This is a genomic window from uncultured Halomonas sp. (assembly GCF_947501415.1).
GTDB lineage: Bacteria > Pseudomonadota > Gammaproteobacteria > Pseudomonadales > Halomonadaceae > Halomonas.
Window position 1 is genome coordinate 1 of the sequence record NZ_CANMVL010000021.1, and the last position, 56526, is coordinate 56526.

A 56526-nucleotide genomic window follows, 5' to 3' on the forward strand; every position below is an offset into this window, starting at 1 on the left:
TGGGCTGAACCCCAGCCATACGCCTTACGCTGTAAGCCGTAGGAGCGCGACTTATCGCGCGAGAAGCCCCGCCAGGCTATTAGCCTGGCGGGGCTTTGTCGTTTTCTGACGCTTCGCGTAGAGGCGATTTCTCGCGTGATGGTTTCAATCGCCGGATAAATCCGGCTCCTACCATATCGGTGCCGCCTCTACCCATGTAGGAGCGCGATTTATCGCGCGATTGCAGCAGCTATATTGATCGCCCGATAAATCGGGCTCCTACGTCTGCTCCCGGCGCAGCCGGATCAGCGCAGGCTGATGATCCGCCAGCCACGGGCCTCGGCGGCTTCACGCAGGGTGTCGTCGGGGTCGACGGCCACCGGGTACTCGACGATCTCCAGCAGCGGCAGGTCATTGTGAGAGTCGCTGTAGAACCAGGCCTCGTCGAGGGTCAGGTCCTTGTCGCTCAGCCACTCATCCAGACGCTTTACTTTGCCCTCGCGATAGCTGGGCGTGCCCCTCACCTTGCCGGTGTAGTGCCCGTCGAGGATCTCGGGGTCCACCGCGATCAGGTCATCGACCCCCAGGCGCTCGGCGATGGGGCCGGTGATAAAGCGGTTGGTGGCGGTGATGATTAGCAGGGTGTCGCCCTTGGAGCGGTGGCGGGCCAGCAGCTCCTCCCCCTTGGGCAGGATGTTTGGCTCGATCTTGCTGGCCATGAACTGCTGATGCCAGGCGGCGAGCTGCTCCGGGCTGTTCTCGGCCAGGGGCCTGAGCGCCACCTCGAGAAATGCCTGGATATCCAGGGTGCCGGCCTCGTAATCGGCCATGAAGCGGTCGTTGGCCTCGCGGTAGGCCACTGGGTCGACGGCGCCCTGCTCGAGCAGGAACTCGCCCCAGGCATGATCGCTGTCGATCGACAGCAGAGTGTTGTCCAGGTCGAAGATGGCCAGACTCACAGAGACTCTCCAGGGTTGCTGACGGGATGGGTGGAAAGCCGGCGATTATGGCAGATGCCGTGTTTCGCTGCATCTTGCGGCGGAAGGCGTATTGATGCGCTTCACGGCCTTGTGGAAGAATGGCTGCAATACTGGTTTCAACAAGGTGAAGTCCGTGATCGACGCTGACGGCTTTCGCCCCAACGTTGGCATCATCATAGCCAACGACCAGGGGCAGCTGCTTTGGGCGCGTCGTGTAGGGCAGAATGCGTGGCAGTTCCCCCAGGGAGGCATCAAGTCTGACGAGACACCCAAACAGGCGCTATTTCGAGAGCTCCATGAGGAGATCGGCCTGACGGCTGAAGACGTCGAGATTCTTGCCTGCACCCGGGGTTGGCTACGTTATCGCCTGCCGCGACGCATGATTCGCACGCATTCCAGGCCGGTGTGTATCGGCCAGAAACAGAAGTGGTTCCTGCTCCGGATCCGCTGTCAGGAGAGCCAGATCTGCATGGATCTCTCCGAGAAGCCGGAGTTCGACGGCTGGCGCTGGGTCAGCTACTGGCACCCGCTGGCCCAGGTGGTGCCCTTCAAGCGAGAGGTATACCGCCGTGCCCTGAAGGAGCTTTCGCCGCGGGCCCAGCGCCTGGCGCTGGGCCATGGTTAGACCATCTGGAGGGCTGAGCCCCGATCGCAACACACGATAACAGCGCCATACGACAGCGCTAACCAACAACAGGGGTACCCACTCGACATGCTCGAGGTCTTGCGCCGCATCATCCAGGAAGTCAACGGGGCCCGCAGCCTGGAGGCGGCGCTCTCTACCATGGTGCGGCGCATACGCAAGGCGATGAAGACCGATGTCTGTTCCTTCTATCTCTTCGATGAAGAGATAGATCGCCTGGTGCTGATGGAGACCATCGGGCTGCGCAGCCAGGCGGTGGGGCAGGTGAGCCTGCCCGTCGGCGAGGGCCTGGTGGGGCTGGTGGCCATGCGGGAGGAGCCCCTCAACCTCGAGGATGCCCAGGCGCATCCGCAATTTCGCTACTTCGAATCTACCGGCGAGGAACGCTATTCCAGTTTCCTCGGCGTGCCCATCATCCACCAGCGCCGCATGCTAGGCGTGCTGGTGGTGCAGCAGGCCGAGAAACGTCGTTACGGCGAGGAGGATGAGGCGTTTCTGGTGACCATGGCCGCCCAGCTGGGCGGCGTGCTGGCCCATGCCCTGGTCACTGGCAACCTGACCCGGCCTGGCCTGCAGGGGCAGGTGCAGTTCAAGGGCGTGGCCGCCTCGCCGGGCATGGCGATCGGCGAGGCGGTGGTGATCGCGGCGCCCGCCGACCTCGACAGCGTACCCGACCTGATCCCGACCGACGTCGAGTACGAGATCAACCGCCTCAAGGAGGCGATCGGTGGCGTGCGCGAGGAGATTCGCTCCGCCGGGGCTCGCCTGGCCAGTCGCATCTCGGCCCAGGAACTGGCGCTGTTCGAGGTCTACCAGCAGATGCTCAGCGAGGCCGCGCTCTCCCAGGAGGTGGAGAAGCGCATTCGCGAGGGCCAGTGGGCCCCGGGTGCCCTGGCCGATGTGGTCAAGCGGCACGTGCAGTACCTGGAGCGGGTCGATGACGACTACCTGCGCGAGCGTGCGGCGGATGTGCGCGATCTGGGGCGGCGGGTGCTGGCCCACCTGCAGGAGGAGAGCCCCCAGACCCCCAATGTCTATCCCGAGCGCACCATCCTGGTGGGGGATGAGTTGAGCGTGGCGCTGCTCGGCGAGGTGCCGCGCGACAAGCTGGCCGGCCTGGTCTCGGTGCGTGGTTCAAGCACCTCGCATGTAGCGATCCTGGCGCGTGCCATGGGCATTCCCACCGTGCTGGGCATGGTCGATCTGCCGCTGCCGCGACTCTCCGGTGAGCAGCTGATCCTCGATGGTCACCGTGGGCGGCTCTACATGCGCCCCGGTGCCGACCTGCTGACCCACTACGAGGGCATGATTAGCGAAGAGGCGGCGCTGGCCGAGGTGCTCGAGCACGAGCAGCACCTGCCCAGCTGTACCCCGGATGGCCACACCATGCCGTTGATGGTCAACACCGGCCTGGCGGTGGACGCGGTGGCCTCGCTCAAACCGCGTATCAGCGGGGTGGGGCTTTATCGCACCGAGGTGCCCTTCATGGTCACCGAGCGCTTCCCTGGCGAGCTGGAGCAGACACGCCTCTATCGCGACCAGCTCGAGAGCTTTGCCCCCCTGCCGGTGGTCATGCGCACCTTGGATATCGGTGGCGACAAGGACCTGCCCTACTTTCCCATCGAGGAGGCCAACCCCTTCCTCGGCTGGCGGGGAATCCGCGTCACGCTCGATCACCCCGAGGTGCTGATGGTCCAGCTGCGCGCCATGTTGCGCGCCTCCCAGGGGCTCGACAACCTGCAGATACTGCTGCCCATGATCACCAATGTCGACGAGGTCGACACCGCCCAGCGTCTGATCAAACGCGCCATCGTCGAATTGAGCGAGGAGGGCGTGGTGGTGCCACAGCCCAGGGTGGGGGTGATGATCGAGGTGCCGGCTACGCTCTACCAGCTCGATGCCCTGGCCGCGCGGGCCGATTTCTTCTCGGTCGGCAGCAACGACCTGACCCAGTACCTGCTGGCGGTGGATCGCAACAACCCACGGGTCGCCGACCTCTATGACGCCTGCCATCCCGCGGTGCTCTCCGCCATGTCTCTGCTGGCCAGCGAGTCTCGTCGGCTCGAGATGCCGGTCTCGGTGTGCGGTGAACTGGCTGGTGATCCTGCCGGCGCGATCCTGCTGATGGGCATGGGCTTCGGCGCACTCTCCATGAACGCCCCCAGCCTGCCGAGGGTACGCGCCGCCATCCGTCGGGTACCGCTGAAGGATGCCCAGGAGCTTGTCGACCAGACCCTGCGCCTCGATAGCCCCGACGAGGTGCGCCGTCATCTCAATCAACGCATTGGCGAATGGGAGCTCTCCCACCTGATGCCGCCCCGGGACTAACCGCGGAGCCGTGGGTCGTAGGCGCGCGATTTATCGCGGATTAGCCACCCTTGTAGGAGCGCGATTTATCGCGCGATAGCCGTGGCTGAAGTTCTCGCCGGATAAACCCGGCTCCTACGACGGGATATGGCACCATTCTCGTAGGCGCGCGATTTATCGGTGGTCCGACATTTCGGCGATCAAAAAGGTTTCCCCATCCGCCACGCCCCCTGGCCCGAAGCGCCTCTCCCCGATCTCCATGCGCCCGCTGGTGTGCCAGTTGAGCCAGGTCATGGCTCGGGTGCCGTACTCCTCGCCGATGATAAAGGGGGAAGAGAGGGTGCGTTCCAGTTCGAGCCCCACACCGGTATCCGGCAGGGCGTGGTCATCGGCGGGGCGCGAGTCGGCCATTGCCACCAGAGCATCATCGGGCCAACGTCCATGCCGAAGGGCGTGGCCGAGCCCCCGGCGGGCCTCGATCAGCTTCGGCCAGGGGGTGTTAAGGGCGGCATTGGAGAGGCCGTGAAGGCCGGGCGGGACCTCGCGCAGCCAGGCCCTTTCGAGGCCGCGGTGCAGGTGCCACAGCCGTTCGCCATCGCCGGCCAGCAGATTGAAGCCGGCATAGCGCAGCGCCTCGCCATGCTCCAGGTGTGCCAGCCAGTCGCCGAGCTCGGGCTGGGTCAAGGCGTCATGGACCAGGCCGCCGCGACTCGGCGCTCCGTCGGGCACTCTCAGGCGAGGGTCGCGCACATTGGTGACCGCGGCGAAGCGCCCTCGGCGGTTAACCGCCAGCCAGGTGCCGCCGGCTTCCAGGTCGCGTCCGCCGACAATATCGGGGGCGTCGTCCCAGGCTGCCAGTGGGGCGGCGGGGCGGGCGTGGAACTCATCGCGGTTGGCGACCAGGCGTAGTGGCCAGGCGTCGCCCGGGCGATGGTCGAAGGCAATCAGGCACATGCGGCCAGCTTAGCGGCTCGGCACCGGGCGGGGAACCCCGCGATGACAGCGGCAACTGGCCGGCGTACACTCAGCCCCCACCCCGATAACGGCAAACAGGACGCATGCGAGACGAGCCACGCGGCGCTTGGCGCCCTTCACCCCTTATCATGGCGGCACTACTGCTCCAGCTGGCCCTGCTGGTCGTCGGTATCGTCCTGCTGCTGTATGCCGGTGGTGGGGCCTCGGCCTGGCTGATGGCCCTGCTACTGGGGTCGAGCCTCAATCTGCTACTGGTGGTGCTGCAGCCGTGTCGTTGGGCTCGGGATCAGCTGAAAACCCCAGACGAACTGTTAGCCAAGCGGCCAGATGCACACGCCGTAAAGCCGGAGACCGTTGCCGAGCCCACGGCGACGGAGGCTCGGCTTCGCCGCCAGGTGCGTGATCTCCAGGATGATCTCGCCCACCGCAAGCAGAGGCTTTCCCGGCTGATGGCGTGGCGCGAGCGGACTCGCGAGTCATCGCGGCTGAAATCCGACTATCTGAGCCTGATGGGGCGCGAGCTGCGGCGTCTGCGCCTGCGGCTCGACGAACTCGCCAGCGAGCACTCATCAAACCCTGATGCCGAGGCCTCCATGGTCGATGAGTTGCGCGAGCGTCTTGCCGGAATGAATGAGTTGCTCGAAGGGGTGGCCGGGGAGGAGGGCGGTTCGTCCTCGACGCGGCCGACCGCTCGCCAGGGGCGGGTATTGATCGTCGATGATGGCCCGGTCAACCTGATGCTGGCTCAGCAGGTACTGGAGCGAGAGGGGCTCAGGGTCACCGCGGTCACCTCGGGGAGCGAGGCCCTCGCGCTTCAGGCGCAGGAACACTTCGACCTGGTGCTGATGGATATTTTTATGGAGGACATGGACGGCATGGAGACGAGCCGCCGCTGGCGCGAGCAGGAGCGAGCCGGACACGTGGCAAATGGCAGTGTGCTGGTCGCGTTGACCGCCAACGTTCGCGACGATGATCGCCGGCGCTTCATCGAGGCGGGACTGGATGACGTTCTGGCCAAGCCCTATCGCCCCCAGGAACTGGTCGAGCGGGTCACTCGCTGGCTGCCGGAGCACCTCGCGGAGCCAGAGGCATGAGCACATTATTGCTGGTCTTCGTCGGCTATCTGGCGCTGGGCGCCGTCGCCGGGACTCTGGCCGGGCTGTTCGGGGTCGGGGGAGGGCTGATCATCGTGCCGGCCCTGGTCGTGGCGTTTGGCGTTCAAGGAGTGTCACCTGAGGTCACCATGCACCTGGCGGTGGGCACATCGCTTGCTACCATCGTGGTGACCGGCGCCTCCTCGGCCTGGGGACACTACCATCGCGGCAGCATCCACCAGCAGTGGTTTCTGGCCCTGCTGCCCGGGCTGCTGCTGGGAGCCATTGCCGGCGTATTCGTCGCCGACGGCCTCTCCGCGGGCAGCCTGGGCACCCTGTTCGGGGTGTTCGTGCTGGTGATGGCGGCGCGCATGGCGCTCTCGCGCGGCCCCCGCCCCGGCAGTGTGGCACCGGGTCGGGCGACCATGGCCGCCGCCGGTGGGGTGATCGGTGGTATCTCCGCGCTGTTCGGCATCGGCGGTGGCACCCTCTGCGTGCCCTGGCTGACGCGCTGTGGTGCACCGTTGACCCAGGCAGTGGGCACTTCGGCCGCCTGTGGCATCCCGATTGCCCTGTTTGGCGCGGCTACCTTTTCGGTGCTCGGCTGGGGCAATGCCCTGCTTCCCGCGGGTGCCACCGGCTTCGTGATGTGGCCGGCCCTGCTGGGCATCGCGCTCGCCAGCGTACCCTGCGCACGCCTCGGTGTGCGGCTGGCCCACCGTCTGCCTGCCCGAGTACTGCGCCTGGCCTTCGCCGCCCTGCTGGCCTCGGTCGGCCTGACCTTCGTTTTATAGCGATTCGGCTTCGCCGAAAGCGGTAAGCCATACGCTTTACGCTATACGAAAAAACCTTGCCGAGAGTTTAGGTGGCAGTAATCTTGGCTTACGGCTTACGTCTCCCAGTGTTTAAGGATTTCCATGCTTTCCTACCCTGATATCAATCCCGTGGCGATCTCCCTTGGCCCCTTCCAGGTGCACTGGTATGGCCTGATGTATGTGGTCGGCTTCGTCGCCGCCTGGTTCCTTGGACGCCGCCGCGCCGCGCGAATCGGCCTGAGCCCGGACGATATCGGTGACCTGATCTTCTACGCTGCCCTGGGCGTGGTGCTGGGTGGCCGACTGGGCTATGCACTCTTCTACGGCCTCGGCCAGTGGCTCGCCGACCCCTTGTGGATCGTGCGAGTGTGGGATGGCGGCATGAGCTTCCATGGCGGCCTGCTCGGTGTATTGGTGGCCATGTGGTGGTTTGCCAGGAAGAAGCGCCTGGCTTTCTTCACCCTGACCGACTTCGTGGCACCGCTGGTGCCCATCGGCCTGGGGGCAGGGCGCATCGGCAACTTCATCAACCGCGAACTGCCCGGCCGGGTGACCGAGATGCCCTGGGGCATGCCATTCCCCGGGCTGGGTGCCGAGCCGCGCCACCCCTCGTCGCTCTATGAGGCGGCCCTCGAGGGCGCGGTACTGTTTATCGTGCTGTGGTTTGTTACCGCCACGCCGCGCCGCCGTGGCCTGGCCTCGGGGCTGTTCCTCACGCTCTACGGCGCCTTCCGCTTCCTGGTGGAGTTCTACCGCCTGCCGGACGCCCATATCGGCTACCTGGCCTTCGGCTGGTTCACCATGGGCATGCTGCTGACGCTGCCGATGATCGCCGGTGGGTTGGCACTGATCGCCTGGTCGCGCCGCCAGCCGGTGGATGCCAAGGTAGCGTAGGAGCGCGATTTATCGCCCGGTGAGTCGGGCTCCTACAGAATGGTTGCAAGCCACCGATCTCGTAGGAGCGCGATTTATCGCGCGATACCTGGCCTCCCATCGCCACCGTTGGACGTGTAGAATCCGCCTTCCAGCCACCCGCCCCGACGATACCGTGACCGACGATACTCAGCCCGCTCTCGAACAGCCCTATCTCGACCTGATGCGCCAGGTGCTCGACCATGGTGTGGAGCGCGACGATCGCACCGGGGTAGGGACCCGTTCGATCTTCGGCCACCAGATGCGCTTCGACCTGGCCCGAGGCTTTCCGCTGCTGACCACCAAGAAGCTTCACACTCGCTCGATCTTCCACGAGCTGCTCTGGTTTCTGGCCGGCGATACCAATATCGGCTACCTCAAGGAGCATGGTGTTCGTATCTGGGACGAGTGGGCCGACGACAACGGCGACCTGGGGCCGATCTATGGCTACCAGTGGCGCAGCTGGCCGGACCCCCGCGGTGGCCACGTCGACCAGATCGCGGGCCTGCTGGAGCAGTTGCGGGTCAATCCCCGCTCGCGGCGCCTGATCGTCTCCGCCTGGAACCCCGCCCAGGTCGAGGAGATGCAGCTGCCCCCCTGCCACTGCCTGTTCCAGTTCTACGTGGCCGAGGGGCGGCTCTCCTGCCAGCTCTACCAGCGCAGCGCCGATATCTTCCTGGGCGTGCCCTTCAATATCGCCAGCTACGCGCTGCTGACCCAGATGATCGCCCAGGTGGCGGGGCTGGCGCCCGGCGAGTTTATCCACACCCTGGGCGACGCTCACCTCTACCTGAATCATCTGGAGCAGGCCGAGGAGCAGCTGTCGCGCACGCCGCGCCCGGCGCCCCGGCTGGTGCTCGACCCAGGCGTCAATGATCTCTTCGATTTTGGCATCGAGCATATCGCCATCGAGGGCTACGACCCCCACCCGCATATCAAGGCGGAGGTTGCCGTATGAGCCAGGACGAGCAAATGAGCAACGAGGTGTTTATGGATGACACCCTGGTGCCCATCGCCATGATCTCCGCCATGGATCGCAACCGGGTGATCGGGGTCGACAACGCGCTACCCTGGTACCTGCCCGAGGACCTCAAGTTTTTCAAGCGCATGACCCAGGCCAAGCCGCTGGTGATGGGTCGCAAGACCTTCCAGTCCATCGGCCGGCCGCTGCCCGGGCGGCTGAATATCGTGGTGACTCGTGACGAGAGCTTTCAGCATGACGGCATCCGCGTCTGCCACGATATCGCCTCGGCGCTGACTCTGGCTGACCAGCAGGCGACCATCGATGGGGTGGAGGAGATCATGGTGATGGGGGGCGCCGAGATCTATGCCCAGGCGTTGCACCACGCCAGCCGCCTCTACCTGACCGAAGTGGATATCGAGGTGGAGGGCGATGCCCGCTTCCCCGAGATCGATTCTGACGAATGGGTGGAGGTCCAGCGGGTGGCCGGTAGCCCCGCCGAAGGGCAGCCCGCCTACGACTTCGTCGAGTACCGTCGTCGCGAAGATCAGCACCGGGAGAGCGTCGGCGCCTGACGACATTTGTCATGGGCGCGCATCTGGCACAGACTTGATGACACCGCCTGTATCTCAGAGTCTGTGGAAGGAGAACGGTTTGGCCGAGCAACGCGTACACTCGCTGCTGGATGCCCTGGAGGGGCGCACCCGATTGCTGCTGGAGCGCCTGGCCCATGAGCGCGGGGCACGCCGCCACGCCGAGAGCGTACAGGGTGAGCTGAGCCAGCGGCTCGGCGAGCTGGAGCACCGCCTGGCCGAGACTCAAGCCGCCCACCGGGAACTCGCCGAAGTGCATCGTGAACTGGAAGAGGCGCACCGCACGCTGGAGGAGGGCCGTCGCAAGCTTGAGGAGCAGTGCCGTGAGCTGGAGGAGGAGTGCCGTGAGCTCGACGAGCAGAACAGCGAGCTGGAGGCCCATAACCGCCATCTTCATGAGCGCCTGACCAGCGGCCAGCCCACCGAGGGCGGCTTTCGCCCCGGGCGCCGCTCCCAGGGCCTCTCCGCGCTGATCGGCCACCGCCCGGCGCCTGCCACCGAGCCATCCCCTACGGCGCCTTCCGCAGCTGAAGAAGTTGCAGACCTCTCATCGGCTGCCGCGAAACCAGCCACCCCCGCCGAGGAATCCCGGCCTGTTGGCGATCAGGTCCCTGCCATCGATTCCGTTGCCGCAATCGACTCTGCCGCAGGGGAAAACGCCGAAGCCCCCCAGGCCGATAACGACCCAGAGGGTGGGCGCAAGGCGAGTGCTGATATCACCGAGGCGTCATCCGGCCACCCCTCGCCTGTCAACCCTGAGCCCGCCCATGAGCCACAGGGCAAGCGTCAGGACGCCTTGCCCATTGATGAGCCGCCATCTCCCCAGGCCCTGCTCGGCGAGTGGTACGCGCGCTATCCCAACGCCTTCTTCAAGGGGCATACCCGCCCCTTGATGGTCGGTATCCACGAGGTGCTGGCCAGTCGTGAGCCCTGGCCCGAGAAGCTGGTGCGGCGCGCCCTGGCCTGCTACGTCAATCTGCCGCGTTATCTCAAGGCGATGCGTATGGGCGCCGAGCGCATCGATCTCGACGGCCGCCCCGCCGGCAAGGTGGATGCCCAGGCCGCCGATTACGCTCATCGCAAGCTCGACCACCTGCAGGGCGATAAGCGGAGCGGGAAAGGGCGCAACCACCAGGATCGGCAGCACCAGGGCCGTGGCAAGACAGCCAAGGGGGCCATTCAGACGAAGGGCAAGCCAAAGGCTGAGAGCAGGGGCGGCGTAAAGGGCGGCGCAGCAAAAGGGCGTGTCGATGCTCCCGATTCGGCGTCTCACCAGCCCGATGCCGCGGCCGCGCCGGCTACCATGGAGGAGAAGCTCTCGGCCCTCTTGGCCAAGCACAATGGCCGCTGAAGCCTTCTTAAGTCTATGATTTTGTTGTCCTTGTATCTTTAGGTGCCAACGGTATGTCGCGTTGGTAGCCGTTGACTTGTGTTCGTCATATCGGCAAGGCATTATGCAGCAACCGCCGTGAGGCGCGTGTTTGCGTAGTTGCAGTAAAGTTCCGTGTTGTGAGGGCAGAAAATAGGAAAACAGTGTTTTTTTCTTCTTGCGTTCCCTCATGACCCGGTATAAGGTTGCTCCTGCGAGCATTGGAATATAACTAAGGCTTTGCCGAAGTGAGGCTCGCACCGGCACCCTTCGCGAAGAAGGTTAGCCGAGACGAGCCGGCGCAGACCGGCCAGGCCTGCCGAATCGCCCGAGAGCGGTCGGCAACAAACGATCGAAACAGACTGCTAGTCAAAGGAACATCATCATGATGAAGAAGACACTGTTAGCGACTGCTATTGCCGGCGCCATGGTTGCCACCGGCGCCCAGGCCGCCACCGTTTACAACCAGGACGGCACCAAGCTGGACCTGTACGGCAACCTGCAAATTGCTTATGCGTCCGTTGAGAAAGCTCAGCGTAACGACAATGGCGAGATTGTGGGTGCGGATAGCGCCGATGAGATCCTCGATAATGGCTCTACCCTTGGCTTCTCCGGTGAGCATATGATCAGCCGTGGCCTGTCCGGCTACTTCAAGTATGAGTTTGAAGGTGAAGCAGACGAAGCCAAGACCGCTGGCGGTCTAAATAAAGGTGACCAGGCCTATATGGGTCTGAAGGGTAACTTTGGTGATGTTCGCCTGGGTTCCTGGGATCCGCTGATCGACGACTGGATCCAGGATCCGATCACCAATAACGAGTTCTTCGACGTCTCTGACTCCAGCTACACTCGTGACCTGGATGCGGTCAGCATCGTTGGTATTGAGAACCGTGAAGGCAACAAGCTGCAGTACCTGTCACCTTCTCTCAGTGGTTTCCAGTTTGCCATCGGCACCCAGTACGAGGGTGATGCTGAGGACGAGAACTTCTCCGGTTCTAGCAACGCCTCGGCTTTCGGTGGTGTGAAGTACACCGCCGGCGACTTCTCCATCGCGGCTGCCTACGACAACCTCGATAACAACGATGGCACTTATTCTGGCGTCGACGTCGATGCTGGCGATCAGTACGGTATTACTGCCCAGTACACTATCGACACCCTGCGTGTTGCTGCCAAGGTAGAGCGTTTCGAGTCGGACAACGAGTTCAGCGAAGACGCTAACTTCTATGCTCTGGGTGCCCGTTACGGCTACGGCATGGGCGACATCTACGGCGCCTATCAGTACATCGATGTGGGTGGTGACACCTTCCGTAATGTCGTCGGCGATGTCATCAAAGGTGATGCTGAAACCAGCGAGACCTTTAACGAAGTCGTAATTGGTGCCACCTATAACGTCTCCGATGCCATGTATACCTTTATCGAAGGTGCCTGGTACGATCGTGAGAAAGATGCAAGCGACGGCGTTGCCGTTGGTGCCGTCTACCTGTTCTAATCCATTCGGTCGCAGGGCCTGACCCTGCCCCGATGGGTTTCGACATCGAAAGCCGATCCTCCGGGGTCGGCTTTTTTTATTACCGGCATGACCAAGCGAGGTTCCATGAACAAGCCTATCGTGACCGCCGGCCTGCTAAGCCTGGGGCTCGCCCTGGCCGGCTCCCAGGCACTGGCCAGCGAAATGCAGGATCGTTTCCGCGAGTCGGGCAAGCAGCTCGACCTGACCGGCTTCCTGCAGGCCGATAATGATGCCCGTAGCCGCAGCTTCCTCTACGGAGGCGTGCAGGAGCACGACTTCACCGTCAAGGAGGCCGGCACCTACCGCTTCGATAGCCAGGTGCCGGCTGGGGAGTCCGAGGAGTATCGCATCGAGGCGCGGTTGCTGGACAGGCAGGGGAATGTCCTGGCCCGCAGTGAGGCGCTTGGGCAGAATGGCGGCCTGAGCTTCGAGCAGCGCCTGGCGCCCGGCGACTATGTGCTGCAGGTGCAGGGCAACAAGTTCGGCACGGTGCGCCGCGGCGGCAACAGCTTCTCGGTGAGTGTCTCGGGCGTGGACGTCGAGGAGGGAATCTCCGCCGGCGAGGGGATCGCCTTTACCGGCACCAGCCGTGAGGGCGGTCGTAACGCCTTCGTGCGCCGTTCGGATGTGGTGGCCGCCATTGCCGCGCCCGCGGCCAGCGATTCTGTCCAGGCGTCTCAGTCCGCCCGGGCTGGGGCTCAATCATCGAGTGTAGAGCCGAGGGCAGAAGCAGCGGGTCGTCAGGCAGCCACCGTTGAGAGCGGCGCTTCCGTTGCCTCAGAGTCGAAGCCTGACAAGGGCTTCGAGCGGATCGTCACCGACGTCAAGATCCGCGCCCGTGGTGAGGTGCTGAGCTTCGAGGTGCTGGAAGCGGGCACCGTGGCCATCGCCACCTCCACCTTCCCCGGTAACGAAGGCACCTACCGCATCGAGGCCGAGGTGGTGGACGAGCAAGGGCGCGTGGTGGCAAGCGACGCCGGAGAGGGCTTCGATGGTGACATCGATCTGCGCACCGAGCTGCAGCCAGGCCGCTACACCATTCGCGTAAGAGGGCAGAAGTTCGGCTCGGCGATGAGCGGCGTCAATAACTACGAGCTCGAGGTGCGACAGCTGGATCGTCGCTGACAGCGCTATCTGTGTGGCTAACGAAAAAAGCCCCGACCAAGGTCGGGGCTGAAGGATCGATTAGTGCTGCTTGTACTATCAGTTGTTTCTGCATGACGGGGCGCTACCCGTCATTGGTCGGCTTGTTAGAAGCTGTACATCACCATGCCCTGGATACGAGTGGCGTCACCGTCGTCGCCACCCTTGGTCTCACGGCTGGCCCAGGCGGCCTCGATGCCATATTTGATACGCTCGGCCGGCGACCAGATATAGTTCAGATAAGCGGTCTCGAAGGTGTCATCCCCGTCCACTTCCTCATCGTCGAGATCGACGGTGGAGACGTTATAGGAGGCGTTGATGGCACCCGGGCCGGCCTTGATGCTGGCGCCAATGGTGCCGCCGGTGCTCTCCAGTGTTTCAAGATCACCGTTGTCAGCCAGGTAGGCCGGAGACGTCTGCGGGCTGACGTTCATATAGCCGCCGATGCCATCACCATGGGTCACGCCGGCGCGCAGGGTAACGGCCTCGGAGACATCCATGGCCGCCTCCAAGGCGACACCCCAGCCAAAGGCGGAGTCATCGCTTACAGTGGCACCAGCATCTTCTTCCGCATCATACTCGAGCTGACGCAGTACGGCGGAGGCCGAGTACTTTAAGGGGCCGGAGGCATCGGTATAGCGGGCGATCACATCGGGCAGCTCGCTCTTGGCGGCATCCTCTGAGGTCTGGACAACATTGTTTTCGGTCTTTTCTGACCCGCCCAGGGTATCCGGGTCCTCGATGGACGCAGAGAAGTTGCCGGCGGTATAGCGCAGCTGCGGCTGACGCGCCTGGTTGCCAACCCCGGGGGGGCCGCGGAAGTCGATGGTCGGAGTGCCTGCCACGAAGCCGTAGAAGTTGGTCCAGGTCTGGCCGGCCAGGATGCCGTCCCAGGAGCCGTAGGCATGACGCAGACGGAAGTTGTTGTTTTTGCCGTAGAAATCACCCTCGATACGGGTGACCAGGTCGCTGCCGGAGATCGGGGTCGTGGTCTGGAAGCCGATACGGCTCTGGTAGGCATGCATATTGAAGTGGCCATCCTGGCTCTCTTCGCCATCCAGCTTGATCTTGCTATGAGTGATGAGGTTGCCCATATCGGCATCCACATCATAGATGATATCCAGCTTGGCATAGCCGTAGACGCTGGCCTTGGTATCACCGATCTCGAAATCCACGGCGTGGGAGGCGCTCGCCACGGCCAGTGCCAGGGCGGAGGCGGTAAAGATCGAGGCCTGCTTCAGTTTATTGTGTTGGGTCACGTGCGTTGTTCCTTGAATCATTTGGCCGTGAGGGCCGGCTTTATAATGTTGTTCCTGCGGTGCAGCCAATAGTGCGAATTGGCGTTGCAGCTGACGTAAACGTCAGGACGAAATTAGCGAGACGCAGCGTTGATAACAACGCCATGGGAGTTTAAAGCGACTAAAGTCGTAGGAACTTTGCCGGCGGCTATCTCGACATCGATCACAGCGGCCCGACGGGCCTCTTGATCGGGAGGAGCAGTTCGAGGAGGTCAGCCGTGCCCTATGGGCCGAGACGCTGGGTAGCCAATGAATAAACGAGGAACGACCAGAACCGTCAGGAGCTACCGGTAGCAGGCAGGAAGTGGCGCCCCCATCAGGATTCGAACCTGAGACCTTCCCCTTAGGAGGGGGACGCTCTATCCAGCTGAGCTATGGGGGCAACACGCGGCGCATTATAGAGAAATGTGCCGCCGAGGGGAACCGGCAGCAAGGTGCCATCGTCGATAGGTGCCGTCCCGGATGGCAGCGATTCGGGGCGTTATGGAGATGAGCCGGAGGCGGCTTGCGGGTAGAATGCCGGCATCTTCGTACAAGGTCGCCCCATGACTGTCCCTTCGTCTCCGCCGCCATCGTCTCCGCTCTCCATCCATGGTGATCGCCATTTCGACGGCCTGGCCGACAAGTTTGCCGCGAGCCTCTATGGCGGCGTGCGGGGAGAGCTGCGCCTGGCGCTGCTCGACCGCCTGCTGCCGGAGATGCTCGATCTGCGCGGCCAGCCGCTGCTCGACGTGGGCGGTGGCCTGGGGCAGCTGGCCGGCTGGTTTGCCGAGCGGGGGCATCCGGTCACCCTGGCCGAGCCCTCCGCCGAGATGCTCGAACGGGCCCGCGAGGCGCTGCTGAAAACATCGGCCGAGCGCGAGATCACCTTTCTTCCGGCGCCGCTGCAGGCGCTTCCCGAGCAGGCCCCCGGCCCCTGGTCGTTGATCGCCTGCCATGCGGTGCTCGAGTGGCTGGGGGATCCGCGTGCGGCCCTGGCGACCCTGGCCGGCCTGCTGGTCCCGGGCGGGCAGCTCTCGTTGATGGTCTTCAATCGCGATGCCCTGCGCTTCTCCAATGTGGTCAAGGGTAACCTGCAGAAGGCCCTGGATGACCGCCTGGAGGGCAAGGGACTGCGTCGTCGACTGACACCGATCTCGCCGCTGACACACGCCCAGATCATGGCCTGGAGTGCCGAGCTGGGCCTTGAGGTGCGCGAGGTCGCGGGCATTCGGGTCTTCCATGACTATTTGCGCAGCCCCCCGCAGACCGATGACGACCGCGAGCGGCTGCTCGAGCTCGAGTGGCGCTACTGCCGGGTCGACCCCCACTGGCGGCTGGGCCGCTATCTGCTCTATACCCTGGTGCGCCGTGATACCCCGGTTTCACCCGCCTCTTCATCAGTCTCTTCACCAACCTCTTCATCAACCTCTTTACAAGACCAGGAGCCCCTGTGATGCATGCCGAGACACCCCGCGCCGAGAATCCGGTCTGCCAGCTGCTGGAGCGCCAGGCCGCCGACTATCGCGGTTGGTGGTGGGTGGCGCCGCCACGGGACACCTGGCTGGAGGCGGCGGGGCAGGGGATGGCGATCAGTGCCGACCTGAGCCTGCGTGAGGCGTGGCAGGCCGCCGGCGGCAGGGCACATTCCCCCTTTGCGCCCGAGCTTGCCGGTGACGAGCCCGGCCCGGCCGGGGTGGTGCTGTTCTGGCCCAAGAGTCATGCCCTGGGTGAGTGGTGGCTGCTGTGGTTGTGCGCCACGCTGCCCGAGGGCACGCCATTGCAGCTGGTGGGTGAGAACCAGGGCGGCATCAAGCGGGTGCTCAAGGTGCTGGCCGCCCTGGGGCTGGGGTGTCGCAAGCTCGACAGCGCGCGGCGCTGCTCGCTGTTCGAGAGCCGTCTCGGCCGGGTGGAGATCGACCCGGCGGCGGCCTGGACCACCTTCGATGCCGGCCTGGATGACGAGCCGTTGACCCTGGCCAGCCATCCGGGTGTATTCGGCCACGGCAAGCTCGACGATGGCACTCGGCTGCTGCTGGAGAGTTTGCCTGGAGCGCTGAGGTTCGAGGGTCGCGAGCTTCTGGATATGGGCTGTGGTGACGGCATCCTCGCCGCCTGGCTGGCACGCCAGGGAGCGCGGGTCAGTGCCGTGGATGTCAACGCCTTCTCGGTGGAGGCGACCCGGCGCAGCCTGGCAGCCAACGAGCTGGCCGGCGAGGTGCTGGAGAGCGATGTCTACTCGGCGCTGGCGGAGCGTCAGTTCGATGCCATCATCAGCAACCCGCCGTTTCATCAGGAGCGCGCCATCGATTACGGCCCCGCGGCGCGGCTGATCGGCGAGGCGCGGGCGCACCTGCGCCCCGGTGGTGCCTTGATCATCGTGGCCAACGCCTTCCTGCCCTATCCGGACCGGCTCGAGCGCGCCTTTGGCAGCTTCGAGATCCTCGCCGACGATCGTCGCTACCGGGTCTATCGCGCCATCAAGCGCTGATCAGGCGACGTGGTCGTGGTGCTGTGTGATGTCGCCTCGGCCGGCGAGCAGCCCGGCGACGGAGATGTCCTCATCGAGGGCATCCCAGTGAAGCCCCTTGCCTGAGTAGCTGATTCGAAACGCGTCGCGTTCGTCGGGAGTGGCGTGCAGCAGGCGTGGAAACCAGGCTAATGGGATACCCAGCGTTCTGCCATCGTTGAGCTCGACCCACATGGTGTAGTCATCAAAGCTGACGGTCTTGGCGGAAATGCTCATTCCAGGCCCTCTCGATATCATGACGATGCTCTTCGACCAACTGCATAAGCTGTGAGAGCTGTTTCCGATTGTAGCCAGCGCTGTTGGCGATAGCGACCTGTGGCTCCAGCCAGATCTTGGCCTCCCCATCTCCGCTTTCTGCATGAACATGGATAGGCTCGAGTGGGTTGCCTTCGTTGGAGTAGAAGAAGAACCTTATACCCTTGTAGCGGAAGATGACCGGCATGGTGGTACTCCTATGCCTGCGGGTCGCGGTAGTCGATCTCGGTGATGATGTAGGTGGTCTCGCCGCCGGGGGCGGCCACCGTGACCTCCTCGTCCAGGGGCTTGCCGAGCAGCGCCCTGGCCAGCGGCGAGTCGACGCTGATCCAGTGCTTGTCGGGGGCGATCTCGTCGTGGCCGACGATGCGGATACGCATCTCCTCGCCTTCCTCATCCTCCAGGGTGACGAAGGCGCCGAAGTAGACCTTGCCGGTATCCGCCGGCAGCCGGTCCACCACCGTCAGCTCGTCGAGCCGCTTGGTCAGGTAGCGGATGCGCGCGATGACCCGGTTCAGTTCCTTCTTGTTGTACGTATAGTCGGCGTTCTCCGAGCGGTCGCCCAGGGCCGCCGCCTCGCCCACCTTGGCGGAGAGGGCGGGGCGCTTGACCCGCGAGAGATGGTCGAGGATGCCGCGCAGCCGCTCGGCGCCCTCGGCGGTGATCAGGTGGCTCTTGGGTTCCTGGCGCGGATCCTTGGCCGGGTCGCGCCAACGGGTCATGTTGCGGCCTTTCATGGTGTACCTCGTGATTCATAGCCTGTCGATATCTGGCGGGAACATACGCCAAGCGAGTGGCGAAGGCCAAGATGGGAGCGACTGGCGAATAATTCAAACGTTCGTTACATTCGGGAGTGGGATCACAATACCAACACCCGAAGGAGAGCCGAGATGATACGACGTCGACTGCTGACAAGCGCCATGGGGCTGGGCGTTAGCCTGAGCCTGGCGGTGCTTCCTGTGGCAGCCGCCCACGCCTGGGAGGCGCGGGTGGAGGGCATCAAGAACCACTGGGAGCGCGTGGTGACCGAGCAGCCCGAGGGGGAGCGTGCCGATGGCCTCAAGGCCCTGGCCGGCCAGGTCGAGCGGCTGGTGGAGGAACACCCGAATGCGGCGGTACCGCTGGTGTGGCGGGGCATCATCGAGGCCTCCTGGGCGCGGGAGCGCAGCGGACTTGGGGCGCTCTCCAGTGCCAAGAGCGCCCGCGCTGCCCTGGAGCGGGCGGTAGAGCTCGACCCCCGGGGGCATAATGGCTCCGCCTACGTCACCCTGGGCGCGCTCTACGATCGCGTGCCGGGTGGCCTGCTGGGCTTCGGTGACAGCGAGACCGCCGAGCGCATGTTCCAGCAGGCCCTGGCCATTCGCCCCGACGGTATCGACGTCAACTTCTACTATGCCGCCTTCCTCAAGGAGGAGGGGCGCCTGGGCGAGGCCCGCGAGCATGCCCGGCGCGCCGTGGAAGGGCAGGCGCGGCCGTCTCGAACGGCCTCCGACGAGGCGCTGCGCGACGAGGCCCGCGAGCTGCTGTCCAGTCTCTGAGGGCTCAGGGCTATCGCGATCGGCTGTGGCAGTCGTTGGCCAGGTATCGCGTTCAAGGTTGGCATCCCCGGTGTCGATCACGATAATGGGGCCTTTCCTGTGACCGGAGAGCGCCATGCGTGACCCTCGCGAGATCCCGGATCTGGCTGCCGCACCCTTCACCCGTGCCGATGTGGAGCTTGCCGAGCGCCGTTGCCTCCATCAGGGCTTCTTCCGCCTCGAGTCGCTGCATCTGCGCCATCGCCTGTTCCAGGGTGGCTGGAGCGAGCCCATGGTGCGCGAGGTGCACCAGCGCCACGACGCCGTGGGAGTGCTGCTCTACGACCCCGAGCGCGATGCGGTGGTGCTGGTGGAGCAGTTTCGTGCCGGTGCCATCGATGATCCCGAGTCTCCCTGGAAGCTCGAGGTCGTCGCGGGCCTGGTGGAGCGGGGCGAGAGCGTTGCCGATGTCGCGCGCCGTGAATGCCAGGAGGAGGCGGGGTGCGAGGTGGGTGAGCTGATCGAGCTGCACACCTACTATCCCAGCCCCGGCGCCTGCAACGAGCGGGTCACCCTGCTCTGTGGCCTGGTCGACAGCCGCGGCCTCGGCGGGGTGCACGGCCTGGACGAGGAGCACGAGGACATTCGCGTGCATGTGCTGTCGTTTGCGCGGGCCTGGGAACTCCTGCAGTCTGGACGACTCGACAATGCCATGTGCCTGATCGCCTTCCACTGGCTGTCCGGTGAACGGGCCTCATTGCGAGCGAGGAGGTAGCGTGCCGACGAGAAGCGCCTATGTGACCGATCTGAAGAGCCTGCAGGGCGAGTGCAGCGCCAACTATCTGCGGCTGCTGCGCCTGATGGGTGAGCTTGCACCCGGTGAGAGCCGTGAGGTGGAGCTGGTGAGCCACGGCCACCGCGTCGGCCAGCTGTGTCTCAAGCTGCAGGAGCGCGCGCCTTATACCAGCATCGTGCGGGTCACCCAGCGCGGCATCCTCGACGACTACCTCGAGACGCCTCGCATGCGTGTGCATCTCTATCATGATGCGCGCATGGCCGAGGTCACCGACTTCCAGCGCCAGCGCCACTTCCACGGCCGCTATCGCTACCCCAATGCCCAGATGCACCAGCCGGACGAGAAGCTGCAGCTCAACCGCTTCCTCGGCGAGTGGCTCGAGCACGGCCTGGCCCACGGCCACTCCCTCGACGTTCCAGCGCTGCGCTAAGCGGCTGATACCCCCCGGAGCCTGCCATGCCCCGCCTGATTCAGATCAGCGACTGCCATCTATGCGCCGACCCAAAGGCCCGCGGCCGGCGCGGGGTGCCACTGCGCCAGCTGGAGGCGGTGGTCGCGGCCGTCAACCAGGAACGCCCGGACCTGGTGCTGGTCACCGGTGACATCAGCAACGATGACAGCGCGGCCTCCTATGCGCTGGCACGGCGCACGCTGGACGCTCTCGATGCGCCCTGGGAGTGGCTGCCCGGCAATCACGATGTGCTCGCCCCCATGGCCGAGACTCGGCCACTGAACGACGAGCTGACCCTCGGCCACTGGCGACTCCTGCTGCTCGATACCCATCTGCCCGGCCAGCCCCACGGCGAGCTCGACGCGGCGGCCCTGCAGGCGCTGGAGCGTCGCCTCGTCGCCGACAGGTCGCGGCCGGTGCTGATCGCCATGCATCACCCGCCCCTGTTGGTAGGGTCCGCCTGGCTGGATGCCATCGGCCTGCGGCACAGGGAGACGTTCTGGCAGACCCTGGCTCCCCATTCACATGTCCAGGCGATTCTCTGTGGCCATATCCACCAGGCCTTCGTCGGGCGCCATGCGCTGGAGGAGGGCGAGGTCACGGTCTACGGCTGCCCCTCCACCATCGACCCCTTTCTACCGGGCAGCGATCACTTTGCCGTCGACCCGGTCGCGCGCCCCGGGTATCGCGTCATCGATCTGGAGGAGGCGTTGACCACGCGGGTCGAACGGGTCGATATCTCGATATAAGTTATAAAAAGATAGTTATTGATTCTTTTGGGTTATTATTGGCCCGGCGTTACCCTGCCAGACATCGACAATCGACAGCGTCCCTGTCTTCTTTGCCATGTCATGCGAGGTAACCGGCCATGACCCTGCTTCATGCCCCCAAGCGCACGGAGGCGCCCGCGGCGACTGCCGCGCCCGATCCACGGCGGCTTACCCACCTCAAGCAGCTCGAGGCGGAGTCGATCCATATCATCCGCGAGGTGGTGGCCGAGTTCGCCAACCCGGTGATGCTCTACTCCATCGGCAAGGATTCGGCGGTGATGCTGCACCTGGCCCGCAAGGCCTTCTACCCCGGGCCGCCGCCCTTTCCGCTGCTGCATGTCGACACCACCTGGAAGTTCCGCGAAATGATCGCCTTTCGCGATCGAATGGCCGAGCAGGCGGGCATGGAGCTGCTGGTGCACACCAATGAGGAGGGGCGTGCCGCCGGCATCAACCCCTTCGATCACGGCTCCAGCGGCTATACCGATGTGATGAAGACCCAGGCCCTCAAGCAGGCCCTGGACCACTACGGCTTCGATGCCGCCTTCGGTGGTGCACGCCGGGACGAGGAGGCGAGCCGCGCCAAGGAGCGGGTGTTCTCCTTCCGCGACCGCTTCCACCGCTGGGACCCCAAGAATCAGCGCCCCGAGCTGTGGAACCTCTACAACGCCCGGGTCAACAAGGGCGAGTCGATCCGCGCCTTCCCGCTCTCGAACTGGACCGAGCTGGATATCTGGCAATACATCTACCTGGAGAGCATCCCCATCGTGCCGCTCTACTTCGCCGCACCACGCCCGGTCGTGGAGCGTGACGGCATGCAGATCATGGTCGATGACGAGCGCCTGCCGCTGGCGGATGGCGAGGTCCCCGAGGAGAAGTGGGTGCGCTTTCGCACCCTGGGCTGCTATCCGCTCACCGGGGCGGTGGAGTCGAAGGCGGCGACACTGCCCGAGATCATCCAGGAGATGCTGCTGACTCGCACCAGCGAACGCAGCGGCCGCGCCATCGACCACGACCAGGCGGGCTCAATGGAGAGGAAGAAGCGCGAGGGCTATTTCTGATGTCACACCAATCGACCCTGATCGCCGACAATATCGAGCAGTATCTGAGCGAGCATGAGAACAAGGACCTGCTGCGCTTCATCACCTGCGGCAGCGTCGACGACGGCAAGTCGACCCTGATCGGTCGCCTGCTGCACGACTCCAAGATGATCTTCGACGACCAGCTGGCGGCGATCACCCAGGCCTCCAAGAAGAGCGGTACCACCGGCGAGGAGGTGGATCTGGCGCTGCTGGTCGATGGCCTGCAGTCGGAGCGCGAGCAGGGCATCACCATCGATGTGGCCTACCGCTTCTTCTCCACCGATCGTCGCAAGTTCATCATCGCCGACACCCCGGGGCACGAGCAGTACACGCGCAACATGGCCACCGGGGCCTCCAATGCGAGCCTGGCGATCATCCTGGTCGATGCGCGTCACGGGGTGCAGACCCAGACCCGGCGGCACAGCTTCATCGCCGACCTGCTGGGCATCCAGCACCTGGTGGTGGCGGTCAACAAGCTCGACCTGGTGGACTACTCCCGTGAGCGCTTCGAGGAGATCGTCGCCGAGTATCAGACGATCGCCGAGAAGCTCAATGCCCCGGATATCCGCTTCGTGCCGATTTCGGCGCTCAAGGGCGATAACGTGGTCAATCCCAGCGCCGCCATGCCCTGGTACAGGGTGGAGGGAGAGCCGGGGCCGACGCTGCTGGAGCTGCTCGAGACGGTAGAGGTCAGCCGCGATCGCAATCTCTCCGACCTGCGCCTGCCGGTGCAGATCGTCAACCGCCCCAATCTCGACTTTCGCGGCTATGCCGGCACCCTGGAGGCCGGTCTGCTGCGCCCCGGCCAGGCGATCAAGGTGCTGCCCTCGGGGGTGAGCTCTACGGTCGAGCGCATCGTGACCTGGGACGGCGATCTCGAGGAGGCCTTCCCCGGCCAGGCGATCACCGTGACCCTTGCCGATGAGCTGGATATCTCCCGGGGTGACTGGATCGTCGCCGAGGATGCCGAGGTGGCGCTCACGAATGTCTTCGAGGCGGATATCGTATGGATGCATGAGCAGCCCCTCGAGCCTGGCCGCCAGGTCGATATTCGTCTGGCCGGCCGTTCGGTGGCGGGGCAGGTGAGTGCCATCGATCATCAGGTGGACGTCAATACCCTGGAGCGTCACCCCGCCGAGCGCCTCGAGCTCAACGCCATCGCCCGCTGCCGGGTGACATTGACGGGAGAGGTGCCGGTGGATGACTATGCGTTTAGCCCCGGTACCGGCAGCTTTATCGTCATCGACCGGCTAACCAATGTCACCGTGGGGGCCGGGATGGTACGCCGCATCCACGCAAGCGAGGGTGCCGCTCCCGGTGATATCGACTGGGCCGGTTTCGAGCTCGAACTCAACGCCCTGGTGCGCCGCTACTTCCCCCACTGGGAGGCCAGGGACCTGCGCGAGCTGCTCCGCCGAGAGCCATAAGCCGAGGGACCAGAGGAGAGTAGGCGGCGCGGCCGGTCGGGATGGCACAAGGAGAGGCTGCGCAGCATGAAATCCCCTATCGCGACCGTTCGCCACGTTCTGGACTTCATCAAGCGGCTGGTGCGTACCGTCGCCAGCCCCATGAAGCACGATCATGGTCGTGGCGGCATGATGGTCCAGCCATATCGAGGATACGGCTCCCGCACGCAGGTCTTTGTGATGGGCCGGGTGTTCCGCCAGGCGCGCCTCGGGCGGATGATCCCGCGCCGCAGCATGCTGCGTGACACCGCCGATGTCGTGCGGCGGGTCGCTCGTCGCGGGTACGCCGACGCCCGCGTGGAGATACGTCTCGGCGACAATGGCGTCGCCGTGACCACGGACAGGGATGGCTACTTCGATGCCCAGCTGCCTATCACTCATCCGTTGCCCGAGGAGGTCGCCTGGCACCGGGCGGATCTCGTGGTCACGGCAAACAGCCAGCCTCCCGTTCAGGCGAGCGTCGATGTCTTCGTGGCGCTGCCCGAAACGGATCTGATGGTGATCAGCGATATCGATGACACGGTCATGTACACGGGCGTCGCCGACAAGCTGCGCATGCTGTATCGGCTGTTCGTCGAAAAGCCCCATCGCCGCACCGCCTTTTCCGGTGCCGCCTCGCTCTACCAGGCACTGCATCGTGGCGCAGAGGGGCATGCCCAGCGCCCGATCATCTATGTATCCCGCGGCCCCTGGGCGATCTACGAGGTCCTGGAGACCTTCTTTCAGCTCAACCATATTCCCGTGGGACCCATCCTGTTCATGCGCGAGTGGGGCATCTCCCTTCGCCACCCCTGGCCACGGCGTGCCGAGGATCACAAGCGCGACCTGATCGCGCGCATGCTGGCCCTGTTCGACGAGATGCCCTGCATCCTGATCGGTGACAGTGGCCAGCATGACCCCGAGATCTATACCCAGATCGTCGAGGCGAACCCCGATCGCATCAAGGCGATCTATATTCGGCGGGTGGACGACAAACCGGATCGTGAACGCGCCATTCAGCGGCTTCGCGACCAGATTCGCCATACATCATGTGAGTTGGTGCTGGCCCCCGACAGCAACCTGATGGCGGAGCATGCGTATGCCAATGGCTATATCTCCTCCCATGGCGTGGAGGCCGTGCGTCGGGATATCGCCGATTGTAAAGACGACCCGGCGTGATCAGCCTCCTGGCGAGTCGCGTCTCCTGATACCCTCAAGGTCCCTATCGCCAGTTTGCTCGGGTGCCCGTGATGATCGTCTTGGTGATCGTTCTGCTGTTGGCTATCTTCCTGCTGCCCAATGCCTGGGCCCAGTGGGTGCTCAAGCGACATGCACGGGGGCGTGATGACTACCCCGGCAGCGGGGCGGAGCTGGCCGAGCATCTGCTGCGCCGCCTCGGCATCGAGGACGTTCGGGTAGAGGCGACCGAGCGGGGCGATCACTACGATCCCGAGGCGCGCTGCGTGCGGCTCTCCCCCGCGGTGTACCGGGGGCGCTCCCTCACCGCCGTCACGGTGGCGGCCCACGAGGTGGGACATGCCATCCAGCATCACCAGGGCTATGCCCCGCTGCTGGCGCGCTCGCGGCTGGTGACGGTGGCCCAGAAGGCCGAGAAGCTCGGCGCCCTGTTGATGATGGCCGCCCCCTTCCTGTTCGTGCTGACCCGTCTCCCCGGTGGGCTTGCCATCGTGGTGGTGGCGGCGGTGATCAGCTTCGGCACCGCCGCGCTGGTACATCTGGTGACCCTGCCGGTGGAGTTCGATGCCAGCTTCCAGCGTGCCCTGCCGCTGCTCAAGGAGTACATCCCGCCCGGCGACATGGCCGGTGCCCGCCATGTGCTGACCGCCTGCGCCTTCACCTATGTGGCGGCGTCGCTGTCGAGCATTCTCAATCTGGGGCGCTGGCTGGTGATCCTCAGACGCTGAAGGCCTGGACGCCTGCGAAACGCATGTCGTGCGAAGGCGGGAACCCAGCGTGTGGCTGCTGCAACCAACGGGTAGATGCGCCGCTGGCGCGCATCATCAACCCGCTGGAGGGGAGTCACCATGAATAGCATCAAGACGCTGACAATCGGACTGGGAGTGGCCGGGCTGCTGGGCGGTATCTCGTCACAGGCCATGGCCCATGACGAGGAAGCGCTGCGGCAGGCGCCGCCTGAAGCGCCCTTTATCAAGGTGAGTGATGCGCTGCCGCTGCCGGAGTTTATCCCCGGGCTCGGTACGCTCTTCGTCGACCCCGACACCCTGCCGGCCGGCCCGTTCCTGGCCTATGATCGCGAGGGGCAGCTGTCGGCCACCGTCTACATGACGCCGCTGGCGGCACTGGAGGAGGGAGCGGCCTTCAATGATATGGCGGTGGGCCTGCACCCTGTCGAGTCGGTGGATATCTACTATAACGCCGGCCATCCCGGCGTGGATGAACCCCATGCCCATGTCGTGCTGTTCCACGACAGCGAGGCGAAGGCGAGGCTGACCCCATGAGCCTGACTCGACGCCGGTTCCTGGTCATGAGCGGCGGCATCGCCGCTCTGGCCGCGCTGCCCCTGGCCATCGCCGAGCCGGAGCATGAGGTCGAGATCGCCATGCTCGGCACGGCGCGCGGCGAGCGGGTATGGTTCATGCCACTGGGGATCGCGGTGGCGCCATCGACGCGCGTGCGCTTCGTCAATCGAGACCCCGGCAACAGCCATACGGCCACGGCCTATCACCCGGCGAACTTCGAGCGGTCGCAGCGCATTCCCGATGCGGCCGTCCCGTTTCACAGCGGGTTTCTGCTGCCGGGTGACGCCTTCGAGGTGGTGCTGGATGCCCCGGGGGTCTATGACTACTACTGCCTGCCCCATGAGCGGGCGGGCATGGTGGGTCGCATCGTGGTGGGCACCCCGGAGACGCCGGGGTGGCAGGGGGCGGTCGTCGCGACGGATCACGCCGCCGCCACCGCACTGGCGGCGCTGCCGTCGGTGGAGCGGATTCTTGCCCACGGCCAGGTGATGCCGGAGGAGGCTGCATGACACATCGTCTGCGCGGTCTTGAGTCGCCCGAGGGGTTGGTGCCGGCGCTAGCCGGTGAGGCAGAGAGCGAACTGGTTGCCCGGGCACGGCATGGCGACGAGGCGGCGGTGCGCGAGCTGGTGCGACGCTTCAATCCGCGGCTGTTTCGTGTCGCGCGTGGCCTGCTGGACAGCGATGCCGCCGCGGAGGAGGCAGTGCAGGAGGCCTATGTGGCGGCCTTCACGCGGCTCGATACCTTCCGTGGCACGGCGCGCTTCTCCACCTGGCTGACCCGCATCGTGATCAACCAGGCCAGGATGCAGTGGCGTCGCCGGCGTCCGCTGGAGGAGTACGACACCGTGGATGAAGGCGATACCGATGACACCGTGGTGGTCTTTCCCGGTATCGGCCCCGAGGCCCTCGAGGCGGGGCTCGGTCGCCGGGAGTTTCGAGCCCTGCTGGAGGAAGCCCTCGACGAGCTGGCGCCGGAGTTCCGGCTGCCTTTCTTGATGCACGAGGTCGAGGGCATGGGGGTCTTCGCCATCGCCCGGGACCTGGGCATCAATCCCGCGACCATCAAGACGCGGCTGTTTCGGGCGCGTCGCAAGCTGCGTGCCCGCCTGGAGGCGAAGATGAAGGGAGGCTTCGGCGAGGTCTTTCCCTTCGATGGCGCGCGCTGTGCCGGCATGGCGGGGCGTGTCGTCGAGCGGCTTGTAGCGGCGGGGCAGATCACCCCGCCCGATCGGCGATGACCACCGCCCGGCGCGGTGCCGGGTAGCCCTCTCGGGTGCGGCTCGGATCGTCGGGATGGAGCGAGAAGCGTCAGCGCGCTCGGTTGGCGATGATTACCGCACGGCGCGGTGCCGGATAGCCCTCTCGGGTCCGGGTGGGGTCTTCGGGATCAAGAAAGTCCGCCAGCGACTGGAAGGTCATCCAGTCGGTGGCGCGCTGCTCGTCGGTGGTGGTCACCGCCTCGTCCACCACGCGCACGTTCTCGAAGCCGCAGCGCTCGAGCCAGTGGCAGAGGGCCGCGGAAGAGGGCAGGAAGTAGACATTGGGCATGGCGGCGTAGCGCTCGCCGGGGAGCAGCACCGTGGTGGCATCCCCCTCCACGACCAGCGTCTCCAGCACCAGCTCGCCACCGGGCCGGAGCGCCTCCTTGAGCTGCTGCAGATGCTCCAGCGGGGAGGGGCGGTGATAGAGCACGCCCATGGAGAACACCGTATCGAAGAAGCCGAGATTCTCGGGTACCTCCTCGATGCCCACCGGCAGGAAGTGGGTGCGCAGGCCATCGGCATCGCCGACGAAGTGGCGTACCGCCCGGAACTGCCAGAAGAAACGCGGCGAGGGGTCGATCACCAGCACGAAGCCGGCCCCGGCGCCGGCCATTCGCCAGCCGTGGTAGCCGCTGCCGCCGCCCACATCGAGGATGCGCCGGCCGGCGAGCGGCGCCAGGTGTGGAGCGACGCGCTGCCACTTCCAGTCGGAGCGCCACTCGGTATCGATATGAATCCCGCCCAGTGAGAAGGGCCCCTTGCGCCAGGGGGCGAGCTTTCTGAGCAGGTTCTCGCACTGGCGCCGGCGACTCTCGTCGAGCGCGAGCTCGACGCTGACCGTATCGGCATTCAGCTGTACATGCCGCTCGTCGGGCAGCGCCGGCAGCTTGGCCACCGCCTTCTCCCAGGCGGGCAGGTCACCGAAGCGCCTGCGGTCGAGGCCGCGGGCGAGCTGGTCGGGCAGGCGGGCCAGCCAGGTGTCGAGCCCCTGGTCGATAAAGGCCCGATAGAGCTCGCGGTGCTCGGCGGCAATCGGCATGGTTCAGGCCTCGTGTGGCGTCGGGGTGGCAGCCCCCCTGGAAGCCTCATGCTTGAAGGCGATCAGGGAGGCAAAGTTGAGCAGCTGGAACCAGGTGTGGGTACGCGAGAAGCCGGCCTGGTCGAGACGCGCATGGTGCTCGGCCAGGGTGTCGGGCACCAGCACGTTCTCCAGCGCCGTGCGCTTCTGGCTGATCTCCAGATCGCTGTAGCCGTTGGCGCGCTTGAAATCGTGGTAACGCTCTACCAGCCAGGCATTCTCCTGCTCGTCCTCGGCGCGGATCTTCTCCGAAAGCACCAGCACACCGCCGGGCTCCAGGGCGGCAAACAGTCGTGCCACCACGGCCTCGCGGTCCTGCGGAGGCAGGAACTGCAGCGTGAAGTTGAGCACGATCATGCCCGCCGGCTGATACTCCAGCTGACGGATATCGCCCTCGAGCACCTCCATGGCGTGGTCGGGGCACTCGGCGGCCAGCGTCTCCCGGGCGCGGGAGACCATGGCCGGGGAGAGGTCGACCCCGGTGTAGCGGAAGGCGTCCGGGGCGAGCTGGCCGGCCAGGGCCAGGCCCCCGGCACCCAGCGAGCAGCCCAGGTCATAGACCCGGGCGCCGTGGCGCAGGTGACGCTGGGCGATCAGCCCCAGCATGCCGAGTATCTGTCCGTAGCCCGGCACCGAGCGACGAATCATGTCGGGAAAGCAGGCGACGACTCGCTCGTCGAAGGAGAAGCGGGCCACCCGGTCGAGGGGTGTCGAAAAGATCGCGTCACGGTAAGATGCGTCACTCATGATCGGGCCAGATAGACGGAAACGGGCGCCATTCTACGCGTGCCGCCTCGCCCTCGCACCCGTCGCTTTCAAGGAGGAGAAGGATGATCAACGAGAGCGCCGCCTGGCGTGAGCTCGAGGCGCATGCCGCTGAAGTGAGCCAACGCCACCTGCGTGAGCTGTTTGCCGCGGAGCCGGATCGTCAGGCCAGCTTTACCCGCCATGCCGCGGGCCTCACCCTGGACCTCTCCAAGCAGCGCTGGTCCAGGGAGACCCTGACGCGCCTGCTGGCCCTGTCCGAGGAGGCCGGGGTACCCGGCGCGATCGAGCGCCTGCTCGCCGGCGAGCGAGTCAACGTCAGCGAGGATCGCCCGGCCCTGCATACGGCGCTGCGGCTGCCCGCCGAGGCTTCGCTGGTGGTGGAGGGGGAGGACCTGGTACCCGGGGTCCACCGTACCCTGGAGCGCATGACGGAGATGGTGGCGCTGTTTCATGCCGGTCAGTGGCGAGGGGCCACCGGCAAGCCGATCCGGGATGTGGTCAACCTGGGGGTCGGTGGTTCGGACCTCGGCCCGCTGATGGTGACCCATGCCCTGACCGACTATCGCCCCGATGACGTGCACACCATCGAGGTGCACTTTGCCTCGACCATGGATGGCTCCCAGCTGGCCGACTACCTGCTGCGCCTGAATCCCGAGACCACCCTGTTCGTGCTGTCATCGAAGTCCTTCACCACCATCGACACCCTCTCCAATGCCAATACCGCGCGTGACTGGCTGATGGCCCGCCTGATGGAGAGCGATGGCGTGGATGCCGCGCTGATCATGCGTCAGCACTTTATCGGCGTGTCGGCCAGCACCGAGAAGATGAGCGAGTGGGGCATCGCCCCGGCGCATCAGCTGGAGTTCTGGGAGTGGGTAGGGGGGCGCTATTCGCTCTGGGGCGCCATCGGCCTGCCCATCGCCCTGGTGACCGGCATGCCGAACTTCCGGGCGCTGCTGGCCGGCGCCCACGCCATGGACCGCCACTTCCGCGAGACCCCGATGGCGGACAACCTGCCGGTGCTGCTGGCCCTGGCGGGGATCTGGAACGTCAACTTCCTGGATATTCGCGCCCACTCCATCCTGCCCTACGATGGACGCCTGGAGTACTTCGCCGCCTATCTCGAGCAGCTGGAGATGGAGTCCAACGGCAAGTCGGTGACCCATGAAGGGCGCGAGGTCGGCTATGCCACCTGCCCGGTGCTGTGGGGCCAGCTCGGCCCCAATGCCCAGCACGCCTTCTATCAGCTGCTCCACCAGGGCACCCAGGCGGTGGAGTGCGACTTCATCGCGCCGCTGCGGCGCTACGACGGGGTCGAGGATGCCGCGACCCGCGCCCACCTCAAGGGGCAGCACCGCCTGACCCTGGCCAACTGCTTCGCCCAGTCCCGGGTGCTGATGCTGGGGGATGACGCCATCGATGATGACGGCCCGCGCCCCGGCCACAAGCGCTACCGCGGCAACCAGCCCTCAAGCACCCTGCTGCTCGACGAGCTGACGCCATCCACCCTGGGGGCACTGATCGCCCTGTATGAGCACAAGGTGTTCGTTCAGGCCACGATCTGGGGGATCAACCCCTTCGACCAGTGGGGGGTCGAGCTGGGCAAGAAGATCGCCGGCGAGACCCAGCGCATCCTCGAGAGCCATGAGGGGCTGGCGACCATGGATGCCTCCACGCGAGCCCTGATCGAGGCGGCCTGGGCGGCAGAGGAGTCCCCATGAGGCTGGCTACCTATACAGGTGTTGCGGTATGCTGAGCGGCTCGAGGCAGTCAGCGCCTGCGACCGGGGTGCTCTATCTTCACGGCTTCAACAGCGGGGCCGCCTCGCCCAAGGGCGTGTTGATGCGGCGCGCCTGCGTGGCCGTGGGAGTGCCCTGCATCACGCCCCAGCTGCCACACCAGCCGAGTGAGGCCCTGGCACTGGCGGAGTCGCACCTGTCCGAACTGGGCGAGCGCCCGCTGGTGGCGGGAAGCTCCATGGGGGGCTTTCTGGCGACCTGCCTGGCCGAGCGTTTCGCGCTTGCCGGTGTGCTGATCAACCCGGCGGTGCGTCCGGCGGATCTGGTGGCTGAGTGGGTGGGCGAGCAGTTCGTCAACGACCATACCGGCGAGCGGTTCACGATCGGCGAGCGGCACCTGGCCGAGCTGGCGGCACTGACGCCCGAGGCGGTGAGTCCCGAACGCTATCTGCTGCTGCTGGGAACCGCCGATGAGGTGCTCGACCCCGCCCATGCCTGCGCGCTCTATCGTGGCGCAACAATGCTGCTGCACCCCGGGGCCGACCACGCCTTCACGGTACTCGCTCGACACCTGCCGGCGGTGCTGGCGCATGGCGGTCACGCCCTGCCGCGGGAGTGGCAGGCCAGCTAACACTAAGGAACCGGACGACTCATGACGCAATACAGTGCCAGCTCGATCGAGGTGCTTTCCGGCCTGGAGCCGGTGCGCAAGCGCCCGGGCATGTACACCGATACCAGCCGCCCCAACCACCTGATCCAGGAGGTGGTCGACAACAGCGTCGATGAGGCGCTGGCCGGCCACGCCAGTCGCGTCGCCGTGCGCCTGTTCGAGGATGGTGGCATCGAGGTCTCCGACGACGGCCGCGGCATGCCCATCGATATTCACCCCGAGCACGGCGTCTCCGGGGTGGAGTTGATCCTGACCCGGCTGCATGCCGGGGGCAAGTTCTCCAACGCCAGCTACCAGTTCTCCGGCGGTCTGCATGGGGTCGGGGTATCTGTGGTCAACGCCCTCTCCCGGCGCCTGGAGGTGGAGGTATTGCGCGATGGCAGCCGTCACGCCATCGCCTTCGAACACGGCGAGCCGGTCTCTGGCCTTGCGGTGATCGGCAGCGTGGGCAAGCGCAATACCGGCACGGTGCTGCGTTTCTGGCCCGAGACCAGCTACTTCGATAGCCCACGCCTGGCCATCGGGCGGCTCAAGCACCTGCTGCGTGCCAAGGCGGTGCTCTGCCCGGGGCTCAAGGTGACCCTGGTGGAGCCCGATGGCACCGAGAGCGAGTGGCAGTACGCGGATGGCCTGCGTGACTACCTGGCCCAGGCGACCGATGGCTTCGAGGTACTGCCCGATTCGCCCTTTATCGGCCACTTTGCCGATGACGAGCAGGGCGTGGACTGGGCGATCCAGTGGCTTCCCGAAGGGGGCGAGCCGTTGCTGGAGAGCTACGTCAACCTGATCCCCACGCCCCAGGGCGGCACCCACGTCAACGGCCTTCGCGCCGGCCTGCTCGAGGCGCTGCGCGAGTTCTGCGAGTACCGAAGCCTGCTGCCGCGGGGGGTGAAGCTCAGCGCCGAGGACCTCTGGGAGCGGGTCAGCTATGTGCTCTCGGTGAAGATGCTCGACCCGCAGTTCGCCGGTCAGACCAAGGAGAGGCTCTCCTCGCGCACCGTGGCGGGCTTCGTTTCCGGCGTGGTCAAGGACGCCTTCTCGCTGTGGCTCAACCAGCATGTCGACCAGGCCGAGGCCCTGGCGGAGCTGGTGATCAGCGCCGCCCAGCGCCGCCAGAAGAGCTCGAAGAAGGTGGCGCGCAAGAAGGTCACCTCGGGGCCGGCGCTGCCCGGCAAGCTGGCCGACTGCTCCGGTCAGGACCCGGCCGCCAGCGAGCTGTTTCTGGTGGAGGGGGACTCCGCCGGCGGCAGCGCCAAGCAGGCGCGCGATCGCGAGACCCAGGCGATCCTACCGCTGCGCGGCAAGATACTGAACACCTGGGAGGTGGAGTCCCACGAGATCTACGGCTCCCAGGAGGTCCACGATATCGCCGTGGCCGTGGGCATGGATCCCGGCAGCGACAACCTCTCCAAGCTGCGCTACAACAAGATCTGCATTCTTGCCGACGCCGACTCCGATGGCCTGCATATCGCCACCCTGCTGTGCGCGCTGTTCGTGCGTCACTTCCCGGCACTGGTCGACGCCGGCCACGTGTTTGTGGCCATGCCGCCGCTCTACCGTATCGACCTGGGCAAGGAGGTCTTCTACGCCCTGGACGAGAGCGAGAAGGCGGCGATCCTGCGCAAGCTGGAGGGCAAGCGCGGCACCGTGAACGTCCAGCGCTTCAAGGGCCTGGGCGAGATGAGCCCGCTGCAGCTGCGCGAGACCACCATGGCCACGGAGACACGCCGCCTGGTCCAGCTCACCCGCGAGGCCGACGACGGCACCATGGAGATGATGGACATGCTGCTGGCCAAGAAGCGGGCCGCCGACCGCAAGAGCTGGCTCGAGGACTACGGCAACCTCGCTGACATAGAGGTGTAGCCACGAGCACTATGAATGTCGCCAATCGCGCGATAAATCGCTCTCCTACGACGATTATGGCAGCTGTCTACGCCTTGTAGGAGCCCGATTTATCCGGCGATGGGAGCGGGTAAGTCGCGCGATGAATCGCGCTCCTACGATGATTATGGCAACCGCCTACGCCTTGTAGGAGCCGGATTTATCCGGCGATGGGAGCAGGTAAATTGCGCGATAAATCGCGCTCCTACGAGATAGATAGCATGACTGCATGAGGTACTACTCAGACAGTCTCTGGACACCCTGACCAAGGGCATACCGTATGACCATGGATATCCAGGTGGCGGAGGGCGACGTCGAGCGCCTTTCGCTGCGCGAATATACCGAGAAGGCGTACCTCGACTACTCGATGTACGTCATTCTCGACCGGGCGCTGCCGCATATCGGCGACGGCATGAAGCCGGTGCAGCGCCGCATCATCTACGCCATGCGCGAGCTGGCCCTCAACGCCAGCGCCAAGTACAAGAAGTCGGCGCGTACCGTCGGCGATGTGCTAGGCAAGTTCCACCCTCACGGCGATAGCGCCTGCTACGAGGCCATGGTGCTGATGGCCCAGCCGTTCAGCTATCGCTACCCGCTGGTGGATGGTCAGGGCAACTGGGGCAGCCCCGATGACCCCAAGTCGTTCGCGGCCATGCGCTATACCGAGGCGCGGCTGTCGAAGTTCGCCGAGGTGCTGCTCGCCGAGCTGGGCCAGGGCACCGTGGATTGGACCCCCAACTTCGACGGCACCATGAACGAACCCGTGGTGCTGCCGGCGCGGCTGCCTCATGTGCTGCTCAATGGCGGCACCGGCATCGCCGTCGGCATGGCGACGGATATTCCCCCGCACAATGTGAACGAGGTGGTCGAGGCCACCTGTCACCTGCTGCGTCATCCCGAGGCGACCACCACGGATCTGGTCCAGCACCTGCCGGCGCCGGACTTCCCCACCGCGGCGGAGATCATCACCTCGCGTGCCGACCTGCGCAAGGTCTACGAGAACGGTCGCGGCTCGGTGAAATTGCGCGCTCGCTATGTGCGGGAGGAGGGGAGCGTGGTGATCACCGCGCTGCCCTATCAGGTCAGTGGCGCCAAGGTACTCGAGCAGATCGCCGCCCAGATGCAGGCCAAGAAGCTGCCCATGGTGGCCGACCTGCGTGATGAGTCGACCCACGAGGAGCCGACCCGGCTGGTGATCGAGCCGCGCTCCAATCGCGTCGATATCGAGTCGCTGATGGCGCACCTGTTCGCCACCACCGACCTCGAGAAGAACATCCGCATCAATATGAACGTGATCGGCCTGGACGGCCGGCCACGGGTGATGCCGCTACCCGACATGCTCGGCGAATGGCTGCGCTTCCGGCGCTCCACGGTGCGCCGGCGCCTGGAGCACCGCCTGGGCAAGGTCGAGGACCGCCTGCACCTGCTCGAAGGTCTGCTGATCGCCTACCTCAATATCGACGAGGTGATTCGCATCATCCGCGAGGAGGATGAGCCAAAACCCGCCCTGATGGAGGCCTTCGGTCTCAGCGATCGTCAGGCCGAGGCGATCCTGGAGCTGCGCCTGCGCCACCTGGCCAAGCTCGAGGAGATGAAGATCCGTGGCGAGCAGTCGGAGCTTGAGGCCGAGCGTGCCCATCTGCAGGAGCTGCTGGGCAACGAGGCCAAGCTGACCGACCTGATCGAAGAGGAGCTGCGTGCCGCCGCCGAGGCCCACGGTGACGAGCGCCGCTCGCCCATCGTCGAGCGCGAAGAGGCCCGGGCGCTCTCCGAGGTCGAGCTGGTGGGGGCCGACCCGGTGACCGTGGTGCTCTCCGAGAAGGGCTGGATTCGCAGCGCCAAGGGCCACGAGATCGACCCCGCGGGGCTCTCCTTCAAGGCTGGCGACCGCTTCCATCTCGCCGCCCGTGGCAAGACCAACCAGCCGCTGGTGCTGCTCGACGATACCGGCCGCGCCTACACCCTTCAGGCACACAACCTGCCCAGCGCAAGGGGCCAGGGCGAGCCGGTGACCAGTAGGGTCAATGTGGTGGCCGGTGCCCATATCGCCGGAGTGATGCTGGCGCCACCGGCGACCCGCTATCTGCTCGCCTCCGACGGCGGCTACGGCTTCGTCGCCCGTCTTGAGGAGCTGGTGGGCAAGAACAAGTCGGGCAAGTCGGTGCTCGCGGTACCCAAGGGCTGCAACGTGCTGCCCCCGGTGGCGGTGCCCGAGGGAGAGGGGGCGCTGGTCGCGGCGGTCTCCAACGAGGGGCGACTGCTGCTCTTCCCCCTGAGCGAGCTTCCCGACATGGCCAAGGGCAAGGGTAACAAGATGATCGATATCCCCGGACCGCGTGCCGCGCGGCGCGAGGAGTTCGTCCGCGACCTGGTGGTATTGCCGGCCGATGCCAGCCTGGTGGTGCATGCCGGCAAGCGCCATCTGACGCTCAAGGCCAACGATCTGGCCTATTATCTTGGCGAGCGCGGCCGGCGCGGCAGCAAGCTGCCTCGTGGGTTGCAGAAGGTCGACAGACTTGAGGTTTCCGAATGACAAGACGAATCTTGATTCGCGCCACCGGCGTGGCACGGCCGGGCCAGCTGGCCGGACTGGGCAAGGCGCTGGCGGCAAGTGGCGCGCGGCTGCTGGATATCAACCAGAGCGTGACCTTCGGCATGCTGTCGCTGGAGGCCCTGGTGGGTCTGGACCGCGATAGCGACCTCGAGGCCGCGCTGTCGGCGGCGGGTGATGAGCTGGGCCTCGACGTTCAGGCGATTCAGGTCAGCGCCGAGGATTACCAGCGCTGGAGCAGTCAGGCCAGTCGGCCACGGCTGATCCTTACCCTGCTGGCGCCGCACCTGCCCGCGGGCATCCTGGCCGAGGTCGGTTCGCTGACCGCCGAGCATGGCCTGACGGTGGAGCTGATCCATCGCCTCTCCGGCCGCGAGCCGCTGGATGGCGGCGTGCCTCAGGAACACGACAGCATCCAGGGCGCCAGCGTGGAGTGCTGGCTGCGTGGCGATGAGGTCGACCTCGATGCGCTGCGTGAGAAGGCACTGGCGCTGGGCGCCATGCATGGGGTCGATATCGCCATTCAGGAGGACTCCATCTGGCGTCGCCATCGCCGGCTGGTGTGCTTCGACATGGACTCCACCCTGATCCAGGCCGAGGTAATCGACGAGCTGGCCCGCCGTCATGGGGTCTACGACGAGGTCGCCGAGGTCACCGAGCGTGCCATGCGCGGCGAGCTCGACTTCCAGCAGAGTTTTCGCGAGCGCATGGCCAAGCTCAAGGGGCTCGACGAGGCGGTGCTGGCTGAGATTGCCGAGGAGCTGCCACTGATGGATGGCGTCGAGCGTCTGATGACCCAGCTCAAGCGCCTGGGCTATCGCACGGCCATTCTCTCTGGCGGTTTCACCTACTTTGCCCGTCATCTGCAGCAGCGGCTCGGCTTCGATGAGGTCCATGCCAACGAGCTGGTGATCGAGAATGGCAAGGTGACCGGTGAGGTGCGTGAGCCGATCCTCGACGCCGATCGCAAGGCGGAGCTGCTGCGCGATATCGCCACCCGTGAGGGGCTGGCCATGGAGCAGACCATCGCCGTGGGCGATGGCGCCAACGATCTCAAGATGCTGGCCGCCGCGGGGCTCGGCATCGCCTTTCGCGCCAAGCCGCTGGTGCGTGCCCAGGCACGGCACTCGCTCTCGACCCTGGGCCTCGATGCCGTGCTCTATCTGATCGGCTACCGCCAGGGCGATCTGGAGGAGGCGGACGCGTGAGTGCGAGTTTCGACACCTGGCGCGACCGCTTCGAACGACTGCGCGCCAACAAGCTGTTCGAGACCGCGGTCATCGCCATCATCATCCTCTCGGCGCTGCTGATCGGCGCCAAGACCTACGAGGAGACCAGCCGCTTCGAACAGTGGTTGTTAGTGCTGGATGTGGCGGTCACCGTGTTCTTCCTGGTGGAGATCCTGATTCGCATGGCGGCGGAGAAGCGCCTGCGGGACTTCTTCCGCCAGGGGTGGAATGTCTTCGACTTCTTGATCGTCACCGCCAGCCTGATCCCGCTGGATGACTCGGAGATGGTGCTGCTGGCTCGCTTGCTGCGCATCTTCCGGGTGCTCCGCCTGGTGTCGATGATCCCCGAGCTGCGCATGCTGATGGCGGCGCTGGTCAAGTCGATTCCGCGTATGGGTTATGTGGCGCTGCTGATGTTCATCATCTTCTACATCTATGCGGCCATCGGCAGCTTCCTGTTCGCCGATGTGGACGACTTCCTGTGGCGCAATATCGCCACCGCCATGCTCACGCTCTTCCGTATCGCCACCTTCGAGGACTGGACCGACGTGATGTATGCCACCCAGGAGGTGTATGCCTGGAGCTGGCTCTACTACCTGACGTTTATCTTCCTGACCGCCTTCATCTTTCTCAATATGATGATAGGCATCGTGCTCGACGTGATGCAGAAGGAAAGCGTGCAGATGGAGATCGAGAGCGGGGAGGGGGAGGCCGCCGAGCTCCATGGCCTGCGGGACGATGTGCGCGAATTGCGCGAGCAGCTCTCGCGCATGGAGGGACTGCTTGAGCGGCGGAGTTGACAACGCGCCTCAGGCCTGATTCTCTAGGGGCATGAACCAGACCACGTACGACCTCGACCTACGACTACTAGCGCTAGCCTGAGCGCTGGCGATGCCGCCTGCATCGCCGAGTCACTGCTCCCCCGCTGGAGCCCCGGTCGTCAAGAGGTCGTACCATGTCAATCACCCCCGTCACCACATGCTGTTATACCCCCTGTTTCCCGGTCGTCCCGGTATCTCCCCACTGGGTTGATGCCCGTCGTCCCGTGATCCTTCATGCAGCGCCCCGATCGCCTTCTGGCCATCGGGGCGCTGTCGTTTCCGAACGCCAGCACGCCTGACGCCCCCATATCCAGAGGAGAACGCCGCCATGATGCTCGATAACCCTGCCGCCAAGTACCGCCCCTTCGTCGCCGTGGATCTGCCTGATCGCCAGTGGCCCAACCGCCGCATCGAGCAGCCGCCGATCTGGACCAGCGTCGATCTGCGTGATGGCAACCAGTCGCTGATCGATCCCATGGACCAGGAGCGCAAGCAGCGCCTCTTCGACCTGCTGGTGAAGATCGGCTTCAAGGAGATCGAGGTGGGCTTCCCCTCGGCCTCCCAGACCGACTACGACTTCGTGCGTTCGCTGATCGAGGAGAATCGCATCCCCGATGATGTCACCATCCAGGTGCTCACCCAGGCCCGCGACCATCTGATCGATCGCACCTTCGAGGCGCTCAAGGGGGTAAAGAGCGCCATCGTTCACGTCTACAACGCCACCGACCCGATGTTCCGGCGCGTGGTGTTCGGGGTCGACAAGCCCCAGTGCATCCAGATCGCCGTGGACGCCACCACGCGCATCAAGCAGCGCATGGAGGAGGCGACCGAGACCAACTGGACCTTCCAGTACTCCCCGGAGCTGTTCACCACCACCGAGATGGACTTCGCCAAGGAGATCGTCGAGACGGTGATGGAGACCTACGGTGCCTCTGCCGAGAAGCCGATGATCGTCAACCTGCCGGCCACGGTAGAGGTGGGCACCCCCAACAACTACGCCGACCAGATCGAGTGGTTCTGCCGCAACATCAGGAACCGTGAGGCGCTGATCGTCAGTGTGCACCCGCATAATGACCGTGGCACCGGGGTGGCCGCCGCCGAGATGACCCTGATGGCCGGCGCCGACCGCGTGGAGGGCACCCTGTTCGGCAATGGCGAGCGTACCGGCAATGTCGATCTCGTGACCCTGGCGATGAACATGTACACCCAGGGGGTGCATCCGGGCCTCGATTTCTCCAATATCACCCCGATCATGCGAGAGGTGGAGTACTGCAACCAGCTGCCGGTCCATCCGCGTCACCCCTATGTGGGCGACCTGGTGTTCACCGCCTTCTCCGGCTCTCACCAGGATGCCATCAAGAAGGGCATGGCCGAGCGTCGCGCCAATCCGGATGCCACCTGGGACGTTCCCTACCTGCCCATCGACCCGCTGGATGTGGGCCGCAGCTACGAGGCGGTGATCCGCGTCAACAGCCAGTCCGGCAAGGGCGGGGTCTCCTACCTGCTGGAGCAGGAGCACGGCATCGAGCTGCCGCGTCGCCTCTCCATCGAGTTCAGCCAGGTGGTGCAGGAGGTGGCCGATCGCACCGGCAAGGAGATCACCGCTCAGATGATCTATCAGGCCTTCTGCGACGAGTACCTCGAGCAGACCTCACCCTTCGGCCTGGTCAGCCACCGTCTCTCCTCGGAGCCCGATAGCCCGACGGTCACCCTGGAGGCGACCATCGAGGAGCACGGCGAGCGCCGCACCATCCAGGGGCAGGGCAACGGGCCGTTGGCCGCCTTTATCCGGGCCATGGCGGCCGCCGGTCACGATGTGGAGATCATCGACTATCACGAACACTCCCGCGGCCAGGGCTCCGATGCCGAGGCGATCGCGTACGTGGAGGTGCGCATCGACGGTGAATCGGTCTTCGGCGTGGGCACTGACGAGAGCATTACCAGTGCCTCGATCAAGGGGGTGATGAGCGCCATCAACCGCAAGCTCTCCACCCAGGCCCCCGCGGCGAACGTTACCGCGGCCACCCTTGCCTGACGGGCTTGCCTTGCTGTAGGAGCCCGATTTATCGGGCGATTGGCGCCGCAGGCGCCCGGCGGTGTCATCCAGGGATGATGGCTGCCTCCATCGCCCAATGAATTGGGCTCCTACAAGGGTGTCTTGCTGCCTTCGCTAGGGATTTCCCTGACCAGCCGCGGCATCAGAAAGCCCGGCAGCACGTCCCTGAGGCCCGCGACCAGTTCGCGGGCCTCGTCGTCTGGCACGTCGAAGTGCGCGGCGCCGGCCACCGGGTCGAGCACATGCAGGTAGTAGGGCAGCACGCCGGCCTCGAAGAGCCGTTCGGAAAGAGCGGCCAGTGTCTCGACCTGGTCATTCACCCCACGCAGCAGCACGCTCTGGTTGAGCAGGGTCACGCCGGCATCGCTCAGGCGGCGGCAGGCGGCGATCACGGCCTCGTCGATCTCGTTGGCATGGTTGATATGCAGCACCATCACCCTCTGCAGGCGTGTGGCGCCGAGCCAGCCGAGCAGCTCGGTGTCGATGCGCTCGGGAATGACCACCGGCAGGCGGGTATGGATGCGCAGGCGCTTGAGGTGGGGAATGGCCTCCAGGCGCTCGCTCAACCAGGCGAGGCGACGGTCGCTGGTCGCCAGGGGGTCACCGCCGGAGAGGATCGCCTCGGTGATCGAGGGATCATTACGCAGGGTATCGAGGCTGGCCTCCCACTGTGCCATGGAGGGGGAGTTCTCGGCATAGGGGAAGTGGCGCCTGAAGCAGTAGCGGCAGTTGACCGCGCAGGCGGGGCTGGTGATCAGCAGCACGCGGCCGTGATACTTGTGAATCAGCCCCTTGGCCGGGGTGTGGGCGGCCTCTTCCAGCGGGTCGGCGACATAGCCGGGGGTGGGGTGCGCCTCTTCGCCCAGCGGCAACACCTGGCGCAGCAGGGGATCGTCGGGGTCACCGGGGCGCATGCGTGCAAGGAAGGCCTCGGGCACGCGCACCTCGAAGAGCGCATGACCCTCCTCGGCACCGGGTAGCCAGCGTTCATCCAGCCCCAGGCGCCGGCACAGCTCGCGCGGGTCACGGATGGCGCCAGACAGTTGCGCCTGCCAGGCGGGTGGCAGCGAAAGTGGTGCGGTGTGTTCGCTGTCGGTGGGGACGTCTACGTGGGTAGTTGCGGTGGTGTTGGCAGTAGTGGTGATGGCGGCGGTGCCGGTAGTAGCGATAGCGGGCTCCTCAGCCTCGTCGTGGCGCTGCAAAGGAGCGGGGCTTCGGGTTATCATGCGTTACACCAGTCAATGCGAACGAGGCGCTGACCGTTCTGGCCTGCCTCGTCGAAAATCGTTTCCCAGCGCGCCGCGGGGTCTCCGTGGGCGCGCTCGACCATGAGTGAGTGAAGATGGCTAACTATTCTACCAACGAATTCAAGGGCGGTCTGAAGGTGATGCTGGACGGCGATCCCTGCTCGATCGTCGAGAACGAGTTCGTCAAGCCCGGCAAGGGTCAGGCATTCAACCGCGTCAAGCTGCGCAACCTGATGACCGGCCGCGTCTGGGAGCGTACCTTCAAGTCCGGCGAGAGCCTGGAAGGCGCCGATGTCCTGGATCTGGACATGGAGTACCTCTATAACGATGGCGAGATGTGGTACTTCATGAAGACCGACGGCTCCTTCGAGCAGTACCCGGTCGAGAAGAAGGCCCTGGGCGACACCGAGAAGTGGCTCAAGGAGCAGGTGGTCTACACCATCACGCTGTGGAACGACAACGCGATCAGCGTGACCCCGCCCAACTTCATCGAGCTCGAGGTTACCGAGACCGACCCCGGCCTCAAGGGCGACACCGCCCAGGGCGGTTCCAAGCCGGCCACGCTCTCCTCCGGCGCCGTGGTGCGTGTGCCGCTGTTTATCAACGAGGGCGAGGTGCTGAAGGTGGATACGCGTAGCGGTGAGTACGTCAGCCGGGCTTGATCCCTCGACGACACGTCTGTTGACGACCTCCTGTAGGAGCGCGATTCATCGCGCGATTGGCGCCGAAGGCGACCAGCTGCGGCCTCCGTCAATCGCCCGACAAGTCGGGCTCCTGCAACGGATGAGGTAACGCCTTACCCGCAGGAGCCCGCTGTATCAGGCGAATCTCCCCCTCCCTGGGTGTACTCACCATGTCAGTTATCGATTGGCAGCCTACTGCCACTATGGCGACCCTGCGCGAGCGGGCTCGTCTGCTGGCCGAGGTGCGCGGCTTCTTCGCCGCTCGCGGTGTGCTCGAGGTGGAGACGCCGGTCCTGGGCCACGGCGGCAGCACCGACCTGCATCTGGCCTCGCTCTCGGCCGCGGCCACCACGCCCGCCGGCCGCGAGCGCCTGTGGTTGCAGACCTCGCCGGAGTTTCCCATGAAGCGGCTGCTGGCGGCGGGGTCGGGGCCGATCTTCCAGCTGGCCCGCTGTTTCCGTGATGGCGAGGTCGGGCGGCGCCATAACCTCGAGTTCACCATGCTGGAGTGGTATCGCCCCGGCATGTCCCTCGAAGGGTTGATCGAGGAGACCGCGGAGCTGGTGAGGTGCGTGCTGGGGCGAGAATCTGGGGATAACCCGGGCCCGCTGCGTCATCGCCGCTACCGCGAGCTGTTTCGTGAGTACCTCGCCATCGACCCCTTTCGTGTGGCGCTGCCCGAGCTGCGCTGCCTGGCCGAGGAGAGGGGGGGACTCGCGATGGCCGATGCCAGCCGCGACGACTGCCTGGATCTGTTGATCAGCCTCGAGATCGAGCCACACCTGGGGCGGGACGCCATCGATGTGGTGGTGGACTATCCGGCCAGCCAGGCGGCTCTGGCGCGGCGCCATCGCGACCCGGAGGATGGTGAGTGGGTGGCCTCGCGCTTCGAGCTCTATCTCGAGGGACTGGAGCTGGCCAACGGCTACGATGAGCTGACCGATGGTCAGGAGCAGGCGGCGCGCTTTGCCGAGGACAACGCTGCCCGGCGGGCGGCCGGGTTGCCCGAGGTCACGGTCGATCGGCGGCTATTGGCGGCGCTGGAGTACGGCATGCCCGAGGGGAGCGGGGTTGCGCTCGGCATCGACCGACTGATTCAGCTCGCGCTGGGCAAAGAGAGCGTGGCGGAGGTCATGGCCTTCGCCACGCCGCGCTGTTAGCAAGTTTCCCGGACACTGTGCGGACTATGTGCCGCTCGTGGCTGATCCGTCGACAGGCCCCGGAGCGCCGGACCGACGAGGGGGCGCTGTGAATACTTCCCTGTACGCTACCGACGCCATCCATGGCGTAGGCCCCCCCTCTTCGACCTGTCCCCGGCGCCCCTCGCTAAGAAGGGCGAGCCGGCCCTAGTGACTCTCCCATCTGCACCTTGACGCCAGGATCGAGCCTGTCGGCGAAGGTTACCGGTTCGGCGAAGGCCATCACCACCGTGGAGCCAAGCTTGAAGCGGCCCATCTCCTGGCCCTTCTCCAGGCGTACCGGGGTATCGAAGCGGATGCGCTGCACCTCGCCATGGGGCAGGGGCGTGATCTGGCCGGCCCATACAGTTTCGATGGCGGCGACGATCATCGCGCCCACCAGCACCATGGCCATGGGGCCGTGCTCGGTATCGAAGTGGCACACCAGGCGTTCGTTGCGAGCGAAAAGGCCCGGCACATGTTCGGTGGTGGCGGCGTTGACCGAGAATAGCCGGCCCGGCACGTAGACCATCTCGGTCAGGGTGCCGGAAAGTGGCATATGCACTCGGTGATAGTCGCTGGGTGACAGGTAAATGGTGGCGAAGCTGCCGCCGAGATAGCGGGTCGCGGCCTCGGTGTCGCCGCCCAGCAGCGCCTCGGCCGAGAAGCGATGTCCCTTGGCCTGCAGCAGCTGGCCCGCCTCGATGGCCCCGAACTGCGAAAGACGGCCGTCGGCTGGGCTGGCCACGCCCTCGCCGATGGGCCGTGCGTCGTCCTTGAGCGCCCGGGTGAAGAAGTCGTTGAAGGTGGCATAGGCGGTCGGGTCGGGCTCGGTGGCCTCTGCCATGTCCACCCCGAAGCGGCGGATAAAGGCACGCACCAGGGTGTTCTTGAGCGCGGGTTGGCGACATTCGGCCAGCCGGCCCACCAGCCGCGAGAGCAGATGGTGGGGCACGGGGTACTGGATCAGGGCAAATAGCTTGGCTAGGGACACTATGCGGGAGCTCTCAAAAGGCTTCAGAATGTAGATTGGTAGGTTGGGATCAGCAAGGCTTAGCTAAAAGCTGGAAGAGCGTCGCTTCGCTCCTGGAAGCTTGAAGAGCGGGCTTGGCGCCTTTGGCAGAGAATTCATGCTGCTTTCCAGCTTCCAGCTTCCAGCTTCCAGCTTCCAGCTTCCAGCTTACGGCTTCCAGCTTACGGCTTCTCGATGGGGCTATCATCGCGGTTGCCCCACTCCTTCCAGGAGCCGGCATAGGCGCGAATTCGCTCGAAGCCCAGTGCCCTGCCCACCAGCCAGGTGAAGCCGCTGCGGTGGTGGCTCTGGCAGTGGGTGGCCACCTCCATGTCAGGGGTCAGACCCAGGGCCTCGAGCTCGGTGATCAGCTCGGCATAGTCGCGCAGGCGTAGGCCGCGCTCGGGATCCATGGCCTGGGTCCACTCCAGATTGACCGCTCCGGGGATATGGCCGAGATGCTTGTTCTCGCCCTTCTCGCCGCGGTACTCCGCGGGTGAGCGGGCATCCCATACCGCGAACCCCTTCTCGCCGAGGCGCTCGGCGATCTCGTCACGTTCGATCAGCACCTCGGGCGCGAGAAGCTCCGCTTCATAGTCGCTGGGCGTGGGGGCGCTGGCCTCGGTGGCGAGCGGTTGGCCCGCGGCACGCCAGGCATGAATGCCGCCGTTGAGGTAGGAGTAGCGAGTATGGCCGATCAGCTCCAGGGTCCACAGCAGCCGGCCTGCCCAGCCGCCACCCTCGTCGTCATAGGCCACCACATGGGTGTCACGCGTCAGGCCGAGGTCGCTGAACAGGGCCGAGAGCTGCTCGATACTGGGCTCGCGGTTCGGGACCTCGCCCTCGCCACGCATCAGCCGAGCCTTGTCGAGGAACACGGCACCGGGGACATGACCCTCGGTATAGCTGTCGCCGCGCATGGGCACGTCGATGATCAGCAGCGACGGGGCATCCAGGTGCTCGGCGAGCTGCTCCGGTTCGACGATCAGCGGTAGCAGGTTGGCTTCTGAACTCATGGGACTCTCCTTGTATGACAGCCTTGTATGACAGGTCCGCTCAGCTCACTTCCAGGGAGTCGAGGATGCGCCGGTAGCTGGCGAATCGCTCGGGATGAATCTCTTCACGCTCCACCGCGGCAAGCAGGGCACAGCCCGGTTCCTGGCGGTGGCGGCAGTCGCGAAAGCGACACTGGCCGAGATAGGGGCGAAACTCGACAAAGCCCTCGGTGACCTGCTGTTCGGTCAGGTGGCCGAGGCCGAACTCGCGAATGCCCGGGGAGTCGATCAGCTCGGCCCCCTCGGCGCGGGGCAGCCGGTAGAGCCGCGCGGTGGTGGTGGTATGGGTGCCCTTGCGAGAATCCTTCGACAGGTCACCGATACGCAGCCCCTCGTCGGGGAGCAGGCGGTCGATCAGTGACGACTTGCCCACACCACTCTGCCCCACGAACACCGAGGTGCGGCCGGCCAGCCGCGACAGCAGGCTCGCCAGGCCATCCTCGCTGGCGGTGGTGGTGGCCACCACCGGATAGCCGAGTGCCGCGTAGCGCTGCAGCAGTGCCATCAGCTCACCGCCGCCGTCGGGCAGCAGGTCGACCTTGTTGAGCACCAGCACGGGGGTGATGCCGGTGGCCTCGGCGGCCACCAGGTAGCGGTCGATCAGATTGGGGTGGGGCTCGGGCTCCACCGCGAAGACGATCAGGATCTGGTCGATATTGGCCGCCACCGGCTTGAGCTGGCCCCGGGCGTCGGGGCGCTCCAGCACGTTGTCGCGCTCGCCGCGGGCGACCACCACGCCCTCGACGATGCGCCCCTCGGTGTCCGTTCTGCCGCGCCAGATCACTCGGTCGCCGGTGACCAGGCCATCGAGGTTGGCGCGTAGATGGCAGCGTATCGATTCGTCGTCGGCGTCCGGCCGCACGTCCAGGGTGCGGCCGAAGTGGGCCATCACCCGTCCCGGCTGCTCGGCGCCGTAGTCGCCGGCGGTGAGCAGCTCCTCTTCCTGGACGTCGTGCCGGGTGGCGCGTGCGGCGCGCTCGGCCTGTATCTTCTCGATACGCCAGCGTTGCTGGCGACTCAGCTTGCGTTTGCTCATGGGGCCCTGATGCTCGGTACAATGATGGCATTGTACTCATCCATGACGCCGGCTGTCGCGAGGTTGCGAGTCGGCCCCCGCAGGAGAAGGTGTTTCCATGAGCACGAACGCGTCAGTGAAAGACGATAAGCAGAACCCCCGCAGCCAGCGTCTGGTCTGGATCGACCTGGAGATGACCGGCCTCGACCCGAACAGGGAGCGGATCATCGAGGTGGCCACCCTGGTCACCGATGCCGAGCTCAATGTTGTCGCCGAAGGGCCGGTGATCGCGGTCAAGCAGCCGGATAGCCTGCTCGAGGGGATGGATGCGTGGTGTACCCGAACCCACGGCGAATCGGGGCTTACCGCGCGCGTGCAGGCGAGCGATGTGGATACCGCCGAGGCCGAGCGGCGCACCCTGGCGTTCCTGCAGGAGCATGTCGAGCCCGGCAGCTCGCCGATGTGCGGCAACAGCATCCATCAGGATCGTCGCTTCCTTGAGCGTGAGATGCCAGGGCTGCTGGCCTTCTTCCACTACCGCAACCTCGATGTCTCCACCCTCAAGGAGCTGGCCAAGCGCTGGAACCCCGGCGCCCTGGCGGGCTTCAGCAAGCGCAACGTGCACCTGGCCATGGATGACATCAAGGAGTCCATCGCCGAGCTTGCCCACTATCGCAATACTTTTCTGCGCCTGCCGGGACAGCACAGCGACGAGGAGGAGTAGGCGACTGGAGAATAAGGCGCGGCTTTTCCGGCGACAGGCCTGATCGGGGGCGCTGTGAACCCATCCTTGGGCGCTACCTCAGCCATCCCTGGTCTTCGGACCCCCTCCAGCCCTGTCCCCGGCGCCGCTCACTTGGGCAGTACCTGTTGCCTCCAAAAGGGCTAAGTCGCCGGCATATAGCGACTCCAGGGGTAGTGTTCAACTGGTCGCAATCAGCTGCTGGCGTTTTTCCCGCTGACGGGTCAGCGCCCAGCGCACATGCTCGCGGACGAGGTCGGAGGGGTAGGGCAGGCGTGCTCTCAGCGCCGCCTCGGTGGCCTCGCTCCAGGGGGCGTTGCCCAGCCCCACGGCGAGGTTGCGCAGCCAGCGCTCGTAGCCGATGCGGCGGATCGGGCTGCCGGCGGTCTTCTCCAGAAATTCCTCCTCACCCCAGGCGAATAGCGAGAGCAGGCTGGCGCGATCGAGGTCGTGGCGCGGCGAGAAGTCCGTCTCGGCGGTGGGCGTGGTAAAGCGCGTGAAGGGACAGACCAGCTGGCAGTCGTCACAGCCGAACACCCGATTGCCCATGGCCTCGCGATAGTGCTCGGGAATCGCTCCGAACAGCTCGATGGTCAGGTAGGAGATGCAGGCCCGGGCGTCGACCACACGGTCCTCGACGATGGCGCCAGTGGGACAGGCGGTGCGACAGGCGCTGCAGCTGCCGCAGTGCTCGCCGGCAAAGGGCTCATCCGCCGGCAGCGGCAGGTCGGTATACAGTTCGCCCAGAAAGAACAGCGAGCCGGCCCGCGGGTTGATCAGCATGGCATTCTTGCCGACCCAGCCGAGCCCCGCCTTGCGCGCCAGTGCGCGCTCCATGACCGGCGCCGAGTCGACGAAGGCACGGTAGCCGAAGGGGCCTGTCTCGGCCTCGATCCACTTGGCCAGGGTCGCCAGGCGCTTGCGCATCAGCTTGTGATAGTCGCGGCCGGTGGCGTAGCGCGATACATAGGCCGTCTGCGGACTCGCCAGGGTGGTGAGGGTCTCGACCTCGGCGGGCAGATAGTCCAGCCGCACACTGATCACTCGCACGGTGCCGGGCACCAGCTCGTCGGGGCGCGTGCGCTTGGTGCCATGCTTGGCCATGAAGCCCATCTCGCCATGCCGGCCAGCCGCCAGCCAACGCTCCAGACGCGCCTCATCCTCGCTGAGGTCGATATCGGTAATGCCAAGCTGCTGGAAGCCGAGCTCGCTCCCCCAGGCCTTGATACGCTGGGCCAGGGCGTGCGGGTCGGGGGCGTCGTCGTGGGGAGACGAGGAGGACATGATCGCGAAAACACCGTGCAGGGGGCCGGCGCCACTTGGCGCTGGCCGCGAAGGCTTTACACTGTTCGATAAGGTCGTTTATCGAACCACTGCCATGATAAAGCATTGCCACCGGAGAGACACCGCATGACCGATGCCAGCCAGGGGCCCGAGGCAGAGTTGCACCCGCTCTATTTTGCCGACCAGGTGCGTGAACTGGACCGTCGCACCATTGCCGGTGGCATCGCGGGCTTCGCCCTGATGCAGCGTGCCAGTGCCGCGGCCTGGCAGGTGCTCAGGCAGCGCTGGCCCGAGGTCCGTTCGCTTACGGTGCTGTGTGGAGGGGGCAACAATGGCGGCGATGGTCATGTGCTGGCCGCCCTGGCCGCCGCCGAGGGGCTCACGGTGCAGCGCGTTCTGCTCAGGCCCGTCGATGAGTTGAGTGGCGATGCCCGCCTGGCCGCCGAGATGGCCACGGCGGCCGGCGTGGGCGCCGAATCCTGGACGCCCGGCATAAGGCTTGCCGGGGAGTTGATGGTCGATGCCCTGCTCGGGACCGGGCTTGCCGGCGAGGTGCGCGGAGCCTTTCGTGAGGCGATCACGGCGCTCAACGCCAGTGGCAGGCCGGTGCTGGCCATCGATATTCCCTCGGGGCTGCACGCCGATACCGGTGCGGTGCTCGGCGACGCGGTGCTGGCGGCTACCACGGTGACCTTTATCGGCGACAAGCTGGGGCTGCATATCGGTGCGGCGGCGGAGCATGTCGGTGAGCTCTGCTTCCGGGGTCTGGGGGTGGAGGCCCTGGCCGAGACGGACCTGGTGCCGGCAGCGCACCTGCTCGACATGGGGCTGGCAGCTGTCTGGCTGCCGGCGCGGCGGCGTACCGCCCACAAGGGCGACTGTGGCCATGCGCTGGTGCTGGGAGGCGCGCCCGGTTTCGGGGGCGCGGCGCTGCTGGCCGCCGAGGCCTGTGCCCGGCTGGGGGCCGGCAAGATCAGCCTGGCCACCGCGCCGGCGCATGTTGCCGCCAGCCTGGTGCGTCGTCCCGAGGTGATGGCCCATGGCATTCGTGGTGCCACCGATCTCGGCCAGCTGCCCTCCCAGGCCGATGTACTGGTGGTGGGGCCCGGCCTGGGGCAGGGCAGTTGGGGGCAGGGTGTGCTGCAGGCGGCACTCGAGACCGACAAGCCGCTGGTGGTGGATGCCGATGGACTCAATCTGCTGGCCGCCTACTTCGCCGGAGCGGAGGAGGGCATGGCGCCCCGCGACAACTGGATCCTGACCCCCCACCCCGGGGAGGCGGCCCGCCTGCTGGGCTGGCGTGTGGCCGAGATCGAGGCGGACCGCCGTGCGGCCGTGGTGGCCCTGCGCGAGCGCTTCGGCGGGGTGGTGGTTCTCAAGGGGGCGGGCAGCCTGATCGCGGGCCCCGAGGGGGTTGCGGTCTGCCCCTTCGGCAACCCCGGCATGGCCAGCGGTGGCATGGGGGATGTGCTCTCCGGGATGCTCGGTGCCCTGCTGGCCCAGGGAGTGCCGCTGGAAATCGCCGCCCGGCTGGGGGTGCTGGTGCACGCCAGGGCCGCGGATCTGGCCGCGGCAGACGCCGGAGAGCGTGGTCTGCTGGCCGGTGATCTGGCATCCTATGCGCGAATTCTGGTCAACCCGGCCGGGTGTGATGGCGACGTGTGATGGCAAGGGCGAGGACGATGCGGCTGCGACTCGATGATGAAGCGTGCCAGGTGGGCCTGGGTGAGTGCCTGGGGCGTGCCCTGCAGGGGCGTGGGCGGGTCTATCTCGTCGGCGAGCTGGGGGCCGGCAAGACGACCCTGGCTCGCGGCGTGTTGCGTGCCTATGGTCATCGTGGCGCGGTGAAGAGCCCGACCTATACCCTGGTGGAGCCCTACGAACTCGATGGCAAGCGGGTCTACCACTTCGACCTCTACCGGCTGGGGGACCCCGAGGAGCTCGAGTTCATCGGCGGCCGAGACCTGCTCGGAGATGATGCCTTGAGCCTGATCGAGTGGCCGGTTCGTGGTGAGGGCTGGTTGCCCGGTCCCGATCTTCGCATCGAACTTGACGTGGTGGGCGAGGGCCGCGAGGCGGTGCTGGAGGCGCATAGTGCCCATGGCGAAGCGGCCCTGGCTCGCCTGGCCGCCATGCCCGCCGTCACCGAGTGGTGTCGCGCGGCCAAGCCCGGTGAGGGGGCTCCCTGATGAGACCAGCCATCCTGCATCGCCTGCTGGCGCTGAGCCTGTCGATGATGGCCCCCCTTGCCGCGGTTGAGGCCGGCGAGGTGGAGAACCTGCGGCTGTGGGCCGCGCCGGATCATGCGCGCTTGGTCTTCGACCTGGCCTCACCGACCCGGGCCAAGGTGTTTTCCCTCGACAATCCGCGGCGGCTGGTGATCGACCTGGACGACAGCCGCATGCAGGCCGACCTCGACGGGCTCGACCTGACCGGCAGTGCCATCAGCCGTATCCGCTCCGGCGTTCGCGAAGGGGATGACCTGCGTGTGGTGCTGGACCTGGAGCGCGAGGTGGCGCCGCGTCACTTTGTCCTGGCCCCAAACAATCAGTATGGCCATCGACTGGTGGTGGATCTGGAGTACCCGGGCGAGAGTGCCGTGGAGGACCCCATCGACCCCATCGAGGCGATGATCCGTGAGCAGGAGATCGCCGCCAAGCGTGCCCAGGCCCAGGTCGACCTCGGCGGCAGGGCGGTGACGCCCGAGCCCGAGGCGGTGGTCCAGCCGGCTCAGCCGCATCCCAAGCGCGATATCATCATCGCCATCGACGCCGGCCATGGCGGCGAGGACCCCGGCGCCATCGGCCCCTCGGGCACCCTCGAGAAGGACGTGGTGCTGCAGATCGCCAAGCGCCTTCAGCAGCGAGTCAATGCGACCGAGGGGTTCCGTGCGGTGATGATCCGCGACAGCGACTATTACGTTGGACTGCGCCAGCGCACCCATATCGCGCGTGAGCAGAAGGCGGACTTCTTCGTCTCCATTCATGCCGATGCCTTTCACAGTCCGCGCCCCAACGGCAGTTCGGTCTTTGCGCTCTCCCAGCGTGGGGCCACCTCCGAGACCGCCCAGTGGCTGGCCGAGAGCGAGAACAAGGCCGACCTGATCGGCGGTGTGGATGGCAATCTCTCGCTCAAGGACAAGGACGAGGTGCTGCGCGGCGTGCTGCTCGACCTGACCATGACCGCGACCCTCAACGACTCTCTCTCCATCGGGGGGCAGGTGCTGGATCGCATGGGGCGCGTCAACCGGCTGCACAAGCCGCGGGTGGAGCAGGCCGGTTTCGTGGTGCTCAAGTCACCGGATATTCCGTCGCTGCTGGTCGAGACCGGCTTTATCTCCAACCCCCAGGAGGAGCGCCGCCTACTCGACCCTGCCCACCAGGAGAAGATGGCTCGAGCCATCTTCGCGGGCGTCGAGGAGCATTTCCGCACCAACCCGCCCCCGGCCAGCCTGCTGGCCTGGCAGCGTGACAACGGGCGAAGCACCGCCGGCAACGAGTATCGCATCCAGCCGGGTGATACCCTCTCCGAGATCGCCTCCCGCCATGATGTACCGGTGCGCCGCCTCAAGCAGGCCAACGAGCTCAATGGCGATGTGATCCGGGTCGGCCAGGTGCTGCGCATCCCCCGCTCTTGAGCTGGAAGAGCCCGGCTTCGCCGAGAGCTGAAAGAGCGTCGCTTCGCTCCTGGAAGCTGGAAGCTTGAAGAAAGGGCTTGATACCCTTGGCGGCGTTCATAGTGCTTTTTCCAGCTTCCAGCTTCCAGCTTCCAGCTTCCAGCTTTTGTGGAGTGATATGTCAGAACAGCGTCGCATTCGAACCCTTGACCCACGCCTGGCCAACCAGATCGCCGCCGGCGAGGTGGTCGAGCGCCCCGCCTCGGTGGTCAAGGAGCTGGTCGAGAACGCCATCGATGCCGGCAGCTCGCGCATCGAGGTGGAGCTGGAGGCCGGCGGTGCCCGACTGATCCGGGTGCGCGACGATGGCAGCGGCATCGGTGAGGATGACCTGCCACTGGCACTGTCGCGCCACGCCACCAGCAAGATCGCCTCCCTGGAGGAGCTCGAGGGCGTCGCGAGCCTGGGCTTTCGCGGCGAGGCGCTGGCCTCGATCAGCTCGGTATCGCGTCTGGAGCTGGTCTCCAACCCCGATGACGACCCCACCGCCGGATGGCGGGTGGTGGCCGAGGGGCGCAACATGGAGCCGCGGGTCTCGCCGGCGCCGCACCCGCGTGGCACCTCGGTGACGGTGCGTGACCTGTTCTTCAACACCCCGGCCAGGCGCAAGTTCCTGCGCAAGGAGAAAACCGAGTTCGGTCATGTCGAGGAGGCCTTCCGCCGCCAGGCGCTGTCGCGCTATGACATCGGCTGGACCCTGCGTCATAACCACAAGACCGTTCATCAGTTGCGTGCGGGTGAAGACCTGGCCAGTCGCGAGCGGCGCATCGCCGCACTGCTCGGCAAGGCGTTTCTCGAGCACGCCCTGCATCTGAATATCGAGGCCTCCGGGTTGCGGCTGTGGGGCTGGGTGGGTCTGCCCACCCACTCTCGTGCCCAGGCCGATCAGCAGTACTTCTTCGTCAATGGCCGTGTGGTGCGTGACCGCCTGGTGGCCCATGCGGTACGCCAGGCGTACCGCGATGTGCTCTTCAACGGCCGCCACCCGGTGTTTGTGCTCTATCTCGAGGTCGACCCGACGGTGGTCGACGTCAATGTTCACCCCACCAAGCATGAGGTGCGCTTCCGCGACGGTCGCCTGGTCCACGACTTCCTGTTTTCAAGTCTGCACCGGGCGCTCGGCGAGGCGCGGGCCGGCGGCCAGGCGGAGGAGGAACCTGGCGAAGCGCCTGGCGCGGAGGCGAGCGAGCGCAACGAAGCGGACGCCGTGCCTCGCCAGGTGGCCGAGCCCGCCGGGCGCTGGCAGCAACAGCCGATGTCACTGCCCGAGCGCGACGAGGGCGAGCGGGTCACGCCGGATCGCGTCAGGGCCTTTATGGAGGGTTATCGTCGCCTGCACCCGGATCACGAGGAGGCGCTGCTGACTCCGCAGCCGGCAGCGCCCGGTGCCGGCGGTGGTGCGGCGGGTCTGGCCCTGGCGGAGCGCCAGGCGACACAAGGCCCGCGTCCCGAGCCGCTGCCCGAGCAGGATGATACCCGGGCCCCGCCGCTGGGCTTCGCCGTGGCCCAGCTGCACGGTGTCTATATTCTCTCCCAGAGTGAGCGTGGCCTGATCCTGGTGGATACGCATGCCGCCCACGAACGCATCGTCTACGAGCGCATGAAGACCCAGGTCCACGGGGGACGACTCGAGGCCCAGCCACTGCTGGTGCCGGTATCGCTTGCGGCGAGTCCCGCCGAGGTGGCCACCGCCGAGGGTGAGCAGGAGGCCTTTGCCCGCCTGGGGGTCGAGCTCGATGTCGCCGGGCCCGAGACCCTGCTGGTACGCCAGGTACCGGTGCTGCTGGCCGATGCCGACGTGGAGCCGCTGATTCGCCAGATGCTCGCCGACCTGGAGCGCTACGGGCGCTCCGACCACCTCGAGGCGCATATCAACGAGCTGCTCTCCACCATGGCCTGCCACGGCAGCGTACGAGCCAACCGCCGCCTGACCCTGGCGGAGATGAATGCCCTACTGCGTGACATGGAGCGCACCGAGCGAAGTGGTCAGTGCAATCATGGGCGCCCCACCTGGACCGAGATGAGCATGAAGCAGCTCGATCGCCTCTTCATGAGAGGGCAGTAGAAAAAATTGAAGCCACCCGAACTCCGAGAAGCGCCGGGGGCAGACCGAAGAGGAGGTCCTATGCCATGGATGGCATCGGTAGCGCCCAGGAATGGGTTCACAGCTCCTCCTCGTAGGTCTGCCGCCGGATAAGCTTCCCGGTTCAAAGCCCGACAGACCTCGAGAACTAGATGCCTGATAAGCGTCCGCCCGCCATTCTGCTGATGGGCCCCACCGCCGCCGGTAAGACCGACCTTGCCATCGAGCTCCATGAGCGCCTCGGCGTGGAGCTGATCAGTGTCGACTCCACCATGGTCTACCGTGGCCTGGATATCGGCAGTGCCAAGCCCTCGGCGCAGGAGCTGGCCCGGGCGCCGCACCGCCTGATCGATATTCGCGACCCGGCCGAGCCCTACTCGGCGGCGGAGTTTCGCGAGGATGCCCTACGCGAGATGCGTGAGATCACGGCCCGTGGCCGTGTGCCGCTGCTGGTGGGCGGGACCATGATGTACCTCCGCCAGCTGCTGCATGGCGTGGCCAACCTGCCGAGCTCCGACCCGGGAACGCGTGCCGAGCTTCAGGCCGAGCTCGAGGAGCGCGGCCTTTCCGCGCTGCATGAGGAGCTAGAACGCGTCGATCCGGGCGCCGCGGCGCGAATTCATCCCAACGATCCCCAGCGGCTGTTGCGTGCCCTGGAGGTGTTTCGCCTCAGTGGTCGCACGCTCAGCGAGCTGTGGGCCGAACAGCGTCCTGAAACCTTTCCCTGGCGCACGCTGTCGATAGGGCTCGCCCCCGGTCAGCGGCAGGTGCTTCACGAGCGTATCGCCACGCGCTTTGCCACCATGCTCGAGGGCGGGCTGATCGATGAGGTCGCCGGTCTGCGTTCACGAGGAGACCTGGCGCCGACGCTGCCCTCGATGAAGAGCGTCGGCTATCGTCAGGTCTGGGAGTATCTCGACGGTGAGGTCGATCGCGAGGGTCTCGAGCGGCGCGGTATCGTGGCGACTCGGCAGCTGGCCAAGCGGCAGCTGACCTGGATGCGCAGCTGGGAGGCACTGCACTGGGTGGATACCCTGGAGGGCGACCCCCTGGCAGAGGTGCTGAAACTCGTGCGCCATTTCGGCACTTAGCGTAAGATACCGATTTCCGCTGGCCGCTGGCCGGGCCGCTTGAAAAGGCCCCATAACACCCCAACAACCCAACTCCAGAGACACATCCAGGGAGAGTAAAATGTCAAAAGGGCAGTCGCTTCAAGATCCGTACCTGAACATCCTGCGCAAGGAGCGTATCCCGGTATCGATCTTCCTGGTCAACGGCATCAAGCTGCAGGGCCAGATCGAGTCCTTCGACCAGTTCGTGATCCTGCTGCGTAATACCGTCAGCCAGATGGTCTACAAGCATGCCATTTCCACCGTGGTGCCGTCGCGCAACGTGCGTCTTCCGGCCCAGGACCCTGCCGCTGCGCAGGATGATGAGTGAGGTAGTGATTGTTTTTTGAACGCCCCGACGCCGGTGAGACGGCGGTACTCGTCCATGTCGACTTTCAGGATGAGCAAGAGCGCGAGGATCCGGGAGAGTTCCTGGAACTCGTGCGCTCTGCCGGCGCCGAGCCGGCGACCCTGCTGACCGGCAGTCGCAAGCGTCCCGATTCGCGCACCTTCGTCGGCTCGGGCAAGCTCGAGGAGCTGCGCGAAGCACTCGCCGTTCACTCGGCCGAACTGGTGATCTTCAACCACGGCCTGAGCCCCTCCCAGGAGCGCAACCTCGAGCGTGAGCTCAAGTGTCGCGTGCTCGACCGTACCGGCCTGATTCTCGACATCTTCGCCCAGCGGGCGCGGACTCACGAGGGCAAGCTGCAGGTCGAGCTGGCTCAGCTGGAGTACATGTCGACCCGCCTGGTGCGGGGCTGGACCCACCTGGAACGCCAGAAGGGCGGTATCGGTCTGCGCGGCCCGGGTGAGACCCAGCTGGAGACCGACCGACGGCTGCTGCGTGGTCGCATCAAGTCGATCCACAAGCGCCTTGACAAGGTGCGTGGCCAGCGGGATCAGAACCGTCGCTCGCGAGCCCGTGCCGAGATCCCCAGCGTCTCGTTGGTGGGGTACACCAACGCCGGCAAGTCGACGTTGTTCAATTCGATTACCGAGTCGCAGGTCTATGCGGCCGACCAGCTCTTCGCTACCCTCGACCCGACGCTGCGGCGACTGGAGATCGAGGATGTGGGACCGGTGGTGATGGCTGATACCGTCGGTTTCATCCGTCATCTGCCGCACAAGCTGGTGGAGGCCTTTCAGGCGACCCTTCAGGAAGCCGCCGAGGCCAGCCTGCTGGTGCACGTCATTGATGCCGCCGACCCCGACCGCGAGCTCAACGTCGAGCAGGTTGAAACGGTGCTCGACGAGATTGGTGCCCTGGAGGTGCCGACCCTCAAGGTAATGAACAAGATCGATCTGCTCGATAGCGCGCCGCGCATCGAGCGCGATGGCGAGGGGCGCCCCGAGGTGGTCTGGCTGTCGGCCCGGGAGGGCAGGGGCATCGAGCTGCTGGAGCAAGCGCTCTCGGAGTGTCTGGCCGAGGACGTCATCGACTTCACGCTGACCCTCGAGCCCGAGCAGGGGCGGCTGCGTGCCG

The 56526-nt window shown here is 65.7% G+C and carries 53 protein-coding genes, 1 tRNA gene and 1 pseudogene (1 of these 55 only partly in view); 40 read left to right on the plus strand and 15 right to left on the minus strand.

The features are described 5' to 3' along the window. Positions 1–284: 284 nt before the first annotated feature. Positions 285–938 (minus strand): HAD family hydrolase, encoded by a 654-nt coding sequence (locus tag Q0894_RS12740; RefSeq protein WP_299235952.1) that lies wholly within the window; start codon positions 936–938, stop codon positions 285–287. 154 nt (positions 939–1092) lie between these two features. Between Q0894_RS12740 and Q0894_RS12745 the strand changes: the two genes are divergently transcribed. Together Q0894_RS12745 and ptsP are read left to right on the plus strand one after the other, a co-directional pair. Continuing rightward, positions 1093–1584, plus strand: a complete 492-nt coding sequence (locus Q0894_RS12745) for an RNA pyrophosphohydrolase (protein ID WP_299235954.1) — start codon at positions 1093–1095, stop codon at positions 1582–1584. An 87-nt stretch (positions 1585–1671) separates the two neighbouring features. Next, a complete protein-coding gene (gene ptsP, locus Q0894_RS12750; protein ID WP_299235956.1) occupies positions 1672–3930 on the plus strand; it encodes a phosphoenolpyruvate--protein phosphotransferase in 2259 nt (752 codons plus the stop codon). A gap of 153 nt (positions 3931–4083) precedes the next feature. Here ptsP and Q0894_RS12755 read toward each other — a convergent pair whose 3' ends face one another. Then, positions 4084–4863 (minus strand): NRDE family protein, encoded by a 780-nt coding sequence (locus Q0894_RS12755; protein ID WP_299235958.1) that lies wholly within the window; start codon positions 4861–4863, stop codon positions 4084–4086. A gap of 149 nt (positions 4864–5012) precedes the next feature. Between Q0894_RS12755 and Q0894_RS12760 the strand changes: the two genes are divergently transcribed. From Q0894_RS12760 to Q0894_RS12795, 8 genes are all read left to right on the plus strand, one after another. Then, positions 5013–5978, plus strand: a complete 966-nt coding sequence (locus Q0894_RS12760) for a response regulator (RefSeq protein WP_299235960.1) — start codon at positions 5013–5015, stop codon at positions 5976–5978. Continuing rightward, positions 5975–6772, plus strand: a complete 798-nt coding sequence (locus Q0894_RS12765; RefSeq protein ID WP_299235962.1) for a sulfite exporter TauE/SafE family protein — start codon at positions 5975–5977, stop codon at positions 6770–6772. The genes Q0894_RS12760 and Q0894_RS12765 overlap by 4 nt, the downstream gene beginning before the upstream one ends. A gap of 123 nt (positions 6773–6895) precedes the next feature. Next, the gene (gene lgt / locus Q0894_RS12770; protein WP_299235964.1) at positions 6896–7687 is read left to right on the plus strand and encodes a prolipoprotein diacylglyceryl transferase; all 792 of its coding nucleotides are present in this window, start codon (positions 6896–6898) and stop codon (positions 7685–7687) included. A gap of 154 nt (positions 7688–7841) precedes the next feature. Further along, complete coding sequence (locus Q0894_RS12775; protein ID WP_299235966.1) at positions 7842–8663, plus strand: thymidylate synthase; 822 nt, start codon at positions 7842–7844, stop codon at positions 8661–8663. Positions 8664–8677: 14 nt separating this feature from the next. Continuing rightward, positions 8678–9241: a dihydrofolate reductase gene (locus tag Q0894_RS12780; RefSeq protein ID WP_299235968.1), complete on the plus strand. Its 564-nt coding sequence runs from the start codon at positions 8678–8680 to the stop codon at positions 9239–9241. A 79-nt stretch (positions 9242–9320) separates the two neighbouring features. After that, complete coding sequence (locus Q0894_RS12785; RefSeq protein ID WP_299235970.1) at positions 9321–10610, plus strand: ProQ/FINO family protein; 1290 nt, start codon at positions 9321–9323, stop codon at positions 10608–10610. A gap of 403 nt (positions 10611–11013) precedes the next feature. Further along, positions 11014–12114, plus strand: coding sequence for a porin (locus tag Q0894_RS12790; protein WP_366131019.1), 1101 nt, complete (start codon positions 11014–11016; stop codon positions 12112–12114). Positions 12115–12219: 105 nt separating this feature from the next. Then, positions 12220–13260 (plus strand): hypothetical protein, encoded by a 1041-nt coding sequence (locus Q0894_RS12795; protein ID WP_299235972.1) that lies wholly within the window; start codon positions 12220–12222, stop codon positions 13258–13260. Between the two features lie 125 nt (positions 13261–13385). On the opposite strand, the gene Q0894_RS12800 is transcribed toward Q0894_RS12795, so the two are convergent. Next, complete coding sequence (locus Q0894_RS12800; RefSeq protein WP_299235975.1) at positions 13386–14537, minus strand: DcaP family trimeric outer membrane transporter; 1152 nt, start codon at positions 14535–14537, stop codon at positions 13386–13388. 344 nt (positions 14538–14881) lie between these two features. Continuing rightward, a tRNA-Arg gene (locus Q0894_RS12805) sits at positions 14882–14958 on the minus strand. Positions 14959–15121: 163 nt separating this feature from the next. Here Q0894_RS12805 and Q0894_RS12810 point away from each other — a divergent pair. After that, positions 15122–16012 carry a methyltransferase domain-containing protein gene (locus Q0894_RS12810; protein WP_299235977.1) on the plus strand — a complete coding sequence of 297 codons (891 nt, stop codon included), beginning with the start codon at positions 15122–15124 and terminating at the stop codon, positions 16010–16012. Continuing rightward, positions 16012–17046 carry a methyltransferase gene (locus tag Q0894_RS12815; protein WP_299235979.1) on the plus strand — a complete coding sequence of 345 codons (1035 nt, stop codon included), beginning with the start codon at positions 16012–16014 and terminating at the stop codon, positions 17044–17046. The genes Q0894_RS12810 and Q0894_RS12815 overlap by 1 nt, the downstream gene beginning before the upstream one ends. Here the strand turns inward: Q0894_RS12815 and Q0894_RS12820 are convergent, their stop codons facing one another. The 3 genes from Q0894_RS12820 to greB are packed head-to-tail and all read right to left on the minus strand — an operon-like array spanning position 17047 to position 18077. Beyond that, positions 17047–17301, minus strand: a complete 255-nt coding sequence (locus Q0894_RS12820; RefSeq protein ID WP_299235981.1) for a DUF2442 domain-containing protein — start codon at positions 17299–17301, stop codon at positions 17047–17049. Beyond that, positions 17270–17527 carry a DUF4160 domain-containing protein gene (locus Q0894_RS12825; RefSeq protein WP_299235983.1) on the minus strand — a complete coding sequence of 86 codons (258 nt, stop codon included), beginning with the start codon at positions 17525–17527 and terminating at the stop codon, positions 17270–17272. Before Q0894_RS12825 ends, Q0894_RS12820 begins: the two co-directional genes overlap by 32 nt. Before the next feature lie 10 nt (positions 17528–17537). After that, entirely contained in the window at positions 17538–18077 is a 540-nt protein-coding gene (gene greB / locus Q0894_RS12830; protein WP_299235985.1) for a transcription elongation factor GreB, read from the minus strand. Between the two features lie 153 nt (positions 18078–18230). Between greB and Q0894_RS12835 the strand changes: the two genes are divergently transcribed. The 11 genes from Q0894_RS12835 (at position 18231) to Q0894_RS12885 (ending at position 27142) form a co-directional block, all read left to right on the plus strand. Continuing rightward, the gene (locus Q0894_RS12835; protein WP_299235987.1) at positions 18231–18878 is read left to right on the plus strand and encodes a tetratricopeptide repeat protein; all 648 of its coding nucleotides are present in this window, start codon (positions 18231–18233) and stop codon (positions 18876–18878) included. Between the two features lie 115 nt (positions 18879–18993). Then, positions 18994–19632 carry an NUDIX domain-containing protein gene (locus Q0894_RS12840; RefSeq protein ID WP_299235989.1) on the plus strand — a complete coding sequence of 213 codons (639 nt, stop codon included), beginning with the start codon at positions 18994–18996 and terminating at the stop codon, positions 19630–19632. 1 nt (position 19633) lies between these two features. Beyond that, on the plus strand, positions 19634–20083 hold the full coding sequence (locus Q0894_RS12845) for a DUF1249 domain-containing protein (RefSeq protein WP_132045274.1): 450 nt from the start codon (positions 19634–19636) through the stop codon (positions 20081–20083). 26 nt (positions 20084–20109) lie between these two features. Beyond that, positions 20110–20853: a phosphodiesterase gene (locus tag Q0894_RS12850; protein ID WP_299235991.1), complete on the plus strand. Its 744-nt coding sequence runs from the start codon at positions 20110–20112 to the stop codon at positions 20851–20853. A gap of 119 nt (positions 20854–20972) precedes the next feature. Continuing rightward, a complete protein-coding gene (gene cysD / locus Q0894_RS12855) occupies positions 20973–21935 on the plus strand; it encodes a sulfate adenylyltransferase subunit CysD (RefSeq protein ID WP_299235993.1) in 963 nt (320 codons plus the stop codon). Beyond that, the gene (gene cysN / locus Q0894_RS12860) at positions 21935–23383 is read left to right on the plus strand and encodes a sulfate adenylyltransferase subunit CysN (protein ID WP_299236009.1); all 1449 of its coding nucleotides are present in this window, start codon (positions 21935–21937) and stop codon (positions 23381–23383) included. The genes cysD and cysN overlap by 1 nt, the downstream gene beginning before the upstream one ends. A gap of 66 nt (positions 23384–23449) precedes the next feature. Beyond that, on the plus strand, positions 23450–24580 hold the full coding sequence (locus Q0894_RS12865; RefSeq protein WP_299236011.1) for a phosphatase domain-containing protein: 1131 nt from the start codon (positions 23450–23452) through the stop codon (positions 24578–24580). A gap of 71 nt (positions 24581–24651) precedes the next feature. Then, complete coding sequence (locus Q0894_RS12870) at positions 24652–25326, plus strand: zinc metallopeptidase (RefSeq protein WP_299236013.1); 675 nt, start codon at positions 24652–24654, stop codon at positions 25324–25326. Between the two features lie 120 nt (positions 25327–25446). Continuing rightward, the gene (locus tag Q0894_RS12875) at positions 25447–25881 is read left to right on the plus strand and encodes a hypothetical protein (protein ID WP_299236014.1); all 435 of its coding nucleotides are present in this window, start codon (positions 25447–25449) and stop codon (positions 25879–25881) included. Continuing rightward, a complete protein-coding gene (locus tag Q0894_RS12880; RefSeq protein WP_299236016.1) occupies positions 25878–26411 on the plus strand; it encodes a plastocyanin/azurin family copper-binding protein in 534 nt (177 codons plus the stop codon). The genes Q0894_RS12875 and Q0894_RS12880 overlap by 4 nt, the downstream gene beginning before the upstream one ends. Then, positions 26408–27142: an RNA polymerase sigma factor gene (locus tag Q0894_RS12885; protein WP_299236018.1), complete on the plus strand. Its 735-nt coding sequence runs from the start codon at positions 26408–26410 to the stop codon at positions 27140–27142. The genes Q0894_RS12880 and Q0894_RS12885 overlap by 4 nt, the downstream gene beginning before the upstream one ends. On the opposite strand, the pseudogene Q0894_RS15785 reads toward Q0894_RS12885, so the two are convergent. The 3 genes and pseudogenes from Q0894_RS15785 to cmoA all read right to left on the minus strand — a co-directional run. After that, positions 27120–27170: pseudogene (locus Q0894_RS15785) on the minus strand (hypothetical protein); the annotation flags it as partial. The gene Q0894_RS12885 and the pseudogene Q0894_RS15785 overlap by 23 nt on opposite strands. A gap of 42 nt (positions 27171–27212) precedes the next feature. Then, on the minus strand, positions 27213–28205 hold the full coding sequence (gene cmoB / locus Q0894_RS12890) for a tRNA 5-methoxyuridine(34)/uridine 5-oxyacetic acid(34) synthase CmoB (RefSeq protein WP_299236020.1): 993 nt from the start codon (positions 28203–28205) through the stop codon (positions 27213–27215). A gap of 3 nt (positions 28206–28208) precedes the next feature. Then, positions 28209–28991 carry a carboxy-S-adenosyl-L-methionine synthase CmoA gene (gene cmoA, locus Q0894_RS12895; RefSeq protein WP_299236022.1) on the minus strand — a complete coding sequence of 261 codons (783 nt, stop codon included), beginning with the start codon at positions 28989–28991 and terminating at the stop codon, positions 28209–28211. Positions 28992–29074: 83 nt separating this feature from the next. Between cmoA and pgi the strand changes: the two genes are divergently transcribed. From pgi to leuA, 7 genes are all read left to right on the plus strand, one after another. Then, positions 29075–30733, plus strand: coding sequence for a glucose-6-phosphate isomerase (gene pgi, locus Q0894_RS12900; protein WP_299236024.1), 1659 nt, complete (start codon positions 29075–29077; stop codon positions 30731–30733). Positions 30734–30761: 28 nt separating this feature from the next. After that, positions 30762–31382, plus strand: coding sequence for a YqiA/YcfP family alpha/beta fold hydrolase (locus Q0894_RS12905; RefSeq protein WP_299236026.1), 621 nt, complete (start codon positions 30762–30764; stop codon positions 31380–31382). A 21-nt stretch (positions 31383–31403) separates the two neighbouring features. Continuing rightward, positions 31404–33284, plus strand: coding sequence for a DNA topoisomerase IV subunit B (parE, locus tag Q0894_RS12910; RefSeq protein ID WP_299236028.1), 1881 nt, complete (start codon positions 31404–31406; stop codon positions 33282–33284). A gap of 298 nt (positions 33285–33582) precedes the next feature. Further along, positions 33583–35835, plus strand: a complete 2253-nt coding sequence (gene parC, locus Q0894_RS12915; RefSeq protein ID WP_299236030.1) for a DNA topoisomerase IV subunit A — start codon at positions 33583–33585, stop codon at positions 35833–35835. Continuing rightward, positions 35832–37061, plus strand: coding sequence for a phosphoserine phosphatase SerB (serB, locus tag Q0894_RS12920; protein WP_299236032.1), 1230 nt, complete (start codon positions 35832–35834; stop codon positions 37059–37061). Before parC ends, serB begins: the two co-directional genes overlap by 4 nt. After that, complete coding sequence (locus Q0894_RS12925) at positions 37058–37882, plus strand: ion transporter (protein WP_299236034.1); 825 nt, start codon at positions 37058–37060, stop codon at positions 37880–37882. The genes serB and Q0894_RS12925 overlap by 4 nt, the downstream gene beginning before the upstream one ends. 349 nt (positions 37883–38231) lie before the next feature. After that, on the plus strand, positions 38232–39938 hold the full coding sequence (leuA, locus tag Q0894_RS12930) for a 2-isopropylmalate synthase (protein ID WP_299236036.1): 1707 nt from the start codon (positions 38232–38234) through the stop codon (positions 39936–39938). A gap of 110 nt (positions 39939–40048) precedes the next feature. Here leuA and epmB read toward each other — a convergent pair whose 3' ends face one another. Continuing rightward, complete coding sequence (epmB, locus tag Q0894_RS12935) at positions 40049–41185, minus strand: EF-P beta-lysylation protein EpmB (RefSeq protein ID WP_299236038.1); 1137 nt, start codon at positions 41183–41185, stop codon at positions 40049–40051. A 116-nt stretch (positions 41186–41301) separates the two neighbouring features. Here epmB and efp point away from each other — a divergent pair, with 116 nt between their 5' ends. Both efp and epmA read left to right on the plus strand, forming a co-directional pair. Next, positions 41302–41868 (plus strand): elongation factor P, encoded by a 567-nt coding sequence (gene efp / locus Q0894_RS12940; RefSeq protein WP_132043320.1) that lies wholly within the window; start codon positions 41302–41304, stop codon positions 41866–41868. A gap of 191 nt (positions 41869–42059) precedes the next feature. Next, positions 42060–43049 (plus strand): EF-P lysine aminoacylase EpmA, encoded by a 990-nt coding sequence (gene epmA, locus Q0894_RS12945; protein WP_299236042.1) that lies wholly within the window; start codon positions 42060–42062, stop codon positions 43047–43049. 166 nt (positions 43050–43215) lie between these two features. Here the strand turns inward: epmA and asd are convergent, their stop codons facing one another. The 3 genes from asd to rsgA all read right to left on the minus strand — a co-directional run bounded on the left by asd (position 43216) and on the right by rsgA (position 46170). Beyond that, positions 43216–44061, minus strand: a complete 846-nt coding sequence (gene asd, locus Q0894_RS12950; protein WP_299236044.1) for an archaetidylserine decarboxylase — start codon at positions 44059–44061, stop codon at positions 43216–43218. A 200-nt stretch (positions 44062–44261) separates the two neighbouring features. Beyond that, the gene (locus Q0894_RS12955) at positions 44262–45095 is read right to left on the minus strand and encodes a rhodanese-like domain-containing protein (RefSeq protein WP_299236046.1); all 834 of its coding nucleotides are present in this window, start codon (positions 45093–45095) and stop codon (positions 44262–44264) included. A gap of 40 nt (positions 45096–45135) precedes the next feature. Beyond that, positions 45136–46170, minus strand: a complete 1035-nt coding sequence (rsgA, locus tag Q0894_RS12960; RefSeq protein ID WP_299236048.1) for a small ribosomal subunit biogenesis GTPase RsgA — start codon at positions 46168–46170, stop codon at positions 45136–45138. A 97-nt stretch (positions 46171–46267) separates the two neighbouring features. Here rsgA and orn point away from each other — a divergent pair, with 97 nt between their 5' ends. Next, positions 46268–46873: an oligoribonuclease gene (gene orn / locus Q0894_RS12965; RefSeq protein WP_299236050.1), complete on the plus strand. Its 606-nt coding sequence runs from the start codon at positions 46268–46270 to the stop codon at positions 46871–46873. A gap of 198 nt (positions 46874–47071) precedes the next feature. Here orn and queG read toward each other — a convergent pair whose 3' ends face one another. Beyond that, entirely contained in the window at positions 47072–48175 is a 1104-nt protein-coding gene (queG, locus tag Q0894_RS12970) for a tRNA epoxyqueuosine(34) reductase QueG (protein ID WP_299236052.1), read from the minus strand. A gap of 126 nt (positions 48176–48301) precedes the next feature. On the opposite strand from queG, the gene Q0894_RS12975 reads away from it, so the two are divergent. The 7 genes from Q0894_RS12975 to hflX all read left to right on the plus strand — a co-directional run. Further along, on the plus strand, positions 48302–49840 hold the full coding sequence (locus Q0894_RS12975; protein ID WP_299236054.1) for an NAD(P)H-hydrate dehydratase: 1539 nt from the start codon (positions 48302–48304) through the stop codon (positions 49838–49840). Positions 49841–49857: 17 nt separating this feature from the next. After that, complete coding sequence (tsaE, locus tag Q0894_RS12980) at positions 49858–50364, plus strand: tRNA (adenosine(37)-N6)-threonylcarbamoyltransferase complex ATPase subunit type 1 TsaE (protein ID WP_299236056.1); 507 nt, start codon at positions 49858–49860, stop codon at positions 50362–50364. Further along, positions 50364–51812 (plus strand): N-acetylmuramoyl-L-alanine amidase, encoded by a 1449-nt coding sequence (locus Q0894_RS12985; protein WP_299236058.1) that lies wholly within the window; start codon positions 50364–50366, stop codon positions 51810–51812. The genes tsaE and Q0894_RS12985 overlap by 1 nt, the downstream gene beginning before the upstream one ends. 157 nt (positions 51813–51969) lie before the next feature. Further along, positions 51970–53916: a DNA mismatch repair endonuclease MutL gene (mutL, locus tag Q0894_RS12990; RefSeq protein WP_299236060.1), complete on the plus strand. Its 1947-nt coding sequence runs from the start codon at positions 51970–51972 to the stop codon at positions 53914–53916. Positions 53917–54086: 170 nt separating this feature from the next. Then, a complete protein-coding gene (gene miaA, locus Q0894_RS12995) occupies positions 54087–55025 on the plus strand; it encodes a tRNA (adenosine(37)-N6)-dimethylallyltransferase MiaA (RefSeq protein ID WP_299236062.1) in 939 nt (312 codons plus the stop codon). A gap of 100 nt (positions 55026–55125) precedes the next feature. Then, a complete protein-coding gene (gene hfq, locus Q0894_RS13000) occupies positions 55126–55374 on the plus strand; it encodes an RNA chaperone Hfq (RefSeq protein WP_132043297.1) in 249 nt (82 codons plus the stop codon). An 8-nt stretch (positions 55375–55382) separates the two neighbouring features. After that, a protein-coding gene (gene hflX, locus Q0894_RS13005) for a ribosome rescue GTPase HflX (RefSeq protein ID WP_299236067.1) crosses the window boundary here: on the plus strand, positions 55383–56526 show its 5' portion. Its footprint extends 179 nt past the window's final position; 1144 of the gene's 1323 nt are visible here — the first part of the coding sequence; it begins with the start codon at positions 55383–55385; its stop codon lies off the right edge, out of view.

Coding starts and splice junctions, on each gene's coding strand:
- ptsP (WP_299235956.1), top strand. CDS start 1,672: ATGCTCGAGGTCTTGCGCCGCATCATCCAGGAAGTCAACGGGGCCCGC.
- Q0894_RS12755 (WP_299235958.1), bottom strand. CDS start 4,863: ATGTGCCTGATTGCCTTCGACCATCGCCCGGGCGACGCCTGGCCACTA.
- Q0894_RS12760 (WP_299235960.1), top strand. CDS start 5,013: ATGGCGGCACTACTGCTCCAGCTGGCCCTGCTGGTCGTCGGTATCGTC.
- Q0894_RS12765 (WP_299235962.1), top strand. CDS start 5,975: ATGAGCACATTATTGCTGGTCTTCGTCGGCTATCTGGCGCTGGGCGCC.
- lgt (WP_299235964.1), top strand. CDS start 6,896: ATGCTTTCCTACCCTGATATCAATCCCGTGGCGATCTCCCTTGGCCCC.
- Q0894_RS12780 (WP_299235968.1), top strand. CDS start 8,678: ATGAGCAACGAGGTGTTTATGGATGACACCCTGGTGCCCATCGCCATG.
- Q0894_RS12790 (WP_366131019.1), top strand. CDS start 11,014: ATGATGAAGAAGACACTGTTAGCGACTGCTATTGCCGGCGCCATGGTT.
- Q0894_RS12795 (WP_299235972.1), top strand. CDS start 12,220: ATGAACAAGCCTATCGTGACCGCCGGCCTGCTAAGCCTGGGGCTCGCC.
- Q0894_RS12810 (WP_299235977.1), top strand. CDS start 15,122: ATGACTGTCCCTTCGTCTCCGCCGCCATCGTCTCCGCTCTCCATCCAT.
- Q0894_RS12815 (WP_299235979.1), top strand. CDS start 16,012: ATGCATGCCGAGACACCCCGCGCCGAGAATCCGGTCTGCCAGCTGCTG.
- Q0894_RS12820 (WP_299235981.1), bottom strand. CDS start 17,301: ATGAGCATTTCCGCCAAGACCGTCAGCTTTGATGACTACACCATGTGG.
- Q0894_RS12825 (WP_299235983.1), bottom strand. CDS start 17,527: ATGCCGGTCATCTTCCGCTACAAGGGTATAAGGTTCTTCTTCTACTCC.
- greB (WP_299235985.1), bottom strand. CDS start 18,077: ATGAAAGGCCGCAACATGACCCGTTGGCGCGACCCGGCCAAGGATCCG.
- Q0894_RS12835 (WP_299235987.1), top strand. CDS start 18,231: ATGATACGACGTCGACTGCTGACAAGCGCCATGGGGCTGGGCGTTAGC.
- Q0894_RS12840 (WP_299235989.1), top strand. CDS start 18,994: ATGCGTGACCCTCGCGAGATCCCGGATCTGGCTGCCGCACCCTTCACC.
- Q0894_RS12850 (WP_299235991.1), top strand. CDS start 20,110: ATGCCCCGCCTGATTCAGATCAGCGACTGCCATCTATGCGCCGACCCA.
- cysD (WP_299235993.1), top strand. CDS start 20,973: ATGACCCTGCTTCATGCCCCCAAGCGCACGGAGGCGCCCGCGGCGACT.
- cysN (WP_299236009.1), top strand. CDS start 21,935: ATGTCACACCAATCGACCCTGATCGCCGACAATATCGAGCAGTATCTG.
- Q0894_RS12865 (WP_299236011.1), top strand. CDS start 23,450: ATGAAATCCCCTATCGCGACCGTTCGCCACGTTCTGGACTTCATCAAG.
- Q0894_RS12870 (WP_299236013.1), top strand. CDS start 24,652: ATGATCGTCTTGGTGATCGTTCTGCTGTTGGCTATCTTCCTGCTGCCC.
- Q0894_RS12875 (WP_299236014.1), top strand. CDS start 25,447: ATGAATAGCATCAAGACGCTGACAATCGGACTGGGAGTGGCCGGGCTG.
- Q0894_RS12880 (WP_299236016.1), top strand. CDS start 25,878: ATGAGCCTGACTCGACGCCGGTTCCTGGTCATGAGCGGCGGCATCGCC.
- Q0894_RS12885 (WP_299236018.1), top strand. CDS start 26,408: ATGACACATCGTCTGCGCGGTCTTGAGTCGCCCGAGGGGTTGGTGCCG.
- cmoB (WP_299236020.1), bottom strand. CDS start 28,205: ATGCCGATTGCCGCCGAGCACCGCGAGCTCTATCGGGCCTTTATCGAC.
- cmoA (WP_299236022.1), bottom strand. CDS start 28,991: ATGAGTGACGCATCTTACCGTGACGCGATCTTTTCGACACCCCTCGAC.
- pgi (WP_299236024.1), top strand. CDS start 29,075: ATGATCAACGAGAGCGCCGCCTGGCGTGAGCTCGAGGCGCATGCCGCT.
- Q0894_RS12905 (WP_299236026.1), top strand. CDS start 30,762: ATGCTGAGCGGCTCGAGGCAGTCAGCGCCTGCGACCGGGGTGCTCTAT.
- parE (WP_299236028.1), top strand. CDS start 31,404: ATGACGCAATACAGTGCCAGCTCGATCGAGGTGCTTTCCGGCCTGGAG.
- parC (WP_299236030.1), top strand. CDS start 33,583: ATGACCATGGATATCCAGGTGGCGGAGGGCGACGTCGAGCGCCTTTCG.
- serB (WP_299236032.1), top strand. CDS start 35,832: ATGACAAGACGAATCTTGATTCGCGCCACCGGCGTGGCACGGCCGGGC.
- leuA (WP_299236036.1), top strand. CDS start 38,232: ATGATGCTCGATAACCCTGCCGCCAAGTACCGCCCCTTCGTCGCCGTG.
- epmB (WP_299236038.1), bottom strand. CDS start 41,185: ATGATAACCCGAAGCCCCGCTCCTTTGCAGCGCCACGACGAGGCTGAG.
- efp (WP_132043320.1), top strand. CDS start 41,302: ATGGCTAACTATTCTACCAACGAATTCAAGGGCGGTCTGAAGGTGATG.
- epmA (WP_299236042.1), top strand. CDS start 42,060: ATGTCAGTTATCGATTGGCAGCCTACTGCCACTATGGCGACCCTGCGC.
- Q0894_RS12955 (WP_299236046.1), bottom strand. CDS start 45,095: ATGAGTTCAGAAGCCAACCTGCTACCGCTGATCGTCGAACCGGAGCAG.
- rsgA (WP_299236048.1), bottom strand. CDS start 46,170: ATGAGCAAACGCAAGCTGAGTCGCCAGCAACGCTGGCGTATCGAGAAG.
- orn (WP_299236050.1), top strand. CDS start 46,268: ATGAGCACGAACGCGTCAGTGAAAGACGATAAGCAGAACCCCCGCAGC.
- queG (WP_299236052.1), bottom strand. CDS start 48,175: ATGTCCTCCTCGTCTCCCCACGACGACGCCCCCGACCCGCACGCCCTG.
- Q0894_RS12975 (WP_299236054.1), top strand. CDS start 48,302: ATGACCGATGCCAGCCAGGGGCCCGAGGCAGAGTTGCACCCGCTCTAT.
- tsaE (WP_299236056.1), top strand. CDS start 49,858: ATGCGGCTGCGACTCGATGATGAAGCGTGCCAGGTGGGCCTGGGTGAG.
- Q0894_RS12985 (WP_299236058.1), top strand. CDS start 50,364: ATGAGACCAGCCATCCTGCATCGCCTGCTGGCGCTGAGCCTGTCGATG.
- mutL (WP_299236060.1), top strand. CDS start 51,970: ATGTCAGAACAGCGTCGCATTCGAACCCTTGACCCACGCCTGGCCAAC.
- miaA (WP_299236062.1), top strand. CDS start 54,087: ATGCCTGATAAGCGTCCGCCCGCCATTCTGCTGATGGGCCCCACCGCC.
- hfq (WP_132043297.1), top strand. CDS start 55,126: ATGTCAAAAGGGCAGTCGCTTCAAGATCCGTACCTGAACATCCTGCGC.